The 43,621-nt window shown below is 73.1% G+C and carries 29 protein-coding genes (1 of these 29 cut by a window edge); 13 read left to right on the top strand and 16 right to left on the bottom strand.

Features of this window, described 5'->3' with window-relative positions; translation table 11 throughout:
• From ABGA99_RS22720 to ABGA99_RS22665, 12 genes are all read right to left on the bottom strand, one after another.
• A partial coding sequence (locus ABGA99_RS22720; RefSeq protein ID WP_347579909.1) for a condensation domain-containing protein occupies positions 1-1,528 on the bottom strand: 1,528 nt, incomplete at its 3' end.
• On the bottom strand, positions 1,525-11,232 hold the full coding sequence (locus ABGA99_RS22715; protein WP_347583304.1) for an amino acid adenylation domain-containing protein: 9,708 nt from the start codon (positions 11,230-11,232) through the stop codon (positions 1,525-1,527). The genes ABGA99_RS22720 and ABGA99_RS22715, both read right to left, overlap by 4 nt.
• Before the next feature lie 512 nt (positions 11,233-11,744).
• Positions 11,745-13,841, bottom strand: a complete 2,097-nt coding sequence (locus ABGA99_RS22710) for an ABC transporter ATP-binding protein (RefSeq protein ID WP_347580017.1) — start codon at positions 13,839-13,841, stop codon at positions 11,745-11,747.
• Between the two features lie 43 nt (positions 13,842-13,884).
• Positions 13,885-14,115, bottom strand: a complete 231-nt coding sequence (locus ABGA99_RS22705; RefSeq protein WP_347579911.1) for an MbtH family protein — start codon at positions 14,113-14,115, stop codon at positions 13,885-13,887.
• Between the two features lie 149 nt (positions 14,116-14,264).
• The gene (locus ABGA99_RS22700; protein ID WP_347579912.1) at positions 14,265-15,566 is read right to left on the bottom strand and encodes an ATP-binding protein; all 1,302 of its coding nucleotides are present in this window, start codon (positions 15,564-15,566) and stop codon (positions 14,265-14,267) included.
• Positions 15,567-15,575: 9 nt separating this feature from the next.
• Positions 15,576-16,229, bottom strand: coding sequence for a response regulator transcription factor (locus ABGA99_RS22695; protein ID WP_047020619.1), 654 nt, complete (start codon positions 16,227-16,229; stop codon positions 15,576-15,578).
• Positions 16,230-16,477: 248 nt separating this feature from the next.
• Positions 16,478-17,281 (bottom strand): alpha/beta hydrolase, encoded by an 804-nt coding sequence (locus tag ABGA99_RS22690; protein ID WP_347579913.1) that lies wholly within the window; start codon positions 17,279-17,281, stop codon positions 16,478-16,480.
• Positions 17,282-17,389: 108 nt separating this feature from the next.
• Positions 17,390-18,694, bottom strand: coding sequence for a (3,5-dihydroxyphenyl)acetyl-CoA 1,2-dioxygenase DpgC (gene dpgC / locus ABGA99_RS22685; protein ID WP_347579914.1), 1,305 nt, complete (start codon positions 18,692-18,694; stop codon positions 17,390-17,392).
• The gene (dpgB, locus tag ABGA99_RS22680) at positions 18,691-19,353 is read right to left on the bottom strand and encodes an enoyl-CoA-hydratase DpgB (protein WP_347583303.1); all 663 of its coding nucleotides are present in this window, start codon (positions 19,351-19,353) and stop codon (positions 18,691-18,693) included. Before dpgB ends, dpgC begins: the two co-directional genes overlap by 4 nt.
• Positions 19,354-19,367: 14 nt before the next feature.
• On the bottom strand, positions 19,368-20,498 hold the full coding sequence (gene dpgA / locus ABGA99_RS22675; protein WP_347583307.1) for a 3,5-dihydroxyphenylacetyl-CoA synthase DpgA: 1,131 nt from the start codon (positions 20,496-20,498) through the stop codon (positions 19,368-19,370).
• Between the two features lie 128 nt (positions 20,499-20,626).
• On the bottom strand, positions 20,627-22,021 hold the full coding sequence (locus tag ABGA99_RS22670) for a PLP-dependent aminotransferase family protein (RefSeq protein WP_347583302.1): 1,395 nt from the start codon (positions 22,019-22,021) through the stop codon (positions 20,627-20,629).
• A gap of 183 nt (positions 22,022-22,204) precedes the next feature.
• Positions 22,205-23,326, bottom strand: coding sequence for a prephenate dehydrogenase (locus ABGA99_RS22665; protein ID WP_347583301.1), 1,122 nt, complete (start codon positions 23,324-23,326; stop codon positions 22,205-22,207).
• A gap of 217 nt (positions 23,327-23,543) precedes the next feature.
• Here ABGA99_RS22665 and hppD point away from each other — a divergent pair, with 217 nt between their 5' ends.
• Both hppD and ABGA99_RS22655 read left to right on the top strand, forming a co-directional pair.
• Positions 23,544-24,650, top strand: a complete 1,107-nt coding sequence (gene hppD, locus ABGA99_RS22660) for a 4-hydroxyphenylpyruvate dioxygenase (protein WP_347579918.1) — start codon at positions 23,544-23,546, stop codon at positions 24,648-24,650.
• The gene (locus ABGA99_RS22655) at positions 24,631-25,764 is read left to right on the top strand and encodes an alpha-hydroxy acid oxidase (protein ID WP_347579919.1); all 1,134 of its coding nucleotides are present in this window, start codon (positions 24,631-24,633) and stop codon (positions 25,762-25,764) included. The genes hppD and ABGA99_RS22655 overlap by 20 nt, the downstream gene beginning before the upstream one ends.
• 274 nt (positions 25,765-26,038) lie before the next feature.
• Here ABGA99_RS22655 and ABGA99_RS22650 read toward each other — a convergent pair whose 3' ends face one another.
• Positions 26,039-27,019, bottom strand: a complete 981-nt coding sequence (locus ABGA99_RS22650; RefSeq protein WP_347580019.1) for a ParB N-terminal domain-containing protein — start codon at positions 27,017-27,019, stop codon at positions 26,039-26,041.
• Positions 27,020-27,670: 651 nt separating this feature from the next.
• On the bottom strand, positions 27,671-28,231 hold the full coding sequence (locus ABGA99_RS22645; RefSeq protein WP_347579920.1) for an LmbU family transcriptional regulator: 561 nt from the start codon (positions 28,229-28,231) through the stop codon (positions 27,671-27,673).
• A gap of 459 nt (positions 28,232-28,690) precedes the next feature.
• Here ABGA99_RS22645 and ABGA99_RS22640 point away from each other — a divergent pair, with 459 nt between their 5' ends.
• Positions 28,691-29,023 (top strand): hypothetical protein, encoded by a 333-nt coding sequence (locus ABGA99_RS22640; protein WP_347579921.1) that lies wholly within the window; start codon positions 28,691-28,693, stop codon positions 29,021-29,023.
• 22 nt (positions 29,024-29,045) lie between these two features.
• On the opposite strand, the gene ABGA99_RS22635 is transcribed toward ABGA99_RS22640, so the two are convergent.
• The gene (locus ABGA99_RS22635) at positions 29,046-30,053 is read right to left on the bottom strand and encodes a sigma factor-like helix-turn-helix DNA-binding protein (RefSeq protein ID WP_347579922.1); all 1,008 of its coding nucleotides are present in this window, start codon (positions 30,051-30,053) and stop codon (positions 29,046-29,048) included.
• Positions 30,054-30,183: 130 nt separating this feature from the next.
• Between ABGA99_RS22635 and ABGA99_RS22630 the strand changes: the two genes are divergently transcribed.
• The 9 genes from ABGA99_RS22630 (at position 30,184) to ABGA99_RS22590 (ending at position 41,511) form a co-directional block, all read left to right on the top strand.
• Positions 30,184-31,407, top strand: coding sequence for an FAD-binding oxidoreductase (locus tag ABGA99_RS22630; protein ID WP_347579923.1), 1,224 nt, complete (start codon positions 30,184-30,186; stop codon positions 31,405-31,407).
• 182 nt (positions 31,408-31,589) lie between these two features.
• Positions 31,590-33,311 carry an ABC transporter ATP-binding protein gene (locus ABGA99_RS22625; protein ID WP_347580020.1) on the top strand — a complete coding sequence of 574 codons (1,722 nt, stop codon included), beginning with the start codon at positions 31,590-31,592 and terminating at the stop codon, positions 33,309-33,311.
• A gap of 29 nt (positions 33,312-33,340) precedes the next feature.
• Positions 33,341-34,570 (top strand): DUF4032 domain-containing protein, encoded by a 1,230-nt coding sequence (locus ABGA99_RS22620; RefSeq protein WP_347583300.1) that lies wholly within the window; start codon positions 33,341-33,343, stop codon positions 34,568-34,570.
• 149 nt (positions 34,571-34,719) lie between these two features.
• Complete coding sequence (locus ABGA99_RS22615; protein ID WP_347580022.1) at positions 34,720-35,970, top strand: histidine kinase; 1,251 nt, start codon at positions 34,720-34,722, stop codon at positions 35,968-35,970.
• Between the two features lie 47 nt (positions 35,971-36,017).
• Positions 36,018-36,800, top strand: a complete 783-nt coding sequence (locus ABGA99_RS22610; RefSeq protein WP_347579924.1) for a LytTR family DNA-binding domain-containing protein — start codon at positions 36,018-36,020, stop codon at positions 36,798-36,800.
• Positions 36,801-36,870: 70 nt separating this feature from the next.
• The gene (locus tag ABGA99_RS22605) at positions 36,871-37,419 is read left to right on the top strand and encodes a hypothetical protein (protein WP_347579925.1); all 549 of its coding nucleotides are present in this window, start codon (positions 36,871-36,873) and stop codon (positions 37,417-37,419) included.
• 25 nt (positions 37,420-37,444) lie between these two features.
• Complete coding sequence (locus tag ABGA99_RS22600; RefSeq protein WP_347579926.1) at positions 37,445-39,238, top strand: cation acetate symporter; 1,794 nt, start codon at positions 37,445-37,447, stop codon at positions 39,236-39,238.
• Positions 39,239-39,496: 258 nt separating this feature from the next.
• Positions 39,497-39,871: a DUF485 domain-containing protein gene (locus ABGA99_RS22595; protein WP_347579927.1), complete on the top strand. Its 375-nt coding sequence runs from the start codon at positions 39,497-39,499 to the stop codon at positions 39,869-39,871.
• Positions 39,868-41,511 carry a cation acetate symporter gene (locus ABGA99_RS22590; RefSeq protein ID WP_347579928.1) on the top strand — a complete coding sequence of 548 codons (1,644 nt, stop codon included), beginning with the start codon at positions 39,868-39,870 and terminating at the stop codon, positions 41,509-41,511. The genes ABGA99_RS22595 and ABGA99_RS22590 overlap by 4 nt, the downstream gene beginning before the upstream one ends.
• 225 nt (positions 41,512-41,736) lie before the next feature.
• Here ABGA99_RS22590 and ABGA99_RS22585 read toward each other — a convergent pair whose 3' ends face one another.
• Positions 41,737-42,648 (bottom strand): LysR family transcriptional regulator, encoded by a 912-nt coding sequence (locus ABGA99_RS22585; protein WP_347579929.1) that lies wholly within the window; start codon positions 42,646-42,648, stop codon positions 41,737-41,739.
• A gap of 399 nt (positions 42,649-43,047) precedes the next feature.
• Here ABGA99_RS22585 and ABGA99_RS22580 point away from each other — a divergent pair, with 399 nt between their 5' ends.
• A protein-coding gene (locus ABGA99_RS22580) for a class I SAM-dependent methyltransferase (protein ID WP_347579930.1) crosses the window boundary here: on the top strand, positions 43,048-43,621 show its 5' portion. It continues 323 nt past the right edge of the window; the window shows 574 of its 897 coding nt (coding positions 1-574); the start codon lies at positions 43,048-43,050; the stop codon falls past the right edge of the window.

Raw genomic sequence — 43,621 nt, 5'->3', positions numbered from 1 at the left:
CCACCGCCACGAGGAACCGAGCCAACCGCCCCGCACGATCCCCCAACTCCCCATACGACAACGACACCCCACCCGCCACCACCGCCACCGCCCCCGACGACCGCACCACCTGAACGCCGAACAACTCCGGGGCCGGCGGCCCGGGCACGGGCGCAGCGGTGTCGTTCCAGCGGGTCGTGACCAGCGCGCGCCGCCGCGCGTCGAGGGCGTCGAGGCGGCCGACGGGCGCGGCCGGATCGGTCACGAGCTGTTCCAGCACCCGCACGAAGGACGCGGTGACGGTCTCGGCCCTGCCGTGCTCGAACACGTCGCGCCGGTAGAAGAGTTCGGCCCGCAGGTGCTCGCCGGGCCAGGCGATAAGCGTCAGGGGGTAGTGGCCGGCGTCCTGGGGCTCGCCGGCGAAGCGGAGGGACAGTGCCTCGGGGTCGTCGGACTCGGCGGAGGTGAGGGGGTAGTTCTCGTAGACGACGAGGGTGTCGAACGTGGCGCCGGGACCGGCGAGCTTCTGCACCTCCTGGAGCCCGACGTGCTGGTGCGCCATCAGGTCGACCTGGCGCCGCTGGAGGTCGGCGAGGAGGTCCACCGCCGGGCGGGCGGGGTCGAGCCGGACGCGGACGGGCAGCGTGTTGATGAACAGGCCGACCATGGCCTCGACACCGGGCAGTTCGGGCGGGCGGCCGGCGGCGGTGGCGCCGAAGACGACGTCCTCGCGGCCGGTGAGCCGGGCCAGGACCAGCGCCCAGGCGCCCTGCACCACCGTGTTGACCGTCAGGCCGTGCGCCCGCGACAGCTCCGCGACGTCCGCCGACAGCTTCGCGCCGAGCGTGAAGCGCACCCGTCCGGGCACCACCGGGCCGTCGAGCGCGTCCGGGGGTACGACGAGGGTCGGCTCGTCGGCACCGGCCAGCTCGGTGCGCCAGGCGGCCAGCGCCCGGTCCTTGTCCTGGCGGCGCAGCCACGCCAGATACTGCCCGTAGGAGGGGGCGGGCTTGAGCATCGACAGGTCCCCGCCCGCCTCGTACACCGCCGCCAGCTCCCGCAGCAGGATCGGCATCGACCAGCCGTCGATCAGGATGTGGTGGGTCGTCACCACCAGCCGGTGCCGCTCCTCGCCGAGCCGGACGAGCAGCAGCCGCAGCAGCGGGGCCGCCGCGAGGTCGATGCGCCGGCCGCGCTCCGCGTCGGCCAGCGCCCGGGTCTCGGCGAGCGCGTCCGCCTGGGGGAGCGCGGACAGGTCCGCGTTTCGCCACGGCAGCGCGACCTCGTGGGTGATGAGCTGGACGGGCTCGCCGGAGGGGCGCCGGTGGAAGCTGGCGCGCAGCGCCGGGTGCCGGGCGAGCAGCCCGGCCCAGGCGGCACGGAAGCGCCGGTGGTCCAGCGGTCCGCCCACGTCGAGCATGAACTGCACGGTGTAGACGCCGGGGCTGTCGGTGTCGAAGCCGGCGTGGAACAGCAGACCTTCCTGCAGCGGCGACAGCGGCCACATCTCTGCCAGGGCGGAGCCTTTGGCGACGGCTGGGGGATTCACCGGGTCAGTCCTCCTTGGAGCTTCGCCGCGATCGCTTCGAACTGGTCGATCTCGTCCTGGCCGAGGTCGAGGAGGGGGAAGTCGGAGGGGGTGTGCCCGCCGGCCGCCGGGTCGTCGGTGTGGGCGGCGAGCCCGGCGAGCATGCCCAGCCAGGTGCGGCCGAGACGGTCGGCGTCCGCCTCGGTCAGGACCCCGCCGGCCCAGGCGAGCGCGAGGGTGACCTCGGGGCCCGCGGAGGTGTCGCGGACGACCGGGTTCGCCTCCAGCACGTGGGTGATCGCCATCCCGGGTGCGGCCGAGCCGCCGACGGCGGTCTCCCCGGCCGGCTGCCACGCCTCGACGCGGGCCGCGCGGGGACCGGCGGTGAAGCGGCCCAGGTAGTTGAAGCCGACCTGGGGTGCGGGCAGCGCGGCCAGCACCTCGGCGGTCTCCGGGTTGAGGTGCCGCAGCAGGCCGTGGCCGAGGCCGTCGCCGGGCACGGCCTGGGCCTGCTCCTTGACCGCCTTCAGCAGCTCGCCGGCGGCGGGGCCGCCGCCGCGGGCCTCGTCCAGGTCGATGCCGCCGAGGTTGAGGCGCAGCGGGTGGACCGCGGTGAACCAGCCCACTGTCTGCGACGGGTCGAGGTCGCCGAGCTCCTCCCGGCCGTGGCCCTCCATGTCCACCAGCAGCCCCGTGTGCCCGCCGGGGCGCCAGCGCGCGACGGCGGCGGCGAAGGTGGCGAGCAGGACCTCGTGCACGCCGCAGTGGTACGCCGAGGGCGTACGGGCCAGGAGGGTGGCGGCCTGCTCCGCCGGCACGGTCCACGACGCCCGGCGCTGGGTGTGCGCGGTGTCGGCTGCGGGGTCGAGCGCCCGGCTGCCGAGCAGGGGCTCGGGCTCGACCAGCAGCTTGGTCCACTGCTCCAGCTCGGCCTGCCGCACCTCGTCCGCGGCCTGGGCGACGAGTTCGCGGGCCCAGCGGCGGAACGACGTCGGCACGGGGTGAAGCCGGGGCGGCCGGCCCGCGGCCAGCGCCTCGCAGGCGTTCTGCAGGTCGGGCAGCAGGACGCGCCAGGACACGCCGTCGACCGCGAGGTGGTGGACGACGAGCGCGAGGCGGCCGGTGCGGTACGGGCCGGCGTCCAGCCACACCACCCGCAGCATTCCGGCGCCGTCCGCGGGGTCCAGCCCGGCCGCCGCCTCGGCAGCCGCCCGGCCGGCGGTCTCGTCCAGTTCCCCGTCGGGCACGTCGGCGGCGTCGACCCGGGTGATCAGCGTGGCGGCGTCGAGAGCGCCGGGTTCGGGAACGAGGAGGCGGGGGTGCGCGTCGCCGGGCGCGGTGCGGGCGCGCAGCATGTCGTGCGCGCACAGCACGGCGGCCACGCCGTCCGCCAGTACCCCCTGGGCCAGCCCGCCGGGGGCGCCGACGACCGTCCACTGCGTGAACCCGGCACCGGCGACACCCGGGCCGATCCACCGCATCACCGGCGTCCACGGCACCTCGCCCACGCCCGAGTCGCCGTCCCCGCTGCCGGCGGTCGCGTCCGCTCCGGGGGCGGCGGTCTCCAGTGCCACGGCCAGTCGCTCGGGAGTGCGCTCCTCGAAGATCTGGCGCGGAGTCAGCACGAACCCCGCCTTGCGGGCCCGGGACGCCAGTTGCATGGACGTGATCGAGTCGCCGCCCAGCTCCAGGAAGCTGTCGTCCGCGCCGACCCGCGCCAGCCCGAGCACGTCGGCGAAGAGCGCGCACAGCGCCGTCTCGGCGGCACCCCGCGGCGCCCGGCCGATCGCGCGGCCGGCGAAGTCCGGGGCGGGCAGCGCCTTGCGGTCCACCTTCCCGTTCGCCGTCACCGGCATCGCGTCGAGCACCAGCACCGCGGCCGGAACCATGTACTCCGGCAGCAGCTCCGCCGCGTACGCGCGCAGCACGTCCTCGGCGGCATACCGCTCCCCGTCCGCGACGACATACCCCACCAGCCGCTTGTCGCCCGGCCGGTCCTCCCGGGCGACGACCACGGCCTGCCCCACCGCCTCGTGGCCGGCGAGCACGGCCTCGATCTCGCCCAGCTCCACGCGGAAACCACGCACCTTCACCTGCGCGTCCGCGCGCCCGGCGAACTCCAGCACGCCGCCGCCGGTCCAGCGCACCAGGTCACCGGAGCGGTACATCCGCTCCCCCGGCGCGAACGGGCAGGCCACGAAACGCTCCGCCGTCAGCTCCGGCCGGTCCGCGTAGCCGCGGGCCAGGCCCGCGCCGGCGATGTACAGCTCGCCGGTCACCCCGGCGGGCACCGGTCGCAGGAAAGCGTCCAGCACGTACAGCCGCATGTGGTCGAGGGGCCCGCCGATCGGCACGGACGGCGGGAGGGGCGCGGCGGGCTCGATGCGGTACGAGGTCGCGAAGGTGGTGGTCTCCGTCGGCCCGTACCCGTCCACGACCACCAGCTCCGGGCATGCCGCCCGTACCCGGCGCACCGCCTCCGCCTGCACCGCGTCACCGCCGGTCCACACCTCACCCAGCCCGTCCAGGCACTCCGGGTCGTCCTGCGCGAACAGGTGGAAAAGCGCGGCCGTCAGCCACATCGCGGAGATCCCGTGCCGCCGGATCAGCTCCCTGAGGCGCGCGGGCGTCAGCACGCCCGGCGGGGCGACGACGACCCGGCCGCCCGTCAGCAGCGGCGCCCACAGCTCGTACGTGGCGGCGTCGAAGGTCTGCGGGGAGTGGAAGAGGACCCGCTCGTGGCCGCGGGCGAAACGGCCGTCGCGCGCGAGGGCCGCGACGTCGCCGTGGGTGACCTCGACGCCCTTGGGCCGCCCGGTCGAGCCGGAGGTGTACATCACGTACGCCACGTCGTCCGAACCGAGCGGCATCGCGCCCGCGGCGGCGGAAGCCAGCAGTTCGTCAGCGCGGGTGACCGGCGCCGCCCGGGTGCCCGACTGCCGGTCGGACACGGTCAGTACGGTCCTGCCGAGCGCCAGACCCGTGCGCGCCGCCGGCCAGTCCGCCGCCACCGGGACGTACCCGGCACCGGCCTTGACGATGCCGAGGAGCACGATCACCAGCTCTGCGGACCGCTCCATCACCACGCCGACGAGATCCCCGCGCCGCACCCCGCGCGCTGCGAGCCCGCCGGCCACCCGGTCCGCCGCCTCGTTCAGCTCCGCGTACGTCCACTCCCGGTCGCCGTCGACCAAAGCGACGGCATCGGCGCACCGCGCGGCCCGCTCGCCGAACAGCTCCGGCAGCGCACCCGGGGCGAGCGGACGCCCCGTGTCGTTGAAGTCCCCCAGCACGCGCGCCCGCTCGGGGCCGCCGAGGACGTCGAGCCGGCCGACCGGCGCCCCGGGGTCGGCCGCCATCCGCTCCAGGACACGCACGACCCGGTCGAGGACGGCACCGGCGGCACAGGTGTCGAACGAGTCGAGCCGGTGGCTCAGCTTCAGCCGCAGCCCGCCGGCGGGGTCGGCGACCAGCGTGAGCGGGTAGTTCGTCTCACCCCACACCGTGGCCTCGGTGAAGCGCAGCCCCGCCGGGGCCACGCCGTGGGCGGCGTGTGGGTCGCCGGAGGCGCCGACCCCGGCGGGGAAGTTCTCGAACGCCATCACGGTGTCGAAGGTCGCGCCCGGCCCGGCGAGCCGCTGGATGTCCGCGAGGCCGAGGTGCTGGTGGTCCATCAGCGCCGACTGCCGCGCCTGTACGTCGGCCAGGAGGCCGGCGACGCTCTGCGCCGGATCCAGGCGCACGCGCACCGGGACCGTGTTGATGAACAGCCCCAGCATGTGCTCCATACCCGGCAGCTCCGCCGGGCGGCCGGCGACCGCAGCGCCCAGAACCACGTCGCTCCGCCCCGCGAGCTGGCCCACGACCATCGCCCAGGCCGTCTCGATCACGGTGTTGAGCGTCACGCCGTGCGCGCGCACCAGCCCGGCCAGCGCCTTGTCCAGTGCGGCACCGACGGTGCGCACGACGTCCTGGGAGGGCGCGTCGGTGCCGTCGCGGTCGCCGGGCGCGACGAGCGTCGGCTCGTCGGCGTCCGCCAGCGCCCGCCGCCACGCCAAGGCGGCGGCGTCCTTGTCCTGGCGTGCCAGCCAGGTCAGGTAGTCGCGGTAGGGCGTCACCGGCGGCAACCCTGCGGCGCTGCCGCCGGCCGCGTAGCAGGCCCACAGCTCGCGCCGCAGGATCGGCACCGACCAGCCGTCGAGCGCCAGATGGTGGAGGGTGATCACCATCCGGTACCGCTCGGCACCGAGCCGCAGCAGCGCCACGCGTAGCAGCGGCGGGCGCGCCGGATCGAACCGCCGGGCGCGCTCGGCGGCGGCGATCCGCTCCGACTCCGCCCACGCCTCCGCCGCGTCCAGCCCCGAAAGATCTTCCTCGCGCCACGGCAGTTCGACGTCCTCGACCACGACCTGTACGGGCCGCGTCACGCCGGGCAGATGCCGGAACCCGGCACGCAGGCTGGCGTGGCGGGCGAGCAGCGCCTGCCACGAGGCCCGCAGAACGGCGGCGTCGAGCGGGCCGTCCACGCCGAGCACGAGCTGTCCGATGTAGACGTCGGCGGCCTGCACGTCGTACACCGCGTGGAACAACAGCCCTTCCTGCAGCGGCGATACCGGCAGGACCTCCACCAGGCCCGGCACGGCGGCCGACAACTCGTCCAGCGCCTCCGGCGTCAGGTCGACGAGCGGCGGCGCGTCCGGGGCACCGGCGGCGTCGGCCACGGTGGCGGCGACGGCGAGCCTGGCTGGGGTACGGAGTTGGAACACCTGGCGCGAGGTGAACGCCAACCCCGCCCGCTGCGCCGCCGACACCAGCAGCATCGAGCGGATCGAGTCGCCGCCGAGAGCAAAGAAGGAGTCGTCGGCGCCGACGCGTTCCAGGCCGAGGACATCGGCGTACAGCGCGCAGAGCAGCACCTCCCGCGGCGTTGCGGGCGCGCGTCCGGCAGTCCCGCACGCCGCCGGGGCGGGGAGCGCCTTGCGGTCCAGCTTGCCGTTGGGTGTGAGAGGCAGCGCGTCGAGGGCGACGATCGCGGCGGGGACCATGTGCCCGGGCAGCCGGGCCGTGGTGAACTCCCGCAGGATGTCCGGCTCCACGCGGTCGCCGGCCGGTACGACGTAGGCGACGAGCCGCTTGTCGCCGGGCTGGTCCTCGCGTACGACGACGCAGGTGTGGGCGACGTCGGGGTGGGCGGCGAGGACGGCTTCGATCTCGCCGGGTTCGATGCGGAAGCCGCGGATCTTGACCTGCTCGTCGGCGCGGCCGGCGAAGTGCAGCAGCCCCTCGCCGGACCACCTCGCCAAGTCACCCGAGCGGTACATGCGCGCGCCGGGCTCGAAGGGACAGGCGACGAACCGCTCGGCGGTCAGCCCACCACGGCCGATGTAACCGCGGGCAAGACCCCGACCGGCGATATACAACTCACCGGTGATCCCCGGGGGCACGGGCCGGAGGAATTCGTCCAGCACGTACGTGTGCGCATTGCCGATCGGGCGGCCGATGGCCGGAGGCGCATCATGCGACTCGATGCCCGCAGCCAGAGGGGTGGCGGTGGTGATGACGGTCGCCTCTGTCGGCCCGTACGTATTCCACACCTGCGCCTGCCGCGACCACCGCGAAGCCAGATCCGCAGTCAGCAACTCCGCACCCAGCACCCAGTTCCGCACCCCCGGCACCGCCGCCGGATCCAGAACACTCAACAGCGACGGCACCACGCTCGCCACCGACACACCCGCACGACGGATCATCTCCGCCAGCGCCGCAGGCTCCTCCCGCTCCCCGCTGGCGGCAACCGCCAACGTGCCACCCGCCGCCAGCGTGACCACCACGTCCAACACCGCCGCGTCGAAGCTGAACGACGCGAACTGCAACGCCGTCACACCCTCCCCGACACCCAGCACCGGCCGCATCGCCTCCGCCAGGTTCGCCGGCCCCCGGTGGGACACAGCAACACCCTTGGGACGACCGGTGGATCCGGACGTGTAGATGACGTACGCCAGCTCGTCGAGCCCGACGCGCCGCTCCACCGCCGCGCCGGACTCCGCTGCGATCTCCGCAGCGGCCTCGTCCAGCAGCACGACCCGGGCCCTTCCCACGGGCACCCCGGCCATCGACTCGGCCACCCCGACGACCACGGCGGCACCGCTGTCCGCGATCACGAAGCCCAACCGGTCCGCCGGATAGGCGGGATCGAGCGGCACGTACGCGCCCCCCGCCTTCCACACCGCGAGCATCGCCACGACCATCTCCACGCCACGCGGCAAGCACAGCCCCACGCGCGACTCCCGGCCCACAGCGAGCCGCCGCAGATACCGCGCCAGCCGGTTCGCCCGCGCGTCCAACTCCCCGTACGACACCTCCTCCGTCCCGCACCGCACGGCGACCGCCTCCGGGGCCTGCCCGGCCCGCTCCTCGAACCGGTCCAGCACCGAACCCGCCGGCACCGCAAGGCGCGTGTCGTTCCACGCCGACACCACCGACACCCGCTCGGCCGCCCCCAGCGCGTCGACATCGCCGACCCGCGTCCCCGGGGCGGCGGCCATCTGCGCCAGCACGCGGACGAAACGGTCGGCCACGGTCTGCGCGGACCGCTCGTCGAAAGCGTCCAGCCGGTAGTCGAGCCAGAGCTTCATGTCGTCGTCCGGCTCCACGCCCAGGGCCAGGGCGTACGTCGTCGACTCGCGCAGCCGGGACTCGGTGACCCGCAAGGGCTCCGGCGGGGCACCGGCACCGGAGCCGTAGGTCCGGAGGGTCATCAGGGTGTCGAACGTGGCGCCGGGCCCGGCGAGCCGCTGGATGTCGGCGAGGCCGAGGTGCTGGTGGTCGAGGAGCGCGGTCTTCTGTGCCCGGACCGTGTCGAGCAGTTCGCCGATCGTCTGTGCCGGGTCAAGGCGGACCCGTACGGGCACCGTGTTGAGGAACAGCCCGACCATGTCGGCCACGCCAGGCAGCTCCGCCGGCCGACCGGCGACCACGCTGCCGAAGACGACGTCGCTGCGGCCCGCGAGCTGCCCCACGACCATCGCCCAGGCGGTCTCCAGCAGTGTGTTCAGTGTCAGGCCGCGGCGGCGGCCCAGATCCGCCAGCGCCGCGGTCAGCTCGGCGCCCGGTTCGGCGACCACCTTGCCGGTCGGCGCCGCTTCACGGTCCCGGCCGGCCGGTGCCACGAGCGTCGGCTCGTCCACGCCGGCGAGCGCGTGCCGCCACGCCCCGGCGGCTGCCTCCTCGTCCTGCCGGGCCAGCCACGCCAGGTGGTCGCGGTGCGGTGTCGCGGGCGGTAGGACGGACAGGTCGCCGCCCGCCGCGTAGAGGGTCCACAGCTCGCGGAGGAGGATCGGCAGCGACCAGCCGTCCAGGGCGATGTGGTGGAGGGTGACCACCATCCGGTACCGCTCGGCGCCGAGCCGCAGCAACGCCACGCGCAGCAGCGGCGGCTGCCCCGGATCGAACCGCTGCGCCCGCTCGGCGTCCGCGATCCGCTCCGCAGCCGCCCGCGCCTGCGCGACGCCCAGCCCGGACAGGTCCTCCTCGCGCCACGGCAGCTCGACGTCCCCGACGACCACCTGCACCGGCCGCCTCGCCCCGGCCGACTGCCGGAACCCGGCCCGCAGACCGCCGTGACGGTCCAGCAACGCCTGCCAGGCCACCCGCGCCAGGCTCGGGTCGAGCGGCCCGTCCATGCCCAGGATGAGTTGGCCGACGTACGCATCGGGCGCCCGGTCGTCGTACAGCGCATGGAACAGCAGGCCCTCCTGCAGCGGGGAGAGCGGCAGCACGTCCACCAGCCCGGGCACCGCCGCCGTCAGCTCCGCGCGCTGCTCGGCGTCGAGGTGCAACAGCGGTGCGTCCGCTGCCGCTGGGTCCGGGGCGGCACCGTGGCTTGACGCGGCAAAGGCCGCCAGGCCCGCCGGTGTCCTGCTCTCGAACACCTGCCGGGTGGTCAGGGATAAGCCGGCCTCACGAGCGGCGGACACCAGCAGCATCGAGCGGATCGAGTCGCCGCCGAGAGCGAAGAAGTTGTCGTCGGAGCCGACGTGCTCGATGTGCAGCACGTCCGCGAACAGCTCGCAGATGCGCTGCTCCAGCGGCGTCGCGGGGGCGCTCCCACGTGTCGGCCCGCCGGGCTCGGGTGGCGGCAGAGCGGCGCGGTCGACCTTGCCGTTGGGGGTCAGCGGCAGCGCGTCCAGGACCACGAGGGCGGCGGGCACCATGTGCGCGGGCAGCCGCCCGGCGGCGAACTCCCGCACGTCGTCCGCGTCCACGCCGCCCTGAGCAGCCACGACGTAGCCGACGAGCCGCTTGTCGCCCGGCCGGTCCTCCCGCACGACGACGGCCGCCTGCGACACCCGCGGATGGGCGGCGAGCACGGACTGCACCTCGCCGGGCTCGATACGGAAGCCGCGGATCTTCACCTGCTCGTCGGCGCGGCCCACGAACGCCAGCTCGCCGTCCGCGGTCCATCGCGCCAGGTCCCCCGAGCGGTACATCCGCCCACCGGCTGCGAAGGGGCAGGCGACGAACCGCTCGGCGGTCAGCCCGCCGCGGCCGAGGTAGCCGCGGGCCAGACCGGCACCGGCGATGTACAACTCCCCGGTCACGCCCGGCGGCACGGGACGCAGCAGAACGTCCAGGACGTAGACGCGGGCGTTGCCGAGGGGGCGGCCGATCGGGGGCGGCGGATCGTCCGGGTCGATGTCCGAGCCGAGCGGTGTGGCGGTGGTGATGACGGTGGCCTCGGTCGGCCCGTACGTGTTCCACACCCGGGCCTGCCGCGACCACCGCGAGGCAAGATCGGCGGTCAGCAACTCGGCGCCCAGCACCCAGTTCCGCACTCCCCGGACCGCGGCCGGATCAAGGACGCTCAACAGCGAAGGCACCACGCTCGCCACGGACACACCGGAGGTACCGATCATCTCCGCCAGCGCCGCCGGCTCCACCCGCTCCTCGTCCGAGGCGATCGCCAGCGTGCCGCCGGCCGCCAGGGTGACCGCGACGTCCAGCACCGCGGCGTCGAAGCTGAACGACGCGAACTGCAACGCCGTCACACCCTCCGCCACCCCCAGCACCGGCCGCATGGCCTCCGCCAGGTTCGCCGCACCACTGTGCGGGACCGCGACGCCCTTCGGCCGGCCCGTGGATCCGGAGGTGTAGATCACATACGCCAACTGCCCCGGCTCCGGCACCGCGCCCAGCGATTCGGCCGATGCCGCGGCGATGTCCTCCGCCGCGTCGTCCAGCGACACCACCCGCCCCGCCGACTCCGATACCACCCCCGCCGTGGCACCGGTCGTCAGCACGACCGTGGCGGCGCTGTCGGCGACCATGAATGCCAACCGCTCCGCCGGATACGCCGGATCGAGCGGCACGTACGCGCCCCCGGCCTTCCACACCGCGAGCATCGCCGCGACCATCTCCACGCCCCGCGGCAGGCACAGGCCCACCCGCGACTCCGGGCCCACCCTCAGCCGCCGCAGATACCGCGCCAGCCGGTTCGCCCGCGCATCCAGCTCCGCGTACGACACCGTGTCCACGCCGCATCGCACGGCGCAGGCGCCCGGCGTGCGCAGCGCCCGCGCCTCGAACCGGTCCAGGACCGTCCCGGACGGCACCGCAAGGCGTGTCTCGTTCCACCCCGACACCACCAACGCCCGCTCCCCCGTACCCAGCAGATCCACGTCGCCCACCCGGGCGTCCGGGTCCGCGCTCACACGCTCCGCGAATCTCACGAACACCCGCCTCAGCGCCGCCCCCGCCTCCGAGATGGATACGGGGAGCGCAGACGCGGCCACCTCACATATCGCTCCGCCCCCGCATATCGCTCCGCCGTCCGCCCTTCCCGCCTTCCCCTCAGCGGCGAGCAATTCCTCGGCGGACCCCTGGAGTTCGTCCAACGTGCTCCCCGGCGCAATCTCGATACGTACGGCCCCGCGGATCTCCCCCTCGACGACGACCGCCACTTCCCGGTCGCCCGTCATCCGGTGTAAGAATCCCGCGGCCACGGCCGCCGCCTTCGTCGCGGACGCTTCCAGGTGCACCGCGATTTCGAGGCCGTCCGTGAACCGGAGATCCCATGTGCCGCCGGCGGGGCACGGTGTCATGTGCACCACGGGCAGGGCAGGGCTGCGCGAATCAGACATTCCTGAGGTCTCCACTGGCTCAATCGGGCGACGACGTTCATGGCGATTGCGGACCGCGCGACGCTGCGCGTCCTCTGCCTGCGGTTGACGAACTCGTGGGGCTAGCGCGGTCCGGGACCGTGCAGAACGGGACCGGGCCCGCCCATTCCGGGGCCGGGTCCCATACCCGGCCCGGGGCCGATGAGTATTCCCTGCGGAGGGCCGTCCATGAGGGGGCCGTTCGTCGGCATCGGTGCCATCTCCGGCGCCGGGGCATCGCCGGTCTTCGGCCGGCGGGAGAACTGCGTGCGGTACAGCTCGGCGTAGAGGCCGTCGAGTTCGAGCAGTTCGTCGTGGGTGCCGTGCTCCTGGACCTGACCCTGGTCGATGACCAGGATCTGGTCCGCGTCCCGGATGGTGGAAAGCCGGTGGGCGATCACCAGCGAGGTCCGGCCCGTGAGCGCCGTCTTGAGGGCCCGCTGCAGCGCCGCCTCGGACTCGGAGTCCAGATGGGCGGTCGCCTCGTCGAGGACCACGACCGGCGGGGCTTTGAGCAGGAGCCGGGCCATGGCGATGCGCTGCTTCTCGCCGCCTGACATCCGGTAGCCGCGGTCCCCGACGAGGGTGTCGAGGCCGTCGGACAGCACCTCGATCAGGCCCCAGATCTGGGCAGCTCGGCAGGCTTCGATCATGTCCTTCTCGGTGGCGTCCGGACGGGCGTAGTGGAGGTTCTGCCGGATGGTGGTGTGGAAGAGGTGGGCGTCCTGGGTGACCATGCCGACGGTGTCGCGGAGCGACGCCAGCGTCAGGTCGCGCAGGTCGTGGCCGCCGATCCGGACGATGCCCTCGCCCGGGTCGTAGAGCCGCGGCACGAGGTGGGTGATGGTCGTCTTGCCGGCGCCGGAGGGGCCGACGAGGGCGGTGAGCTTGCCCGCGGGGGCGGTGAAGTTCAGGCCGCGCAGGGTCCAGGAGTTGTCGTCGCGCCGCGGCGCAGGGCCGGCGAGGGACTCCAGGGAGGCGAGGGAGACGTCCGCCGCGGACGGGTAGCGGAAGGAGACACCGGAGAACTCGATCTCCGGCGCGCTCGCCGGTACATCGGCGGCGGCCCCGTTCGCGCCGGGCCGGTTCGCGGCAGCTCCGCTCGCGGCGGCCGTGGGCAGGGCGAGGGCGTCCGGCTTCTCCTGGATGAGCGGCTCGAGATCGAGGATCTCGAAGAGCCGGTCGAAGCTGACCAGCGCCATCAGGATGTCCCGCTGGGCGCCGGAGAGCTGGTTGATCGGCGCGAGCAGCCGGGTGAGCAGGGTGGCGAGCGCCACCAGGGTGCCGATCTGGAAGACGCCCTCGATGACGAGGCCACCGCCGAGCCCGTAGACCAGCGCGGTGGACAGGGAGCCGACGAGCATCATCGACAGGAACAGCATCTTCGAGTAGACCGACGCGCGGACACCGAGGTCGCGGCCCTTGCCCGCGAGGTCGGCGAACATCCCGTTCTCGGTCTCCGGGCGGCCGTAGAGCTTGGCGAGCAGTGCGCCGGTGACGTTGAACCGTTCGCTCATAAAGGCGCCGATCTCGCCGTTGACCTGCATGTGTTCGCGCATGACGCGCTGCAACCGGTGGCCGACGACTTTGCCGGGGAGGATGAAGAGCGGGAGCATTACGAGGCTGATCAGCGTGATCGCCCAGGAGAGGTAGAACATCGCGCCCAGCACGAGGAGCGCGGTCAGGCCGGCGGAGACGACGGTGGACAGCAGCGAGGTCAGGGCCTGCTGGGCGCCGACGACGTCGGTGTTGAGGCGGCTGACCAGCGACCCGGTCTGGGCGCGGGTGAAGAATCCGAGCGGCTGGCGCTGTACGTGGTCGAAGACTTCCGTGCGGAGGTCGTAGATGAGCCCTTCGCTGACCTTCCCGGAGAGCCATGCCTCGGCGAAGCCGACGACGGTCTGCAGGAGCGACAGGACCGCGACGGCGACGGAGATCCAGACGACGACCGAGGTGTCCCGCGGCATGATGCCGTTGTCGATGAGGTACTTGAAGAGAATGGGAACGGCCACCACGATTCCCGCATTGAGCGCGGTGACCGCGAACAGCACGGAAATTCTGAGTCTGTGCGGCCGGGTGTAGGGAAGGATGCGCTTGGCCGTACCCTTCTTCACTTTCTGCCTGGTGACCGAATCCGGCCCGCCGGCGCGCATGATGACCGGCCCTGAGCCGCCAATCATGGCCACGAATTACCTCCAGTGTTCGTCGTCGGGCCGGGGCGTCCTAGCGGGCGGCGGCCTGCTCGTGCCGGTCCATCTCTTCGATGAGGCTCTTCGGCCGCATGTCCGTCCAGTTCTCCTCGATGTAGTCCATGCACGCCTTGCGGCTCTCCTCGCCGAACACGGGCTTCCAGCCGGCGGGGACTTCGGCGAAGGCGGGCCAGAGGGAATGCTGGTTCTCGTCGTTGACCAGCACCAGGAAAGTGCCGTTCTCGTTGTCGAACGGATTCGCCATGACCGCTCCCGTCAGTGAGGTTTCCTCAAGCCGGAATACACACTAACCAGGCGGGCAGAAGGCGACAAGGTTGGACAACGGGAAGGTGTCCAACTGTGAATTGTCAGCAGTTGGACGGGAGTTATTCGGGGGAAACGGAAAGGGCCGTCTCAGAAATGGGCGGGAGCGGTGCCGGACTCGGTGAGCCTGGCCGCCCGGGCGTCCTCGCCGGGCCCGTCGTCCCGCAGGGGGAAGGCGACGGTCACGGCGAGCCCGCCGCCGGCTCCGGCCTCGGCGGTGAGCGTGGCGCCGTGGGCGGTGGCGATGGAGCGGACGATCGACAGGCCCAGCCCGTGGTGCCCGTCACCGGCGGTGCGGCGGAGCCGCTGGAACGGGTGGAAGAGGCGCTCGACCTGGTCCGGCGGCACCGCGGCGCCGGTGTTGCGGACGGAGAGGTACGCGCCCCCGTCGCGTACACCGGTGGCGATCTCGACGCTCCCGCCCGGGACGTTGTAGTCGATGGCGTTGTCGAGGAGGTTGGCCACCAGCCGGTGGATGAGGGCGGAGTCACCCGAGATACGGGCCGGTTCGATGGCCGAACGGACCGCCAGCTCGCGCCGGCCGATCTCCGGCCGGAAGGCGGGCAGGACCTCGTGGGTGAGCGCCGCGAGGTCGAGCGGTTCCCGGCTGTCCAGCCCCCGGTCGCTGCTGGACAGGGTGAGAAGCGACTCCAGGAGGGTGGCCTGCTGCTTGCTGATCGTCAGCAGCCGCTCGAAGTTGGCGCGGAAGGATTCGAGGGTGGCGCCGCGGTCGATGAGGGTTTCCTCCAGCAGCGCGTGTTCGAGGGTGAGGGGTGTGCGCAGTTCGTGGGCCGCGTTGGCGACGAACCTCTTCTGGGATTCGAGCGCCGTCTCCAGCCTGCCGAGCAGCCCGTTGACGGTGTCGGCGAGGTCCTTCAGCTCGTCGGGCGGGCCGCCGGTGGCCAGGCGCTCGTGCAGGTTGCGCGCGGAGATGTGGCGGATGGTGCTCGTCATGGTGCGCAGCGGCCGCAGGACACGGCCGGCGACCACCCAGCCGAGCCCGATGGCGATGACCGACATGATGGCGAGGGCGAGCCCGGACTGCATGAGCAGCCGGTCGAGCATCGCCTCCCGCTGACGCCACGCCTGCTGGCGCATCTCCTCGACGATGCCGCCCTCCAGGCTGCCGAGGTCCTCGTCGAGCCGGTAGGTGCGGGTGTCCGCCTGGGCGGAGGACCGGGAGGAGCCGTACTGCACGTCCTTGAACGTCACCAGCCCTCCGGAGGGGCGGGCGACGAGGAGGTACGTGATCGCCAGCAGCACGGCGCCGGAGAGGACGAACAGCGAGCCGTACAGGAGCGTGAGGCGCACCCGCACCCGGCGGGGCGTGAGCTGCGCGGACATCGCGCCGACGCGCTTCAGGACGGCCAGGTGCAGTCTCGACGGCCCCATGGGCGTACCTCAAATCCGGTAGCCGCTCCGCGGCACCGTCTCGATCACCGGGGGCAGACCGAGCTTGGAGCGCAGGCGGTTGATCGTGGTCTTCACCGTGGTGGTGAAGGGGTCGGCCGCCTCGTCCCACACCCGTTCGAGGAGTTCTTCCGCCGAGACCACCCGGCCCTGGGCGGAGAGCAGGCACTCCAGGACGGCGAGCTCCTTGGGGGTGAGCGTCAGCCGTTCGCCGCCGCGGGTGGCGAAGCGCTGGGCGGGGTCGAGCCGGAGGTCGCCGTGCTCCAGCACGGGGGGTACGGCGGGCTGGGCGCGGCGGGCGAGGGCCCGCAGCCGGGCGACCAGTTCGGCGTAGGCGAAGGGTTTGGGCAGATAGTCGTCTGCGCCGAGGTTCAGTCCTTCGACGCGGTCGATGATCGTCCCGGAGGCGGTGAGCATCAGCACACGGGCGTGGTGGGGCTGGGAGACCAGCTCCTTGCACACCTCGTCGCCGTGGACGCCGGGCAGGTCGCGGTCGAGGACGACGACGTCGTAGTCAACGGTCATCGTGCGCTCCAGCGCGTCGGATCCGTCGTACACGACATCGACGGCCATACCCTCCCGGCGCAGCACCCGTGCCACCGAGTCGGCCAGCTCAGCGTGGTCTTCGACTACCAAAACCCTCATCAGCGGCACCTGCCGGCGGTCTCGCGGGCGCAAGGTGAGGATGCGGCGGACAGGCGTTCGAGAACGGCCATCATGGCTGACGATCCCCCACCTTGCGTCACACTGCGGTCACAGCGCTTCACTTCGTCGTGTCCCCGTGCTCGGCGGGAACCGCCTTCAGATTAGCGCGGCCGGGTATAAGGCCGGGGTTTCGGCGGACGGGTTCCGGCCGGGGTCTTCCTGCTGGTGGCGGGCGCAACGAGCGGGGCTCAGGCGGCGGCGAAGAAGTCGAGAACGGCCGCGTTGACGGTGTCCGGCTTCTCCAGATAGCCGTAGTGGCCGCAGCCGGGGATCTCGACGTACGCGGCGCCGGGAACGGCGGCGGCGACCTCACGCGACAGGTGCGGGCGGATGACGAGGTCGTCGCCGAAGCCGATGACCAGGCACGGGCAGGATATGCGCCGGTACGCGCCGAGTCGGTCGACCGTCGTCTGCAGTTCCAGTTGCCCGCGGAACGCCGACATGTCGGCGGCCGTCATCTCGAAGACGTCGAGCCAGTCCCGCAGGGTCGCCTCGTCATTCAGGGTCTGGGGGGAGAGGTTCTGGAGGGCGTTGACGTACGCGGCGTAGCGCGGGGGGAGCTTCACACCGCTGTCGCAGAGGTCGAGTTCGGCGGCGGTCATGGCCGAGACCAGGCCGTCGGCGCGGCCGGTGGGTGCCATGAGGACGGCCTGCCGGACCAGTTCCGGGCGGGCGAGCAGGAGTTCCCGGACGATACTCGCGCCGAGGGAGAAGCCGACGAGACGGCAAGGGGCGAGGTCCAGGTGCTCGATGAGCCCGGCGGTGTCGGCGGCCATATCGGCGAGGGTGAAGCCTTCGGGGCACGGGTCGCTCGGAGGCATCCCGCGGTTGTCGACGGTGATCACACGGTGGCCGGCGGCGGTGAGGGCGGGCACCTGATGGGTGCGCCAGATCCGTCCGGGGGCGCCTGTGCCGGTGACCATGACGACCGGTTCCCCCGCGCCGTGGTCGTCGAAGCCGAGGGTGATCCCGTTGATCCTGGCGGTGGGCATCGGGCTGGCTCCCTTCCTTGGGTTGCCTGCGGTTCCTTCGGCGGCCGGTGGTTCTGCGGCGGCGGGTACGTCCGCGGCAGCCGGTCGCCCGGCTGCCGCGGACAATGATCACGCCGACCGCTGCGTGAACCGGCCGGCCTTGCCGACGACGTCCGCACCGTGGATCCGCAGGGCCTGCTGCAGCGCGAATTCGGCCATATAGCGCCGGAACTCGTCCGCCGGCTCCTCGGCGACGTTGAGCATGTGCCGGTTGGGTACGACGGCGGGGCTGGAGAGCCGGTCGACGGCGGCGGCGATCGCGTCGTCCATCCCGGCCGGCTCGACCACCTCGTCGAGGACCAGCCGCGCGTCGGGGTCGGTCGCCCGGAGCCGGCGGTCCTGCAGGATGACCTGCCGGGAGATCCGCGGTCCGGTGTGCCGGCCGAGCCGGAAGTTCCCGGCGCCCGGCACGATGCCTTCGCGGGCGGCGGGCAGGGACACGTAGGCGTCCGAGGCGGCGAGCACGTGGTCGCAGACGAGCAGCAGTTGCATGCCGCCGCCGATGGCGAACGTGTCGACGGCCGCGATCCAGGGCTTCTCCACGGTGCGGGAGTGCCAGGGCGCGCCGCCGACACCGCGCACCCCGCGAACGATCTTGTGGATGTAGCCCAGCTCGCGGCGGAGCAGGAAGCCCACCAGCGAGATGTCGCCCGCATGCAGGCTCTTGAGATTGATACCGGCGCTGAAGACACGCCTGCCGAGGTAACGCGGATGCGTCATCTCGCCGCCGCGCAGCACGGCGACCCGGACACCGGGGTCGAGCAGCGCGAGGTCGACGGCGGTCTCCATGTCGTCGACCTGCTGCTCGTCCTCGGCGTTGAGGCAGTCGTCGCGGTGCATCGTGAGATACGCCGCTCCGTCGCACCGTTCGAGCCGGACGGAGCGGGTGTCGACCAGGCCGGTCTCGGTGAACCGCGGCAGCAGCTCCAGCGCGCGGGGCGTGGGGCGCAGCATGGCGTCGAGCAGGTGGGCGCCGGCGACAGGGGAGGCGAGCACGGCCCGCAGGAAGATGCCCTGGTCGATCTCGTGGCCTTCTTTGTCCGCCTGGAGCCGCGTGCGCTCGGCGGCCAGTTGCCCCGCGGTGGGTACGAGCCCGGGGTACGCGACGGCGGCGGCCGAGACCAGGCCGGCGAGCCGCAGGGGTGTGGTGCGGCCGTCGGTGAGGCGGTCGTAGACGGCGTCGACGTGGGTGTCGAGGAAGGCGGTGCGCAGCGCGCGGGCCTCGTCGAGCACCCCGGCGGCCCGGGTCCGCTGGGCGGGTGAGCGGGCGCCGCGTGGCGGCAGCGCCGCGATCGTCCCCTCGGCCCGGACGAGCGCGGCGCCGACCTCCGGCCAGGCGTCCCGGGCGGTCGCCGCTCGCCGGTCCGCGGTCACGGGACCACCCGGGCGGCGTCCGCCCGCAGCGACCGGTCGCAGGCGGCGAGGTGCCGGCCGAGTGCTTCTTCGAAGCTGGCCGTCGTGGCGTCGAAGAGCAACTGCCGGCGGATGGCGACTTCCTTGCCGGAGAGACCGCTGACCAGCCCGGCGGCCGCGGCGACGCCGCTCGCGGGGTCCGCGGCGAGGTCGTCGACCAGGCCCAGCGCCTGCGCTTCGGGGGCGTCGATGGGCAGGCCGAAGAGCGCGGCCCGGCGGATGCGGGCGACGCCGGCCACGTGGACGAGCCGGTAGCTCGCCATGCCGGGCCAGGTGGCCTCCCCGTCCCGGGCGACGAGCAGCCGGGTGCCGGGGGTGGCGACGCGGATGTCGGCGGCGAGGAGGGCGTCGAGCGCCGTGCCGCCGCAGTCGCCGCGGGCGACCGCGACCGTGGCCGCCGGCAGCCGTTCGAGCCGGCGCAGCGCTCGCTCCCACTTGCTGACCAGTTGGACGTCGAGCCCCCGGGTCCAGCCCGGCTCGGGGGCGCCGGTGACGTACACCGTGACGATGCCGGTGCCGTCGCCGTCCTCCGCCGCGTCGCAGACCGTGCCGAGCGCCTTGACGGCCGCGGCCGTCGGCGGCTCGGTCCCGTCGATTCTCAGCGTGAGCGTGTCGCCCATCGCACCCTCCGCCCTCACCATCGGACCAGCGCCGTTTCGATCGTGGAGCCCGGGCCCATGGTCATGAGCACGCCGTGGTCTCCGGGGTGGGTGACGTCCTCGCCGAGCAGCCGCTCGTACGAGAACAGGAACGAGCCGCTCGACACGTTGCCGTAGTCGCGCAGCACGCCGACCGTGTGGCGAACGTCGTGGCGGGTGAGCCCGAGGTTGACGACGACGGCGTCGATCACCTTCTTGCCGCCGGAGTGCACCAGCCAGTGCCGGATGTCGCTGCGGCGCAGCCCGGTGTCCTCCAGCAGGCGGTCGACGACGAGTTCGGCGTGGGCGCCGACGACGTACGGGATCAGCGGGTCGAGGAAGAAGCTGAACCGGTCCTGGTCGCGGTCCCAGTCGTAGCGCATCGCCTCCAGCGCCTCGGGGATGAGACAACTGGCGAACTTCAGCACGTCGGGTCCGCGGGCGCCGTCGGGGCGGACCGCGGGCGCGCCGGACATGAGCGCGACGGCGGCGGCGCCGTCACCGAAGAGGCTGTTGACGACGGCGGTGCGCATGGTCTCGTCGAAGGCGTACGCCGCGGAGCAGGCTTCGGCGCAGAGGACGACGGCGAGTTCGCCCGGGTGGGCGGCGGACCAGCCGGCGACGACGTTCAGCGCGTTCAGCCCGGCGTTGCAGCCCATGCCGACGATGTCGGACCGGCTGCAGTGCCGGTCGATGCCCAACTCGCGGATGAGCAGCGCGCTGAGCCCCGGGGTGAGGAAGCCGGTGGACGTCACGCAGCACAGGTGGCGCAGGTCCGACAGCTCGTAGCCGGCGCTCTTCAGGCAGGCGCGGAGGGCTTCTGCGCCCATCTCGATCGCGGTGGCCTTGTGCTTGTCGAGCAGGTCGCCCTGCGGCTCGGAGTGCCGGACTCCGTGTTCGTCGGGGGCCGGCAGGGTCAGATGGCGCCGTTCTATCGCGCTGTTGAGGAAGACGGAGCTGATTCTGGGGTCGGTGATGCCGAAGGCGTCGAGCACCTCCTGCTGGGTGTACGTCGTGGGGGTGGCGGCCGTGCCCACCCCGAGGAGGCGGGGCCGGTACGGACCGGGCACCCGTGCTGTCGCGGACCGCGGATCCAGGAGCTCCGCACGCTCCACGCGGGTGATCATCGGAAGGTCCACCCCCACATGCGCTTCTTGCTACGCGGTCGTTGTGCTCCGCTGATGCCGTTCACGTGCGGTCCTTTCCCGCTGGAGTCGGTCGGCTGGAGAAGGGAGAACGGTCGGGGCCCGTGGTGTCACGCGCCCGCGGCCTCGGCTTCGATGAAGCGGGCGAGGCGCGCGGTGCCCTGTTCGATCTCCTCGGTGGTCAGATAGCTGGTGGAGAGCCGGAGGGCGCGGCGGCCGCCGCCGGCGCCGGGGTAGAAGTGGCTCATCGGCGTCCAGATGACGCCGTAGTCCTGGGCGGAGCGGGTGAGTGCCGCATCGTCGGCGGGGAACGGCACCTGCACGGTGAGGAAGAAGCCGCCCTCGGGCCGGTTCCACCGCACTCCCAGCGCGCTCCTGCGCTCGGCGGGCAGCCGCACGTCCAAGGCCCTGAGCATGGCCCGCATGGCGGCTCCGTAGTACGCGGCCGCGCGGGAGTTCAGCTCGGAGACGAGCCCCTGCGCGGTCAGCAGCGCGCCGGCGACCGCCGCCTGGCTCAGCGACGGGGTGTTGACCGTCACCATGCTCTTGATCTTGGCGAGTTCGTCGGCGAGCAGGCTGGTGGCCCCGGAGTCGTCGACGACGGTCTGGTCTGCGACGGCGAAGCCGACGCGCGCGCCGGGGAAGACGGTCTTGGAGTACGACCCGAGGTGGACGACGCAGCGGGTGCGGTCGAGCGACTTCAGGGTGGGCGGCGGCGGGCCGGGACTCACCAGCCGGTACGGGCTGTCCTCCAGGATGAGCAGGTCGTGGCGGGCGGCCAGATCGAGGAGGTCCGTGCGGGCCTGGGGCGCGAGCGTGGTGCCGGAGGGGTTGGAGTGGTCGGGGACCAGGTAGAAGGCGCGGGGTCGACGGCCGCGCGCCTTCTCCGCCAGCACCGCGGCTTCGAGATCGGCGGCGTGGAGGCCGTCTTCGCGCTCCTCCACGGGGTGCACGGCGATGTCGAGCAGCCGGGCCGCCCCGGTGATGCCGACGTAGCAGGGGCTGGCGACCATCAGCACGTCGTCGGGGCCGCCGATGAGCGCGCGCAGCACCAGCAGCATGGCCTCCTGGGCGCCGACGGTCACGACGACGGACTCGGCCTGCACGTCGATGCCCTCGTCCGCGCGCAGCGACTCGGCGATGATCTCGCGGATCTGCCCGGCGGTCGGGCCGTACTGGTAGAGGGCGGTACGGATGTCCTCCGGCGTGCCGCCCCGGGCGGCCAGATGGTCGAGGTAGGTCCGCATGTGCGTGAAGACCTGCTCGGTGTCGAAGAACCCGTCGTACGGCCGGCCGGGGGCGAAGGAGATCGCGTCCGGGTAGCGGAGGGTGATCTCGTTGAGGAAGTTCATCGTGTCCAGCACGGGGTCGGACACGCTGCCGTGCAGCTCGGCCTTGCGCAGCGGGCGCGCGGACGGAGCGGGGGGCGATGGCGCGGCGGCGCCCGGCACCGGGGGATGCGGCCCCGCGCCGGCGACGAGTGCTTCGGGACCCGGAGCGGCCATGGAAATTCCCCCACGCGAAGGCAGTTGATGAAGTCGTCTTCCGGCGCTTAGAAAAGCACGCCCCCGCGTATTTCGACAACGCCGTCCAAGAGAGCAATCTGCACACTTGGACACGCGCGAGCGCACTTGGACAATTCCCGCGGTTGGACGATGACGTACATGTTCATGAAAATGTGCGGAAGGTCATCGGGAAGCGGGCGTGAGTTCGGCGTCTCCGCCGTCGGCCTCCGCGTCCCACCCGTCGGCCTTGAGTTTCGCCGCGATTCGGCAGACGTCGGACGGGTGCACGCGGCACCGTACCGTGAATCCGCCACCCGCGGCTGTGTCCACCGACGCGCTCTCGGCATCCACGCCGAGGCCCGTGACCGCGCCGAGGAAACGCCCCAACTCCCCCGGGCGGCCCGGGACGGCAACGCGCAGCGCGGGGATGTGGCCCGCGGGTTCGGGGCGGGCGCCGGGGATCGCACCGAGGCCGGCGATGCCGCGGTCGAGCAGGTCGACGACGGTCCGCAGGCCCTCCTCACGGTCCCCGGTGCCGTTCCCGGCGAGCGCGTCGAGCGCCGGCACCAGCCGGGTGAGGTCGGCGTGCACGTTCCTTACGACTCCGGCGAGGGCAGCCGCGTTGGTCTCGATGATGTCGGCCCACAGCCGGGAGTCGCCGCCGGCGATGCGCGTGACGTCGCGCAGCCCCTGGCCGGCAAGGCGGGACACCCCGGTGGGGTCGTCCTGCAGCCGTGCGGCCATCAGGCTGGCCAGCAGATGGGGAGCATGGGAGGTCAGGGCGACGGCGTCGTCATGGGCGCGGCTGGCCATCACCAGTGGGACGGCGCCGCACAGCCCGGCCAGCCGGCGGCCCCGCTCCAGGGTGGCCGGCGAGGTGAGCCGCGACGGGGTGAGCACCCAGGGGCGGCCCTCGAAGAGGGTGCCGCGGGCCGCCAGCGGCCCGGAGCGCTCACGACCGGCCAGCGGGTGCCCGCCGACGTAACGCGCGGGCTGGGGCGCGGCGTTCAGCGCGGCCCGTTCCGGCACCGCCTTCACGCTGCCCACGTCGGTGTACGCGCGGGCGAGGCCGCGGCGCTGCACGTCGATCAGCACCGCGCCGACCTTGCTGGGCGGGACCGCGATCACGGCCAGGTCGACCGGCCCCGGCGGCTCTTCGGCCAGACCGGCGCCGAGCCCGGCCGCGGTGCGGGCGGCCGTGGCGTCGTGGTCGGAGAGGTACACGGTCACGCCCTGGCGGCAGGCGGCCAGGGCCACGGAGGTACCGATCAGGCCGGTGCCCACGACGGCTATGGAGCGAATCACCAGACATCCCCTGTTCGAAAGAACCTGATGGAAGGATTGCGCTCGGAAGATCCCGCCCGAAAGCCGTGGACCGATTAGCAGAAACGGCGCAACAGCTTATGCACCCGGGGCCGCCGCCCAACAGTGTGAGAGTCCAGAAAAGACGCACGTAGCCAGATTCGCGACCGGTCGCCTACAGTCCGGGAAACGCATGCCACTTCGTGACCAGGGGACAGTCATGCATGATTTCAGCGAGGCCGGAGTTCCGTTCGGCGACGTGGCCATCGACTATGTGGAGATGTACGTCGGAAGTCTGGAGGCCGCCGCTTTCGACTGGGTCGACAAGTACGCCTTCTCGGTCGTCGGCACCGGCGGCTCACCGGAACACCGGAGTATCGCGCTGCGCCACGGCCGCATCACCCTCGTGCTCACCGAGGCCACCTCCGACCAGCACCCCGCGTCGGCCTACGTCCAGGCACACGGCGACGGCGTGGCCGACATCGCGCTGCGCACCGCCGACGTCCGGGCCGCGTTCGACGCGGCGGCGGCCCGCGGCGCCAGAGTGGTGCACGAGCCCACCGCGCACGACGGCGACGGGCCGGCCGTGACGGCCGCGATAGGCGGGTTCGGGGACGTGGTGCACACGCTCGTGCAGCGCGCTCCCCGGGCGGACGCGGGGCTGCCCGTGGGGTTCGCGCCGGCGCTGCGGGAGGACGACGGGCGCGCGGACGCGGTGGGGCTCGACGAGATCGACCACGTCGCGGTCTGCCTCGACACCGGCAGCCTCGACCCCACGGTCGACTTCTACCGGCAGGCGCTGGGCTTCGACTTCGTCTTCGAGGAGCGCATCGTCGTCGGCTCGCAGGCGATGGAGTCGAAGGTCGTGCAGAGCCGGTCGGGCGCGGTGACACTCACGCTCATCCAGCCGGACCCGACCGCGGACCCGGGCCAGATCGACGAGTTCCTCAAGGGGCACCAGGGCTCCGGCGTCCAGCACCTCGCCTTCTCCTCGGCGGACGCGGTGCGTTCGGTGCGCACCCTGGCACGGCGCGGCATCGCGTTCCTGACCACCCCGGGCTCGTACTACGACATGCTCGGCTCGCGCATCCCGTCGCTGAGCCGGGCGCGGCTGGCGGACCTGCGGTCGACGAACGTGCTGGCCGACGAGGACCACGACGGGCAGATGTTCCAGATCTTCACCGCCTCCACCCACCCGCGGCACACCCTGTTCTTCGAGGTGATCGAGCGGCAGGGGGCGCAGACCTTCGGCAGCGCGAACATCAAGGCGCTGTACGAGGCCGTGGAACTGGAGAGGACCGGCCAGCGTGGACAGTCCCGGCGCTGACTCCCCGGGCGCTACGGTCCACGCGCTCGCGGACGTCGAGCGGGCCGCCGCCGCTGTCCTGCCGCCCGAGGTACGGGACTTCGTGGCGGGAGGCAGCGGCGCGGAGACGACGCTGGCGGCCAACCGGGCGGCGCTGGACCGGGTGTGCGTCGTACCGCGCGCCCTGCGGGACGTCTCGGGCTGCACGACGGAGTCGACGCTGCTGGGGCGTCCGGTGTCCATGCCGGTGGCGGTGGCGCCGGTGGCGTACCACCGGCTGGTGTGCGCCGAGGGCGAGACGGCCGCGGCGCGGGCGGCGAAGGCGGCGGGTGTGCCGTTCACGGCGAGCACGCTGAGCAGTGTGCCCATCGAGGAGATCACGGGTGTCGGCGGCCCGGTCTTCTTCCAGCTCTACTGGCTGCGGGACACGGCGCGGACCCTCGCTCTGGTGCGCAGGGCGGAGGACGCCGGCTGTACGGCGGTCATGCTCACCGTCGACGTGCCGTGGATGGGCCGCCGGCTGCGAGACGTGCGTAACGGGTTCGCGCTCCCCCGGGGCGTACGCGCCGCCCACTTCGCCGCCGCGGACTCCACGGCGCACCGCCGCCGCGGTGGCGCCTCCGCGGTCGCAGCCCACACGGCCGAGGTGTTCTCGCCGTCGGTCACGTGGGAGTCGGTGGCGGTCCTGCGGGCTCAGACCCGGCTGCCGTTGATCCTCAAGGGCGTGCTCGATGCCCGGGACGCGCTCCGTGCGGCGGAGTCGGGGGTGGACGCGATCGTGGTGTCCAACCACGGCGGGCGGCAGCTCGACGGCGCGGTGCCCAGCATCAACGCGCTTCCGGAGGTCGCCGCAGCGGTGGGGGGCGGCTGCGAGGTGCTGATGGACAGCGGCGTCCGCGGCGGGACGGATGTGCTACGGGCCCTCGCGCTCGGCGCCTCCGCGGTGCTGGTGGGGCGGCCGGTGATCTGGGGGCTGGCCGCGGCCGGTGAGGCGGGTGCGCGGCGGGTGCTGGAGCTGCTGGGCGACCAACTGCGCGACGCACTCGGTCTCTCCGGCTGCAGGAACGTCGCGGACGCCCGCGAACTGCGCACCGTATGCGGTGGGTTCGGCGAGCACTCCGAGGGCTCGCTGTAGGCGTACGGCACTCCCCGCGCATGGCTGCGGCCCGGGTCCGCCGACAACACGGCGCACCCGGGCCGTCCAACAGCTTGATTCGGATGGTTGGACACGCGTGGAATTTCGCGGACAGGACAGCGGACGTGCGTGTCCTGGTCCCAGCACCATGACGAGGACACGCACGCCACGCAGGGACCGCCGCCGTCTTTCGGCGGGGGATCACCTGCATTCCTGCCCTGTCACCCGTCGCGGTTCGCTACGGCGACTCCACGGCGTCCGCAAAGCGCCGCGGTCACAGCGGCCGGGCGCTTTCGCGTTCCATCCGCATCGCGATGTCCTTCCAGATCCCGGCGCATTCACGCGCCAGTTGGGCGACGACACCGCGGCAGTGCGCGGGTACGTTGCCGATGATCTCCTCCCACTCGTCACCGCTGAGTGTGTGAATGTTGAGAAGCCGAAGGAGCGTCCGGCCGGTTTCGCTCAGCCGTAGCGCCGGGTCGGCTTTCAGCCGGTTGACCGCCGAGCCGCGGTCGTCGACCGTTATCCGGACCGCCGCGGCCGTCGTCGCCACGCCCGCGGATACCGCCACCACCTTCGGTCTGCTCTCGATGCGCGGCGTACTGCGCTGCCGCGGCACCGGCAGCGGACCCTCTCCCCTGCGCATGCGGTTTCTGACGTCCCTGACCGTTTCCGGGGAGATCCCCGCGGCCCGGGCGACCTGCCGCAGCGACAGGCTCGGATTCTCGCTGATCATCCGGCTCGCGATCCTGCGCCCCTCACTGCCGTTGAGAGGCCGTACGCGGCCGTCCTGGCCGACCCGGTGGCCGGTGGCGGCGGTGTCCGCCGACTCACGCCGGCGGATGGCCGCGACGGTCGCCGGGGCGATGCCCGTCACCGACGCGATCATCCGGTCCGACCACTGCGGATGCGACAGTATGATCCTGCTCGTGGCCCGCTTCCGGTCCGCCATGGTCAGCGGCAGCCCGTGGGCGATGTTCGACTCCACGGCGAGGACGAAGGCGTCCGCCTCGGTCCCGTCGAAGAAGCGGACGGCGATGGTGTCCTGACCACGGAGCTCGGCGGCCCGCAGTCGATGAAGCCCATCGATGACCCGCATGGTCGCGCGGTGTACGACGATGGGCGGCAGTTCGGCTTGTGCCTGCGCCAGTACTCTTACATGCTCTCGATCTTCTCCCGAAGTCCGAGGCGAGCCGGCTCTCCGTAAACTGCGGACTTCGACCTCGACCGGCATCTGATCGAGATGCCCCTGCACGGACGTCAACTTCAATTCCTCCCCGATCCAACTTCCGGTGAGCCGGGCCGTGGCCCGAACCCAATCGTGCGATTACCGGAACTCGAACAATCCCTTGACGCAGCCGTACTGATGTGGTCGCCGACGGAACCGGCGACCGAGAGGTCAGACCTCTCGAAACAGGGGATGTGGGGGTGATCGGAATGACGTCAGATCGACGCGGACACCGGCTCCGCAGTCGACGCCATTCGATTCTCCCCCGCTACTCGCTTCGCTCCCGGACGAAGCGAGTGAATGTTCCCCCGTTCGGACATCGACTCTAACAGCGCCGCCCCCGATCAGGCACCCCACGCCCCACCGAACACAGCTCACCACACCAGGCATTTGACATGTGCCGCGCATGGTCGCTCTTCAAAATCACAGCTCGCCCGGGGCGGAAGGCGAGAATCCGGATAAATGCCGCCCCAAGGATCCCGTGCGTCACGAATTCCCCGAAAGACTTCGGGGTGTCATACGTCGCATGAATCAAGCCGCCTTGTCCCGCCGGCGGGACAAGGCGCGGGAGGCGGGCGAGAAAATACCGGAACGAAACATTCCGTAGAATGGGCATGCATGAGGAAGGTCCGACTTCGCCAACACCGCGCGCGTTCCCGGGAGTTGTTGGTCCACCGGTTACCCGGAGGCGTCCGCAAGGGGCTCCTCTGCCGCCTCGTCCAGCATCAGGACCATCCATTCCATCAGTCCCAGACCGACGGCCTCGGCCGCCTTCTGCCACCGCACCCGGCGCTCCGCCACGACGCTCATCTGGACGAGTGAGGCACCTGCGCCCTCCGCCGTGACCCGGCGGCTCGCCCGGATCTGTTTGCGCAGCTCACTACGGGTCCACCCGCCCCGCTCCGCGCGGGTGAGCCATTCGTCCTGCGCGCCGGCGGACATCCCCGCGACCTCCGCGTGATGCTGGAAGCTGAGCTTGTCACGCCGTCGCGACGGAGGGAATTTCCCCGCCACCCAGGCGTAGTTGCGGAGAGTCTGATAATCGAAAGAGGTCTCCGCCAAGGCTCGTTTGTAGCGGTCCGGGTAGTGGCTCCTGCCGTAGATGAGCCAGTCGCCGAGCCACCACGCCGAAGAATCCGCGATAACGAAGATCTGCCGCCCCAGATGGCTCCATTCGGCCATCGGCAGGCCGGGCGGCAGGGTCAGCGCCGTACGCCGGGTGGTGGAACGGCCGTTCACCGAGAGGCGGTTGGGGGGACGCGACGGGGCCGGGGACGTCGGCGCCGGGGCCTGACTCGCGGGCGGGCGGCCCGAAGCACGGGCCGCCGGGTTCGTCGCGGGGCCGGTTCCGCGCGTCTCTCCCATGGACATGCTGCGCACCTCACCTGCCGATCTGCGACGCGCTTCCTCGTCAACCCGACCGGACAACCGCCGGCCTGCTCCGCAGGGCCGCGGTCCGCCGACCGGGGCCGCACGCGATCAACCGTGCTGATCCCATCATCCGTGGCGGCAGGTTGCAGCGCGGTGACAGCGCTCCTCTCCTGTGCCTGCTTTCACCTCAACCACCGCTGCGGGTGGACCGTGGGTTGCACCGCGGTTACGGCAGGCGTTCCGGCGCAGTAACCCTCCCCCCGATCTACTTGTCACCAAACCCCGAGCCGACGGTGCCGGCCCCGCCGGGCCGGACGAGGAGGAACCATGGTCACCCAGACCCGGCACTGCGCCGAGTGCGGTGCCGCGTTCACCTGGACGAGCACCAGCCCCAACCGGAGGTTCTGCGGCCCACGGTGCAAGGCGCGGTGGTGGCGCGGTCAGCACCGGAGGGCCGCCGCCGGAGTCAACGGCGCGGTGCCGCGGGCGGAGACGCAGCCGCCGCGGGCCGCGGAGCAGCCGGGGCTCGGCATCGCGCACGCGTGCCCCAACTGCGGGCAGCAGCTCACGGTGGTGAATGTGGTGGTCCCGCTCGAGGACGCCCCCGCGGCGGCCGTCGAAGGCCCCCGCACGAAGGTGTTCGCGGCGGACCACGGCTGAACGGCGGGCCGGGCCGGCGTGGTCAGCCGTCGAGGGGCTGCAACTCCAGCCGGCCGAGGTGGTCCGGGTCGGCGATGACGTCGATGCCGACGATCGTGCCGTTGGCGACGGCGAGGGCGAACGCGATGCGCGGCCGCCCCTGGTGCATCCACACCAGCCCGGGCGAGCCGTCCACGAGCGCCGGGCGGGCGGCCCTGAGCCGCCCCGTGAAGACGTCGGCGACCGCCACCGCGCCGCGCACCTCCTCCGCCGCACCCGCGGCCACCGCGGCGGCGTCGGCGCGGAGCACCACGTCGGGGTCGAGCAGCGCGACGAGCGCGTGGAAGTCCTCCCCGCGCGAAGCGGTGAGGAAAGCGCCGGCGATCGCACTCCATCGCGCGGTGACGCCCCAGTCCGCCGGCGCCCCCGCGGCCGTAGCGGCGCTTGCGGCGTTCGAGCCGGCAGAGCGTGCGCCCAGCGCGTCCTGGGCACGGCGGGGGTCGTCCGCGCGCTCGGCCGCGGGGCGCTGCACGCGCCGCCGGGCCTGGAGGGCCAGTTGCCGGGTCGCGGCCGGCGAGCGCCTGAGGATCGGAGCGATCTCGTCGTACGGGACGGCGAACAGGTCGTGCATCACGAAGGCCAGCCGCTCCGCGGGCGCCATCGAGTCGAGCACGGCGAGCAGGGCGATCCCGATGGAGTCGCCCCGGAACGACACCTTGCGCGGGCCGCGCTCGCCCGTTCCCGCGACGCCAGGATCACCGATAGTCGCTTTTGCTCCGTTAGATGGCTTCTCGGATTCGAGGTCGTCCACCGGGTCCCCTCCTCGCGCGGCCCGGGCCCGGAGGATGTCCAGGGAGACCTCGCCCACGACCATCCGCAGCCAGCCGTCGAGGCTTTCCACCCCGCCGGGTCCGGCACGGCTCACCCGCAACCACGCCTCGCGCACGGCTTCCTCGGCCAGTTCGGCCGAGCCCAGAACCCTGTGGGCGACCTCGCGCAGATGCGCTCGATGCTCCTCGAACCGCAGCGCCAGGAACTCGTGCTCGTCCATCGGGTCCTTCCTCCGTTCCACCTGTCACCACCGTGACCAGCGAAGCGCGGCCGATGTGACAAGGCGGCCAGGGTGCTCAGGTCGTGAGACGGCGTTGCCGTCCGCGCGAGCCCCGTGGTCCGATCGCCGCATGACTCGCCGCATCGTGATCGTCGGGGCCGGCATCGTCGGTTCGTCGCTGGCCCGGGAGCTGGCCGGGCGGGACGGCTGCCAGGTCACCGTCCTCGACCGCTCCCCCGCCGGCCGGCTCTACGGGTCCACGGGCCACGCGCCCGGCTACGTCGGCGTGCTCGGCGAGGCCCCGGTCCTCACCGGGCTGGCCCGCGCCACGCTGCGGATCTACCGGGGGCTCACGGACGACTACGACGCGATCCGCGGTGCCCGTGCGGAAGGCGGCGCCGGCTTCGAGGAGACCGGCTGCCTGGAGGTCGCCACCACGGCCGCCGCGTACGCAACGCTGCGGGGGCGCGCCGCCGCGGCAGAGGCCGCGGGCCTGGCCGCCCGGCTGGTGGGGCCCGAGGAGGCCGCCGCGCTGGCGCCGCGGCTCGTCGACCCGGAGACGGCCGTGGCCGGGCTGCACTTCCCCGGCGACGGCACCGCCCGCGCCGGGCTGCTGACCGCGGTGCAGCGGCGCCGGGCGGAGGCGCGGGGCGCGGAGTTCGCCGACGGCGCCGAGGCGACGGGCCTGGAGATACGCGCCGGGCGGGTGCACGGCGTGTGGCTCGCCGACGGCACGCTCGTGCCGGCCGACGACACGGTGCTCGCCTCCGGGATCTGGGGTCCGCTGCTCGCCGCGCAGGCGGGCGTGGAACTGCCGCTGACGCCGGTGTCCCACCCGTACGTCTACGGCGGGCCGCGCCCGGCGCGGCATCCGTGCGGGCCGTTCGTCCGCTGGCCCGAGCACCATGTCTACGCCCGCGACCACGGCGACCGGGACGGGATCGGCACGTACGACCACGACCTGCGGCCGGTGGCGCCCGCGGACCTCGGAGTGCAGGCGGAGGAGCCCTGGCCGGGCGAGCCGTTCGACGGGGCGGTGAGCGCCGCGCTCGCGCTGCTGCCGCCCGCGCACCGCTTCACGCCCGCCGTCCGCCTCAACGGGGTCTTCTCGGTGACCCCGGACAACCTGCCGCTGCTCGGCCCGTTCGCGGGGCTGCCCGGGCTGTGGTCGGCGACGGCGATCTGGGTCACGCACGCCGCGGGCGCGGCGGCGGTGCTCGCGGAGGCGATGGACGGCGGCGAGACGGGAGCGGACCTGGCGGCGCTGGCGCCGGACCGCTTCGCGGGCGAGCCGGCCGGAGACCTGCGGCGCCGGGCACTGCGCCACTACCGGGACATCTACGCCGCGGGGTGAGGCTCCGGCGTCCGGCAGGGTGCCGTGCCGGGCCTGCGACGCCCGGAGCCCCGAGCCGCCTCGGGGGCCTGTGGATAACTTCCGGCGCTGTTCGGGCCGCCGCCGTAGGATCCCCGTGAGATCGCCGGAGGTGCGAAGTGGCCGTGGACAAAACCCTCGAAGCAGGCACACCGCCCTGGCGGATGCTGCTCGCGTACGCGCGCCCGCACCGCTGGGCACTGCTCGCCGGAGCGCTGCTGTCCCTGGCGACAGGCGCCACCGGCCTCGCGCTGCCGCTGGTGGCGCGCTCGCTGATCGACGATCTGTCGCATGACCGGTCCATCGCCGGGGCGCTGGTCGTGATGTCGGTGCTGGTGGTCGCCAACGCCGGGGTCGGGGCACTGGGTTCGTACGTGCTGCGGCGCACCGCCGAGTCGGTGGTGCTGACGGCGCGGCGCCGGCTCAGCTCGTATCTGCTGCGGCTACGCATCGCGGCCGTCGACCGCACGGAGCCCGGAGACCTGATGGCCCGGGTGACGTCCGACTCCACGCTGCTGCGCGAGGTCACCACCGACACCCTCGTCGGGCTCGGCACCGGCGGTCTGACCGCCGTGGCGACGCTGGTGCTGATGGGCGTCGTCGACCCCGTGCTGCTCGCCGTGACCGCCGGCGTGATCTTCGCCGCCGGCACGGTCATCGGCATCATCGTGCCGCGCATCAACCGGGCGGCGAAGCGGGCGGCGGAATCCGTGGGCCTGATGGGTGCGGCGCTGGAGCGGGTGCTCGGCGCGCTGCGCACGATCAAGGCCTCGGGGGCCGAGCACCGCGAGGAGCGGGCGGTGCACGCGGCGGCGGAGGAGTCCTGGCGGCAGAGCGTGCGGGCCGCCAAGTGGTCGGCGCTGGCCGGGAACACGGCGGGGCTGTCCATGCAGGTCGCGTTCATCACCGTGCTGGCGGTGGGCGGCGCGCGGGTGGCGACCGGGTCGATCGGCGTCGGCACGCTCGTCGCTTTCCTCCTCTACGTCTTCTATCTGATGTCGCCGATCCAGCAGGTGGTGAGCGCGGTCGCGCAATACCAGACGGGGGCCGCCGCGCTGGAGCGTATCCGCGAGGCGCAGCTCTTGCCGGCCGAGCCCGTCGCGGAGCCCGCGCCGCTGCCGGAGCCGGGCACCGAGCCGGCGGCGCTGGCTTTCGAGGACGTCCGCTTCCGGTACGCGGACGACCTGCCGTATGTGCACCACGGCGTCAGCTTCGCGATACCGCCGCGCGGCATGACGGCGTTCGTCGGCCCGTCGGGGGCGGGCAAGACGACCGTCTTCTCGCTGATCGAGAGGTTCTACGAACCGACGGCCGGGCGGATACTCCTCGACGGCGACGACGTGACCCGATGGGAGATACCCGCGCTCCGCGCCGCGATCGGATACGTGGAGCAGGACGCCCCCGTGCTCTCCGGCTCGCTGAAGGACAACCTGCTGCTGGGCAACGCCGCGGCCGGCGAGGAGGACGTACGGGAGGTGCTGCGGACCACCCGGCTCGAGGAACTGGTGGCGAGGCTGCCGCAGGGCCTGGACACGCTCGTCGGCCACCGGGGCACCAAGCTGTCCGGCGGCGAGCGCCAGCGCGTCGCGATCGCCCGTGCGCTGCTGCGCCGGCCCCGGCTGCTCCTGCTGGACGAGGCGACCTCGCAACTGGACGCGGTCAACGAGGCGGCCCTGCGCGACACCGTCGCGGAGGTGGCGCGCAGCACCACGGTGCTCGTCGTCGCCCACCGGCTGTCCACCGTCACCAGTGCCGACCGGATCGTGGTGATGGACGCCGGCGAGGTGCGGGCCATGGGCACGCACGCCGAGCTGGTCGCCGGCGACCGCCTCTACGCGGAGCTGGCCACCACCCAGTTCCTCGTCGCCGCGGCCGGCACCGCATGATGGAGGACGAACGACGAAGGAGGACCGCCGTGCGCCCGGAGCTGCAGATCAGCGCCACCAACCCGGAGCATCCCGCCGCGCTGCTCGACCTGCCCTGGGAGCTGCCGCTCGACGCCTGGCCGGAGAGCTGCCTGGTCGACCTGCCGCGTGGCATCTCGCGGCACGTGGTGCGCTTCGCCGAGGCCGGCGACGAAGTCGTGGCGATCAAGGAGGTGCCCGAGCGCGCCGCCCGCCGGGAGTACGAGCTGCTGCGCGACCTCGACCGGCTCGGCATCCCCGCCGTGGACGCCCTCGCGGTCGTCACGGGACGCACCGGCGCCGACGGCGAGCCGCTGGAGCCGGCGCTGGTCACCCGGCATCTGGTGGGCTCGCGCCCGTACCGGGCGATGTTCGCGACGACGCTGCGCCCGGGCACCGTGAACCGGCTGATGGACGCCCTGGCCGTGCTCCTCGTCCGGCTGCACCTGGCGGGCTTCGCCTGGGGCGACTGCTCGCTGTCCAACACCCTCTTCCGCCGGGACGCCGGCGCGTACGCCGCGTATCTCGTGGACGCCGAGACCGGGCAGATCCAGCCGCGGCTGAGCCACGGCCAGCGGGAGTACGACATCGAGCTGGCCCGCATGAACATCTCGGGCGAGCTGATGGACCTGGAGGCCTCCGGGGCGCTGCACCCGTCGATCGACCCGATCCCGTTCGGCGCGGCCATCGCCGAGCGGTACGGAGACCTGTGGCACGAGCTGACCCGGCAGTCGGTCTACCCGGCCGACAAGCGGCACTACATCGAGCGCCGGATACGCCGGCTGCACGACCTCGGCTTCGACGTCGCCGAGATGCAGATCACACACTCGCCGGGCGGCGACACCGTCTCGTTCGTGCCCAAGGTCGTCGACGCCGGGCACCACCAGCGCCAATTGCTGCGGCTGACCGGCATGGACACCGAGGAGAACCAGGCCCGCCGGCTGCTGAACGACCTGGAGAGCTGGATGGCGACCCAGGACGACTACGCGCCCGGGGACCCGCTCGGCGCCCGGCCCGAGGTGCTGGCGCACCGCTGGGTGCGGGAGGTGTTCCGGCCGACCGTGGGTGCGGTGCCGCTGGCGCTGCGCGGCCAGCTCGACCCGGCGCAGGTCTACCACGAGGTGCTGGAGCACCGCTGGCTGCTGGCCGAGCAGACGCAGCAGGACGTGGGGATCGACGCCGCGGTCGCCGACTACGTCGAGAACGTGCTGCCGGGCTCCGTGGCCGGCACCACCGGCTGACGGCCCGGTCCACGCCCTCCGAAGGCAGCCCACGGAAGGCGGCCCACGCCCCGGAAGGCGGCCGCCTGCGACCCGGCCGGGCCTTGGGCCTGACGACGCCCGCTGCCGCCGACCGCCCCCGGCGCGGTAGCGTCCCGTCCATGCCCGGGATGTCGGCCGCCACCGCCGCGCTGCTGCTCGGTGCCGTCGTGGTGCTCTGCGCCGCCGCGGCGCTCATCGGCGTGCGCGTCGCGCGCAACCGGCAGTACGGCACGCCGCAGGAGCGCGCCGCGTACGAGACGCTGCACACCGCCTCCCTCGCCGGCCCTCCGCTGCGCGCCGGTCTCACCGCCGAGACCGCCCGCCGCGCCGCCCCGCACCTGCGAGACCTGCTCGGCGCGCCCGCGCTCGCGCTCGCCGACGCCAAGGGCGAGCTGCTGGCCTGGGACGGCCCCGAGGGCAAACCGGGCCACGACCACTCCGAAGCCGTCCCCGACGCCGCGGCCCAGGTGACGGACAGCGGCCGGACGCAGGTCATCGGCCCCCGCGAGGTGGCCTGCACCTGGCCGGACTGCCCGCTGCGGCACGCCGTGGCGGTGCCGCTCGCGGTCGCCGGCCGCGTCGACGGCGTGCTCGCCGTCTTCACCTCGCAGGCCTCCGCGGGCCTGGTGCGCGCCGCCTCCGAGGTGGCGCGCTGGGTCTCCGCGCAACTGGAGCTGGCCGAGCTGGACAGCTCCCGGGCCGCGGCCAGCGAGGCGGAGCTGCGGGCACTGCGCGCGCAGATCTCGCCGCACTTCATCTACAACTCCCTGTCCACCGTCGCCTCCTTCGTGCGCACCGACCCGGAGCGCGCCCGCGAGCTGATCGTGGAGTTCGCCGAGTTCACCCGCTACTCCTTCCGCCGCCACGGCGACTTCACGTCCCTGTCCGAGGAACTGCGCTGCATCGACCGCTACCTGCTGCTGGAGCGCGCCCGCTTCGGCGGCCGGCTGGAGGTCTCGCTGCGGGTGGCGCCGGAGGTGCTGAGCGTCGTGGTGCCGTTCCTGTGCCTGCAGCCGCTGGTGGAGAACGCCGTTCGGCACGGGCTGGAGAAGAAGCCGGGCCCCGGCCGGCTCACGATCACCGCGGCGGACGGCGGCAGCGAGGCGCTGATCAGCGTCGAGGACGACGGCGCCGGCATGGCGGCGGAGACGCTGGCCCGCACCCTGGCCGGGGATCTGACCGAGCTGGCCGAGCTGGCGGGGGACGCGCCGCGGGCGCCGGGCATCGGGCTGCGGAACGTCGACGAGCGGCTGCGGCAGGTCTACGGGGACGCCTACGGGCTCGTCATCGAGACCGCTCCGGGCGCCGGGACGAAGGTGCACGTCCGGGTGCCGAAGTTCCATCCGGACGCGGTGCAGAGCGGCCCCGGCGGGATGTGAGCGATAGACGGGTTTCGCTGCCGCCGCGCCCCGCATAGGGTTCCCGCATGCTGCACACTCTCGCCGTCGACGACGAGGAGCCCGCCCTGGCGGAGCTGGCGTACCTGCTGCGCCGCGACCCGCGGGTGGCCGAGGTGCAGACGGCCGGCGACGGACAGGAGGCGCTGCTGGCCCTCGACCGGGCGCTGGCCTCGGGCCGTTCCGTGGACGCCGTGTTCCTCGACATCGGCATGCCCGGCCTGGACGGGCTGGCGCTGGCCCGGCTGATATCCCGGTTCGCGCAGCCGCCGCGGGTGGTCTTCGTCACCGCGCACGAGGATCATGCGGTGGAGGCGTTCGCCCTGCACGCCGCGGACTACGTGCTGAAACCCGTGGCGCCGGAGCGGCTCGCCGAGGCGGTGCGCCGGTGCGCCGAGTCGGCCGCGGAGCCGGTGCCCGAGGAGGTGCCGGAGCCGGGCGCCGCGGCGCCGGAGCGGGCGGCGGTGCCGGACGAGGTCATCAGCGTCGAACTCGCCGGTGTCACGCGGTTCGTCCAGCGCAGGGAGGTGCTCTACGCCGAGGCCCAGGGCGACTACGCGCGGCTGCACACCGGCGGCGGCAGCCACCTCGTCCGCATTCCGCTCGCGACGCTGGAGGAGCGGTGGGGGGCGGCCGGGTTCGTCCGCATCCACCGCAGCCACCTCGTCGCCCTGCACCACGTGCGGGAGCTGCGCATGGAGGCGGGGCGTACGTACGTCGTCCTCGGCGGGCACGTGCTGCCGGTCAGCCGCCGGCACACCCGCCAGGTCCGCGAGATGCTGGTCCGACATCCACCGACGGCGGCGGTGTGACGTGGCGGGCGATCGGGGGATCTCCGCACCGCGGAGCGGCACGCGGAAGGCCGGTACGCCCGGCGGCCGCGTGGCGAAGGCGAATTCCCAGAAGAGCAGGACGCAGCAGAACGGCACCCGGCAGAACGGAACGCAGCAGAACGGCAAGCCCGACGGCACCCCGCGAAACGGCACCCCCGAGTCCCGCGTACCCCCCGGCCGCACCCCGCCCGGCACCGCCCCGCCCGAACCCCCCGAGCCGCCGCCGCGCGTGACCGTCGCGCACCCGCGCACCCTCGCCGCCCGCAGCTCCCAGCCCCTGCCCGGCAGCCGCGCCCTCGTCGCCGACGACCTGGGCCGGCAGACGCCGCTGGGCGACGTCTATCTCCGCTCGCTCATGCGCACCCAACTGCGCCTCGCCGCCTTCGTCGTCGGCGCCCTCGCCGTCGTACTCGGCGCGCTGCCGATGCTGCTGGCGACGGTGCCCAGCGTGCGCGACGCCACGATGGCCGGTGTGCCCGTGCCGTGGCTGGTGATCGGGGTCGCGGTGCACCCGGTGATCCTCGCGCTGGCGTGGGTGTACCAGCGCCAGGCGCGCAAGAACGAGGCCGAGTTCGCGGACCTGGTCGAGCGGTCGTGACGGCAGTCGTGACAGGGCACAGCACGTGAACACCGTCCAGCCCGCCGTCGCCGTGGCCGTCGTCTGCGTCGCCACGGCCCTGTTCGGCGTGTACGGGTTGCGCCCCGGCCGCGCCACCTCCGACTTCTACGTCGCGTCCCGCGCGGTGACGCCGCTGCAGAACGCCTCCGCCATCGGCGGCGAGTACCTGTCGGCCGCGTCCTTCCTCGGCATCGCCGGCCTCGTGCTCGCGTACGGCGCCGACATGCTCTGGTATGGCGTCGGCTACACCGCCGGCTATCTGGTCCTGCTCGCCTTCGTCGCCGCGCCGATGCGCCGCTCCGGCGCGTACACCGTCCCGGACTTCGCCGAGGCCCGGCTGCAGTCGAAGCGGGTGCGGCAGCTCGCCTCGGTGCTCGTCGTCCTCATCGGCTGGCTCTATCTGCTGCCGCAGCTCCAGGGCGCGGGGCTGACCCTGCGCACCGTCACCGGCGCCCCGCTGTGGGTCGGCCCGGTGGCCGTCGCGGCGGTGGTGATGACGACCGTCGCCTCCGGCGGCATGCGCAGCGTCACGGCGGTGCAGGCGTTCCAGTACTGGCTGAAGCTGACGGCCCTCGCGGTGCCGGTGATCTTCCTGCTGCTGGCCTGGCGCGCGGACGGCGCGCCGTGGCCGGACGCCGACGCGCCGCCGCGGTTCCGCGACGCGACGACGGTGACCGTGCACCAGGCGGTGGACGTACGGGTCGAGGATCCGGTACGGGTCACGGTGCACGGCCGGCTCGACGGCGAGCGGCTGGACGGGGAGCGGGTGCGCATCGGCCCCGGCGTGCACGCGATCGGCGAGGAGACCCGGGTACGGTTCCCGGCCGGCGCCGACGTGCCGCACCCGGTCGACGAGGAGCCCGTCGACGGCCTCAACTGGACGCGCCCGCTGTCCGGCACGGAACACCCCGGCTACGGCACGTACTCGCTGCTCATCGCCACCCTGCTCGGCACCATGGGCCTGCCCCACGTCATCGTCCGTTTCTACACCAATCCCGACGGCCCGGCCGCGCGCCGCACCACCTGGACCGTGCTGTGGCTGCTGGCCGCCTTCTACCTGCTGCCGCCGCTCTACGGCGCCCTCGGCCGCCTTTACACGCCCGAACTCCTCATGACCGGCCGCACGGACGCCACGCTGCTGCTGCTCCCCGACCGGCTGCTGGGCGGCGGCCCGGCGGCGGCGGTCCTCGGCACGCTGCTGACCGCGGGGGCGTTCGCGGCGTTCCTGTCCACCGCCTCCGGCCTGACGATGTCGGTGGCGGGCGTGCTGGGGCAGGAGTTGGAGCGCAGACGGGCCCGGCGGGCGACGGCCCCGCCGGGCAAGGCGGCCGACGCCCGCGCGGAGGTGCGGGCGACCGTGCTGCGGCTGCGGCTCGCCGGGGTCGCCGCGGCGGCGGTGCCGTGCGTGGCGTCGCTGGTGGTCGTGGAGCGGCCCGTCGCGGACGTGGTGGGGCTGGCGTTCGCGGTCGCGGCCTCGTCGTTCTGCCCGCTGCTGCTGCTCGGCATCTGGTGGCGCGGGCTGACCCCGCAGGGCGCCGCCGCCGGGCTGCTCGTCGGCGGCGGGGCGGCGCTGGCGACGGTGGCGGCGACCATGTTCGGCGTCCAACTCGGCGGCTGGCCCGGGGCGTTGCTGGCGCGGCCGGCAGCGTGGACGGTGCCGCTGGCGTTCGCGGTGATGGTGGGGGCCTCGTGGCTGACGAGGCGCAGTGTGCCCAGCGGTACGGCGCACGCGCTGCTGCGGCTGCACGCGCCCGAGTCGCTGGACCTGCCGCGCCGCCCGGGGCGTACGGCCGGCTGACCGACGGCGTACGGCCGGCGCGCTGACCGACGCCGCCGGCCGGCCCACCGTGCAGGGCCGGTTGACCCACCGCCGGCCGGCAGCCGGCGAGGGCGTATCGCCGCCTGACCGACCGCTCGTCGTGCCTTCGCTACCGCTCGGCGCATCCGCGCCGCCGTTCACGGCACCACCGTCGCGCGGCGGCTCCCACGGCGGCCCGCGCGCTTCTACCGTGGCCGCGCCCGGCCCGTCCGGACACCCCCGTCCCCCAAGGCGCCCATGGAGGCCGCGATGAGCAGCACGCCCCCGACCGGCAGATCGCCGGACATATACGAGGAAGTACAGCAGAGCGAGGAGTTCGGGGAGCTGCGACGCGCACACCGTTCGTTCGCGTTTCCGCTGACCGTCGGATTCATCGCCTGGTACCTGCTGTACGTGCTGCTGTCGAACTACGCGGGCGGCTTCATGGGCACGGAGGTCGTCGGCAACATCAACGTGGCGTTCGTGCTCGGCATCGCGCAGTTCGTCACCACGTTCGCCATCGCATGGTGGTACGCGCGGCACGCGGCCGCGAAGCTCGACCCCAGGTCCGAGCAGCTCAAGACTGAGGTCGAGGGCCGGGTGGCCGGCAATGGCACGGAGGTCGGGAAATGACGGGCGCCACCACCACGAACGCGCTGCAGATGGTCGCCCAGTCGGATCCGGGTGAGCACCGCACGCTGATCGTCACGCTGTTCTCGGTCTTCGTGGCGCTCACGCTGGCGGTGACGGTGTGGGCGGGACGCAAGACGAAGGACGCCACCGACTACTACGCGGGCGGCCGTTCCTTCACGGGCTTCCAGAACGGGCTGGCGATCTCCGGGGACTACATGTCCGCGGCCTCCTTCCTGGGCATCGCCGGTGCCATCGCGCTGGCGGGTTACGACGGGTTCCTGTACTCCATCGGCTTCCTGGTCGCCTGGCTGGTGGCGCTGCTGCTGGTCGCCGAACCGCTGCGCAACTCCGGCCGGTTCACCATGGGCGACGTGCTCGCGTACCGGATGCGCCAGCGTCCCGTACGCACCGCGGCCGGGGTGTCGACCATCGTGGTGTCGATCTTCTACCTGCTGGCGCAGATGGTCGGCGCCGGCGCGCTGGTCGCCCTGCTGCTGGGGATCACCGGCGAGGCGGGCAAGAACCTCATCGTGGTCCTCGTCGGCCTGGTGATGATCCTGTACGTCACCATCGGCGGCATGAAGGGCACCACCTGGGTGCAGATCATCAAGGCCGTGCTGCTGATCCTGGGCACCCTGCTGATCACGATACTGGTGCTGGCGAAGTTCGACTTCAACATCTCCCAGCTGCTGGGCGCCGCCGCGGACAACTCCGGCAAGGGCGCGGCGTTCCTGGAGCCGGGGCTGAAGTACGGGGTGACGACCACCTCGAAGATCGACTTCATCTCGCTGGGCATCGCGCTGGTGCTGGGCACCGCCGGTCTGCCGCACATCCTGATCCGCTTCTACACGGTGCCGACCGCGCAGACCGCGCGTAAGTCCGTGCTCTGGGCGATCGGCATCATCGGCGGCTTCTACCTGATGACCATCGCGCTGGGCTTCGGCGCCGCCGCGCTGATCAAACAGGAGACGATCGTCGAGTCCAACCCGGCGGGCAACACCGCGGCACCACTACTCGCGGAGGAAATCGGCGGCGGAGCGGGATCCACCGGAGGTGCGATCCTGCTCGCGATGATCTCCGCGGTCGCGTTCGCCACGATCCTCGCGGTCGTCGCCGGACTGACACTGGCCTCGTCGTCGTCGTTCGCGCACGACCTGTACGCCAACGTCATCCGCAAGGGCAAGGCCACCGAGAAGGAGGAGATCGCGGCGGCGCGCATCGCGGCCGTCGGGATCGGCGCGGTCGCCATCCTGCTGGGCGTCTTCGCGGGCAGTCTCAACGTCGCCGGCCTGGTGGCCCTGGCCTTCGCCGTGGCGGCGTCGGCGAACCTGCCCACGATCCTCTACAGCCTGTTCTGGAAGCGGTTCACCACCCAGGGCGCGCTGTGGTCCATCTACGGCGGCCTGTTCACCTCGGTGTTCCTGGTGCTGTTCTCCCCGGTGGTCTCCGGCAAGGAGACCAGCATGTGGCCGGGTGTGGACTTCCAGTGGTTCCCGCTGGAGAACCCGGGCCTGATCTCCATCCCCGCCGGCTTCCTCCTCGGCTGGCTCGGCTCGATCCTGTCCAAGGACGAGGACGCCACCGGCAAGAAGTACGCCGAACTCGAGGTCCGCTCCCTCACCGGCGCCGGCGCCCACTAGGCACCGCCGCCGGGCCGGCGCGGGCCGTACCCACGGCCCGCCCGGCCACGCCGGTTCCCCGCCGGCATCCGAGCGGCGGCCGGCCGGCGGTGCCCGAGCGCCTGCCGTCCGGTCGTCACCCACCCCCCTCCCCGGGGGGCGGGGCACCCTCCTCCGCCCCGCCCCCTCCCCCCACTCCCGCGGGCCCGCGGGCTCCGTGCTCCTGCGGGCCCGCGGGCCCTTCGGCTAACCGACCGTCTCCTTCGCCCGTACCTGCAGCGCGTCGAGCGCGGCGCGCACCGCGGGGCTGCCGGTCGCGCCGCGCCGGGTGACGGTGAGGAACGTACGGGACGGGACAGGCACCCCGGTGATCCGCACCCGGCGGATCGACGGTACCCCGGAGAACTGCGCGAGCCGGGGCACGAGGGCGACGCCGAGGCCGTTCGAGACCATCACCGCCGTCACGGTCCAGTCGCACGCCTCGTGCGTCACGTTGGGCCCGAAGCCCGCCGCGCTGCAGGCCGCGAGCACGTGCTGGCGCGACCAGACGCCCGGGGGGCCGATGATCCACCGCTCCCCCGCGGCCTCGGCGAGTTCGATCGCCGTGCGCGCGGCCAGCGGGTGGTCCTCCGGCACGACCAGGTCGAAGGGGTCCTCGATGAGCGTGTGCTGCTCGAAGCGCTGGTCGCCGCGGGCCGGGGCCTCGGCGGACGCCTCCACGACGGAGAGGTCCGTCTCGCAGTCGAACAGCAGGTCGTAGCAGTCCGCCGGCTCCGCCTCGCGCAGCCGCACGTCGAGCCGCGGATACGCCGCGCGCAGCGCGCCGGCCACCGGCGCCAGCAGCCGGCACATCGCGCTCGGGAAGCCGGACATGCGCAGCTCGCCGGCCGGCTCCTCGCCGATCGCGTGCAGTTCGGCCGCCGCCCGCTCCCACTGCGCCTCGATGACGTCGGCGTGTGCGAGCAGCCCGCGCGCCGCGGGCGTGAGCCGCACCCGGCGGCCCTGCGGCTCCAGCAGCCGGACGTCCAGTTCCCGGCCGAGCTGCCGGATCTGCTGGGAGGCGGCGGAGGGGGTGAGGTGGAGCGACTCGGCGGCGGCGGTCACGGTGCCGTAGTACGCGACCGCGCGGAGCACGCGCAGCCGGCGCAGGTCAATCATGTAGGCCCTCCTTCACGATGCCGTCCATAAATCCAACCTAGACCTGAACGAACGCAGCTTACATGCTGGAAACCGAGCAACGCGGGCCAGGACCGACGGGCCGCGACCGGACGAGAACCGCCGGAGCGCACGGCGGGGAGAGGACATCCGAGGTGTTCGAGGGTCACTGCCCCCACTGCGGCTGGGCGGACAGCACGCCGTTCCACACCGTCTCGCAGCATCGCACGGGCGGGGGGATGACGATCTGGACCCGGTGCCAGTGCGGCTCCCTGCAGATGCGGACGGTGGACGCGGCCGGCGGCCGCATCGTCACCCGCGGGCGCCCGGCCCCGGACGCGGCCGGCGGGCCCTTCCCGGCAACGGTGCGGGAACGCGAGGCCGCGCGGGTAGAAAGGTGCCATGACCGCTGACGAACCGGCGCCCACGGTCGCCGAGATGCTCCGCGCCAACGAGGCCAACTGGGACGCCCGCGCCCCGGTGCACGCGCGCAGCGACTTCTACGGCCTCGACGGCTCCCGGGCGCCGGGCGACTGGTTCGCGCCCTTCGAGTGGGACGACCTCGGCGACCTGCACGGCCGGGACGTGCTCCACCTGATGTGCCATCTGGGCACCGACACGCTCGCCTTCGCCGAGCGGGGCGCGGCCCGCACCGTCGGCCTCGACTTCTCCGCCGCGTCCGTCGCCGGGGCGCGGCGGATCGCGGCGGAGGCGGGCCGGGAGGTGGAGTTCGTACGGGCCGACGTGCACCGGGCGCCCGAGGCGCTGGCCGGCCGGCGCTTCGACGTCGTCTACACCGGCAAGGGCGCGCTGTGTTACCTGCCGGATCTCGCGGCGTGGGCCGAGGTGGTACGGGCCCTGCTGCGGCCCGGCGGCGTGCTGTACGTCGTCGAGTTCCACCCGCTGCTCGACTCACTGGGCCCGGCGGGCAGCCCCGACGAGGTGCCGGAACTGCTGCTGCGCCACGACTACCTCG

Origin of the sequence: Streptomyces sp. B5E4 (assembly GCF_039871555.1) — a bacterium.
Classification (GTDB): Bacteria; Actinomycetota; Actinomycetes; order Streptomycetales; family Streptomycetaceae; genus Streptomyces.
This window is presented reverse-complemented; position numbering and strand designations above follow the sequence as displayed.

What these genes read in the sequence shown, in the direction of transcription:
- ABGA99_RS22610 (WP_347579924.1), top strand. Translation starts at nt 36,018, where the DNA reads ATGCTGCACACTCTCGCCGTCGACGACGAGGAGCCCGCCCTGGCGGAG.
- ABGA99_RS22695 (WP_047020619.1), bottom strand. Translation starts at nt 16,229, where the DNA reads ATGAGGGTTTTGGTAGTCGAAGACCACGCTGAGCTGGCCGACTCGGTG.
- dpgB (WP_347583303.1), bottom strand. Translation starts at nt 19,353, where the DNA reads ATGGGCGACACGCTCACGCTGAGAATCGACGGGACCGAGCCGCCGACG.
- ABGA99_RS22700 (WP_347579912.1), bottom strand. Translation starts at nt 15,566, where the DNA reads ATGGGGCCGTCGAGACTGCACCTGGCCGTCCTGAAGCGCGTCGGCGCG.
- ABGA99_RS22705 (WP_347579911.1), bottom strand. Translation starts at nt 14,115, where the DNA reads ATGGCGAATCCGTTCGACAACGAGAACGGCACTTTCCTGGTGCTGGTC.
- ABGA99_RS22690 (WP_347579913.1), bottom strand. Translation starts at nt 17,281, where the DNA reads ATGCCCACCGCCAGGATCAACGGGATCACCCTCGGCTTCGACGACCAC.
- ABGA99_RS22625 (WP_347580020.1), top strand. Translation starts at nt 31,590, where the DNA reads ATGCTGCTCGCGTACGCGCGCCCGCACCGCTGGGCACTGCTCGCCGGA.
- ABGA99_RS22670 (WP_347583302.1), bottom strand. Translation starts at nt 22,021, where the DNA reads ATGGCCGCTCCGGGTCCCGAAGCACTCGTCGCCGGCGCGGGGCCGCAT.
- dpgA (WP_347583307.1), bottom strand. Translation starts at nt 20,498, where the DNA reads ATGATCACCCGCGTGGAGCGTGCGGAGCTCCTGGATCCGCGGTCCGCG.
- hppD (WP_347579918.1), top strand. Translation starts at nt 23,544, where the DNA reads ATGCATGATTTCAGCGAGGCCGGAGTTCCGTTCGGCGACGTGGCCATC.
- ABGA99_RS22585 (WP_347579929.1), bottom strand. Translation starts at nt 42,648, where the DNA reads ATGATTGACCTGCGCCGGCTGCGCGTGCTCCGCGCGGTCGCGTACTAC.
- ABGA99_RS22595 (WP_347579927.1), top strand. Translation starts at nt 39,497, where the DNA reads ATGGAGGCCGCGATGAGCAGCACGCCCCCGACCGGCAGATCGCCGGAC.
- ABGA99_RS22615 (WP_347580022.1), top strand. Translation starts at nt 34,720, where the DNA reads ATGTCGGCCGCCACCGCCGCGCTGCTGCTCGGTGCCGTCGTGGTGCTC.
- ABGA99_RS22640 (WP_347579921.1), top strand. Translation starts at nt 28,691, where the DNA reads ATGGTCACCCAGACCCGGCACTGCGCCGAGTGCGGTGCCGCGTTCACC.
- ABGA99_RS22710 (WP_347580017.1), bottom strand. Translation starts at nt 13,841, where the DNA reads ATGATTGGCGGCTCAGGGCCGGTCATCATGCGCGCCGGCGGGCCGGAT.
- ABGA99_RS22590 (WP_347579928.1), top strand. Translation starts at nt 39,868, where the DNA reads ATGACGGGCGCCACCACCACGAACGCGCTGCAGATGGTCGCCCAGTCG.
- ABGA99_RS22635 (WP_347579922.1), bottom strand. Translation starts at nt 30,053, where the DNA reads ATGGACGAGCACGAGTTCCTGGCGCTGCGGTTCGAGGAGCATCGAGCG.
- ABGA99_RS22630 (WP_347579923.1), top strand. Translation starts at nt 30,184, where the DNA reads ATGACTCGCCGCATCGTGATCGTCGGGGCCGGCATCGTCGGTTCGTCG.